General features: G+C 59.5%; 52 protein-coding genes and 1 pseudogene (1 of these 53 cut by a window edge). 33 read left to right on the top strand and 20 right to left on the bottom strand.

What is annotated here, in order from left to right:
- The 4 genes from gluQRS to thpR all read right to left on the bottom strand — a co-directional run.
- A protein-coding gene (gene gluQRS / locus ACR6A7_RS19025; RefSeq protein ID WP_434126835.1) for a tRNA glutamyl-Q(34) synthetase GluQRS crosses the window boundary here: on the bottom strand, positions 1-105 show its 5' end (the start). The gene continues 825 nt to the left of window position 1, outside the view; the window shows 105 of its 930 coding nt (coding positions 1-105); the start codon lies at positions 103-105; its stop codon lies beyond the left edge, outside the window.
- Between the two features lie 70 nt (positions 106-175).
- A complete protein-coding gene (dksA, locus tag ACR6A7_RS19020) occupies positions 176-631 on the bottom strand; it encodes an RNA polymerase-binding protein DksA (RefSeq protein ID WP_033749555.1) in 456 nt (151 codons plus the stop codon).
- Positions 632-917: 286 nt separating this feature from the next.
- The gene (gene sfsA, locus ACR6A7_RS19015) at positions 918-1,622 is read right to left on the bottom strand and encodes a DNA/RNA nuclease SfsA (RefSeq protein WP_434126832.1); all 705 of its coding nucleotides are present in this window, start codon (positions 1,620-1,622) and stop codon (positions 918-920) included.
- A 12-nt stretch (positions 1,623-1,634) separates the two neighbouring features.
- Positions 1,635-2,159 (bottom strand): RNA 2',3'-cyclic phosphodiesterase, encoded by a 525-nt coding sequence (gene thpR, locus ACR6A7_RS19010; RefSeq protein ID WP_434126831.1) that lies wholly within the window; start codon positions 2,157-2,159, stop codon positions 1,635-1,637.
- A 36-nt stretch (positions 2,160-2,195) separates the two neighbouring features.
- On the opposite strand from thpR, the gene hrpB reads away from it, so the two are divergent.
- From hrpB to fhuB, 6 genes and pseudogenes are all read left to right on the top strand, one after another.
- Complete coding sequence (gene hrpB / locus ACR6A7_RS19005) at positions 2,196-4,679, top strand: ATP-dependent helicase HrpB (RefSeq protein ID WP_434126829.1); 2,484 nt, start codon at positions 2,196-2,198, stop codon at positions 4,677-4,679.
- A 97-nt stretch (positions 4,680-4,776) separates the two neighbouring features.
- Positions 4,777-7,323, top strand: coding sequence for a bifunctional glycosyl transferase/transpeptidase (mrcB, locus tag ACR6A7_RS19000; protein ID WP_434126828.1), 2,547 nt, complete (start codon positions 4,777-4,779; stop codon positions 7,321-7,323).
- A 220-nt stretch (positions 7,324-7,543) separates the two neighbouring features.
- Positions 7,544-7,747, top strand: a pseudogene (locus ACR6A7_RS18995) (hypothetical protein); the annotation flags it as partial.
- A gap of 41 nt (positions 7,748-7,788) precedes the next feature.
- Positions 7,789-8,580, top strand: a complete 792-nt coding sequence (gene fhuC / locus ACR6A7_RS18990) for a Fe3+-hydroxamate ABC transporter ATP-binding protein FhuC (protein ID WP_434126826.1) — start codon at positions 7,789-7,791, stop codon at positions 8,578-8,580.
- Between the two features lie 10 nt (positions 8,581-8,590).
- Positions 8,591-9,466 (top strand): Fe(3+)-hydroxamate ABC transporter substrate-binding protein FhuD, encoded by an 876-nt coding sequence (gene fhuD, locus ACR6A7_RS18985; RefSeq protein WP_434126824.1) that lies wholly within the window; start codon positions 8,591-8,593, stop codon positions 9,464-9,466.
- Entirely contained in the window at positions 9,466-11,445 is a 1,980-nt protein-coding gene (gene fhuB / locus ACR6A7_RS18980) for a Fe(3+)-hydroxamate ABC transporter permease FhuB (RefSeq protein ID WP_434126822.1), read from the top strand. The genes fhuD and fhuB overlap by 1 nt, the downstream gene beginning before the upstream one ends.
- A 189-nt stretch (positions 11,446-11,634) precedes the next feature.
- Here the strand turns inward: fhuB and hemL are convergent, their stop codons facing one another.
- A complete protein-coding gene (gene hemL / locus ACR6A7_RS18975; protein WP_434126820.1) occupies positions 11,635-12,915 on the bottom strand; it encodes a glutamate-1-semialdehyde 2,1-aminomutase in 1,281 nt (426 codons plus the stop codon).
- 211 nt (positions 12,916-13,126) lie between these two features.
- On the opposite strand from hemL, the gene erpA reads away from it, so the two are divergent.
- Positions 13,127-13,474 (top strand): iron-sulfur cluster insertion protein ErpA, encoded by a 348-nt coding sequence (gene erpA / locus ACR6A7_RS18970; RefSeq protein ID WP_033749565.1) that lies wholly within the window; start codon positions 13,127-13,129, stop codon positions 13,472-13,474.
- A gap of 32 nt (positions 13,475-13,506) precedes the next feature.
- On the opposite strand, the gene ACR6A7_RS18965 is transcribed toward erpA, so the two are convergent.
- From ACR6A7_RS18965 to mtnN, 3 genes are all read right to left on the bottom strand, one after another.
- On the bottom strand, positions 13,507-13,758 hold the full coding sequence (locus ACR6A7_RS18965) for a hypothetical protein (protein WP_434126818.1): 252 nt from the start codon (positions 13,756-13,758) through the stop codon (positions 13,507-13,509).
- Between the two features lie 123 nt (positions 13,759-13,881).
- Entirely contained in the window at positions 13,882-14,676 is a 795-nt protein-coding gene (gene btuF / locus ACR6A7_RS18960) for a vitamin B12 ABC transporter substrate-binding protein BtuF (protein ID WP_434126816.1), read from the bottom strand.
- Positions 14,669-15,367 carry a 5'-methylthioadenosine/S-adenosylhomocysteine nucleosidase gene (gene mtnN / locus ACR6A7_RS18955; protein WP_033749569.1) on the bottom strand — a complete coding sequence of 233 codons (699 nt, stop codon included), beginning with the start codon at positions 15,365-15,367 and terminating at the stop codon, positions 14,669-14,671. Before mtnN ends, btuF begins: the two co-directional genes overlap by 8 nt.
- 99 nt (positions 15,368-15,466) lie before the next feature.
- On the opposite strand from mtnN, the gene dgt reads away from it, so the two are divergent.
- The 3 genes from dgt (at position 15,467) to ACR6A7_RS18940 (ending at position 19,850) form a co-directional block, all read left to right on the top strand.
- A complete protein-coding gene (gene dgt / locus ACR6A7_RS18950) occupies positions 15,467-16,957 on the top strand; it encodes a dGTPase (RefSeq protein WP_434126814.1) in 1,491 nt (496 codons plus the stop codon).
- A gap of 135 nt (positions 16,958-17,092) precedes the next feature.
- Complete coding sequence (gene degP / locus ACR6A7_RS18945; protein ID WP_434126813.1) at positions 17,093-18,520, top strand: serine endoprotease DegP; 1,428 nt, start codon at positions 17,093-17,095, stop codon at positions 18,518-18,520.
- Positions 18,521-18,692: 172 nt separating this feature from the next.
- Positions 18,693-19,850 (top strand): CdaR family transcriptional regulator, encoded by a 1,158-nt coding sequence (locus tag ACR6A7_RS18940; RefSeq protein ID WP_434126811.1) that lies wholly within the window; start codon positions 18,693-18,695, stop codon positions 19,848-19,850.
- A gap of 55 nt (positions 19,851-19,905) precedes the next feature.
- Here the strand turns inward: ACR6A7_RS18940 and ACR6A7_RS18935 are convergent, their stop codons facing one another.
- The 4 genes from ACR6A7_RS18935 to map form a co-directional block, all read right to left on the bottom strand.
- Positions 19,906-20,298 (bottom strand): DUF3461 family protein, encoded by a 393-nt coding sequence (locus ACR6A7_RS18935; RefSeq protein WP_371245125.1) that lies wholly within the window; start codon positions 20,296-20,298, stop codon positions 19,906-19,908.
- A 222-nt stretch (positions 20,299-20,520) separates the two neighbouring features.
- Positions 20,521-21,345, bottom strand: coding sequence for a 2,3,4,5-tetrahydropyridine-2,6-dicarboxylate N-succinyltransferase (gene dapD, locus ACR6A7_RS18930; RefSeq protein ID WP_434126810.1), 825 nt, complete (start codon positions 21,343-21,345; stop codon positions 20,521-20,523).
- Between the two features lie 75 nt (positions 21,346-21,420).
- On the bottom strand, positions 21,421-24,075 hold the full coding sequence (gene glnD, locus ACR6A7_RS18925) for a bifunctional uridylyltransferase/uridylyl-removing protein GlnD (protein ID WP_434126808.1): 2,655 nt from the start codon (positions 24,073-24,075) through the stop codon (positions 21,421-21,423).
- A 67-nt stretch (positions 24,076-24,142) separates the two neighbouring features.
- Entirely contained in the window at positions 24,143-24,937 is a 795-nt protein-coding gene (gene map, locus ACR6A7_RS18920; protein WP_434126806.1) for a type I methionyl aminopeptidase, read from the bottom strand.
- Between the two features lie 316 nt (positions 24,938-25,253).
- Here map and rpsB point away from each other — a divergent pair, with 316 nt between their 5' ends.
- From rpsB to ACR6A7_RS18815, 21 genes are all read left to right on the top strand, one after another.
- Positions 25,254-25,979: a 30S ribosomal protein S2 gene (gene rpsB, locus ACR6A7_RS18915; RefSeq protein ID WP_143806260.1), complete on the top strand. Its 726-nt coding sequence runs from the start codon at positions 25,254-25,256 to the stop codon at positions 25,977-25,979.
- Positions 25,980-26,159: 180 nt separating this feature from the next.
- On the top strand, positions 26,160-27,011 hold the full coding sequence (gene tsf / locus ACR6A7_RS18910; RefSeq protein WP_033749580.1) for a translation elongation factor Ts: 852 nt from the start codon (positions 26,160-26,162) through the stop codon (positions 27,009-27,011).
- A gap of 154 nt (positions 27,012-27,165) precedes the next feature.
- Complete coding sequence (gene pyrH, locus ACR6A7_RS18905) at positions 27,166-27,891, top strand: UMP kinase (protein ID WP_033793563.1); 726 nt, start codon at positions 27,166-27,168, stop codon at positions 27,889-27,891.
- A gap of 141 nt (positions 27,892-28,032) precedes the next feature.
- Complete coding sequence (gene frr / locus ACR6A7_RS18900; protein ID WP_033749583.1) at positions 28,033-28,590, top strand: ribosome recycling factor; 558 nt, start codon at positions 28,033-28,035, stop codon at positions 28,588-28,590.
- Between the two features lie 144 nt (positions 28,591-28,734).
- Positions 28,735-29,937, top strand: a complete 1,203-nt coding sequence (gene ispC, locus ACR6A7_RS18895) for a 1-deoxy-D-xylulose-5-phosphate reductoisomerase (protein ID WP_434126805.1) — start codon at positions 28,735-28,737, stop codon at positions 29,935-29,937.
- Between the two features lie 168 nt (positions 29,938-30,105).
- On the top strand, positions 30,106-30,858 hold the full coding sequence (gene ispU, locus ACR6A7_RS18890) for a (2E,6E)-farnesyl-diphosphate-specific ditrans,polycis-undecaprenyl-diphosphate synthase (RefSeq protein ID WP_033793566.1): 753 nt from the start codon (positions 30,106-30,108) through the stop codon (positions 30,856-30,858).
- Positions 30,859-30,876: 18 nt separating this feature from the next.
- Positions 30,877-31,734 carry a phosphatidate cytidylyltransferase gene (gene cdsA / locus ACR6A7_RS18885; RefSeq protein WP_434126803.1) on the top strand — a complete coding sequence of 286 codons (858 nt, stop codon included), beginning with the start codon at positions 30,877-30,879 and terminating at the stop codon, positions 31,732-31,734.
- 12 nt (positions 31,735-31,746) lie between these two features.
- A complete protein-coding gene (rseP, locus tag ACR6A7_RS18880) occupies positions 31,747-33,096 on the top strand; it encodes a sigma E protease regulator RseP (protein ID WP_434126801.1) in 1,350 nt (449 codons plus the stop codon).
- A 51-nt stretch (positions 33,097-33,147) separates the two neighbouring features.
- On the top strand, positions 33,148-35,559 hold the full coding sequence (gene bamA / locus ACR6A7_RS18875) for an outer membrane protein assembly factor BamA (protein WP_434126800.1): 2,412 nt from the start codon (positions 33,148-33,150) through the stop codon (positions 35,557-35,559).
- A gap of 113 nt (positions 35,560-35,672) precedes the next feature.
- Positions 35,673-36,170: a molecular chaperone Skp gene (gene skp / locus ACR6A7_RS18870; RefSeq protein ID WP_434126799.1), complete on the top strand. Its 498-nt coding sequence runs from the start codon at positions 35,673-35,675 to the stop codon at positions 36,168-36,170.
- 3 nt (positions 36,171-36,173) lie between these two features.
- Positions 36,174-37,199 (top strand): UDP-3-O-(3-hydroxymyristoyl)glucosamine N-acyltransferase, encoded by a 1,026-nt coding sequence (gene lpxD, locus ACR6A7_RS18865; protein WP_434126797.1) that lies wholly within the window; start codon positions 36,174-36,176, stop codon positions 37,197-37,199.
- A gap of 151 nt (positions 37,200-37,350) precedes the next feature.
- Positions 37,351-37,806 (top strand): 3-hydroxyacyl-ACP dehydratase FabZ, encoded by a 456-nt coding sequence (gene fabZ / locus ACR6A7_RS18860; RefSeq protein WP_013507953.1) that lies wholly within the window; start codon positions 37,351-37,353, stop codon positions 37,804-37,806.
- A 3-nt stretch (positions 37,807-37,809) separates the two neighbouring features.
- On the top strand, positions 37,810-38,598 hold the full coding sequence (gene lpxA / locus ACR6A7_RS18855) for an acyl-ACP--UDP-N-acetylglucosamine O-acyltransferase (protein ID WP_084885441.1): 789 nt from the start codon (positions 37,810-37,812) through the stop codon (positions 38,596-38,598).
- 3 nt (positions 38,599-38,601) lie between these two features.
- Positions 38,602-39,750 (top strand): lipid-A-disaccharide synthase, encoded by a 1,149-nt coding sequence (gene lpxB, locus ACR6A7_RS18850; protein WP_434126794.1) that lies wholly within the window; start codon positions 38,602-38,604, stop codon positions 39,748-39,750.
- Positions 39,743-40,369 carry a ribonuclease HII gene (gene rnhB / locus ACR6A7_RS18845; RefSeq protein WP_434126793.1) on the top strand — a complete coding sequence of 209 codons (627 nt, stop codon included), beginning with the start codon at positions 39,743-39,745 and terminating at the stop codon, positions 40,367-40,369. Before lpxB ends, rnhB begins: the two co-directional genes overlap by 8 nt.
- Before the next feature lie 31 nt (positions 40,370-40,400).
- Positions 40,401-43,883: a DNA polymerase III subunit alpha gene (gene dnaE, locus ACR6A7_RS18840; protein WP_434126792.1), complete on the top strand. Its 3,483-nt coding sequence runs from the start codon at positions 40,401-40,403 to the stop codon at positions 43,881-43,883.
- 12 nt (positions 43,884-43,895) lie between these two features.
- Positions 43,896-44,852: an acetyl-CoA carboxylase carboxyl transferase subunit alpha gene (accA, locus tag ACR6A7_RS18835; RefSeq protein ID WP_033749600.1), complete on the top strand. Its 957-nt coding sequence runs from the start codon at positions 43,896-43,898 to the stop codon at positions 44,850-44,852.
- 147 nt (positions 44,853-44,999) lie between these two features.
- On the top strand, positions 45,000-47,138 hold the full coding sequence (locus tag ACR6A7_RS18830; protein ID WP_434126790.1) for a lysine decarboxylase LdcC: 2,139 nt from the start codon (positions 45,000-45,002) through the stop codon (positions 47,136-47,138).
- 88 nt (positions 47,139-47,226) lie between these two features.
- A complete protein-coding gene (locus ACR6A7_RS18825; RefSeq protein ID WP_033749603.1) occupies positions 47,227-47,616 on the top strand; it encodes a VOC family protein in 390 nt (129 codons plus the stop codon).
- A gap of 50 nt (positions 47,617-47,666) precedes the next feature.
- Positions 47,667-48,986 (top strand): tRNA lysidine(34) synthetase TilS, encoded by a 1,320-nt coding sequence (tilS, locus tag ACR6A7_RS18820; protein ID WP_434126789.1) that lies wholly within the window; start codon positions 47,667-47,669, stop codon positions 48,984-48,986.
- A complete protein-coding gene (locus tag ACR6A7_RS18815) occupies positions 48,983-49,291 on the top strand; it encodes a c-type cytochrome (RefSeq protein ID WP_434126787.1) in 309 nt (102 codons plus the stop codon). The genes tilS and ACR6A7_RS18815 overlap by 4 nt, the downstream gene beginning before the upstream one ends.
- A gap of 37 nt (positions 49,292-49,328) precedes the next feature.
- Here the strand turns inward: ACR6A7_RS18815 and rof are convergent, their stop codons facing one another.
- Both rof and ACR6A7_RS18805 read right to left on the bottom strand, forming a co-directional pair.
- A complete protein-coding gene (gene rof, locus ACR6A7_RS18810) occupies positions 49,329-49,589 on the bottom strand; it encodes a Rho-binding antiterminator (RefSeq protein WP_033749607.1) in 261 nt (86 codons plus the stop codon).
- The gene (locus ACR6A7_RS18805; protein ID WP_434126864.1) at positions 49,576-49,776 is read right to left on the bottom strand and encodes a YaeP family protein; all 201 of its coding nucleotides are present in this window, start codon (positions 49,774-49,776) and stop codon (positions 49,576-49,578) included. The genes rof and ACR6A7_RS18805 overlap by 14 nt, the downstream gene beginning before the upstream one ends.
- A 208-nt stretch (positions 49,777-49,984) precedes the next feature.
- Here ACR6A7_RS18805 and arfB point away from each other — a divergent pair, with 208 nt between their 5' ends.
- A complete protein-coding gene (arfB, locus tag ACR6A7_RS18800) occupies positions 49,985-50,395 on the top strand; it encodes an alternative ribosome rescue aminoacyl-tRNA hydrolase ArfB (RefSeq protein ID WP_434126786.1) in 411 nt (136 codons plus the stop codon).
- A gap of 34 nt (positions 50,396-50,429) precedes the next feature.
- Here the strand turns inward: arfB and proS are convergent, their stop codons facing one another.
- From proS to metN, 6 genes are all read right to left on the bottom strand, one after another.
- On the bottom strand, positions 50,430-52,148 hold the full coding sequence (proS, locus tag ACR6A7_RS18795; RefSeq protein ID WP_434126785.1) for a proline--tRNA ligase: 1,719 nt from the start codon (positions 52,146-52,148) through the stop codon (positions 50,430-50,432).
- 69 nt (positions 52,149-52,217) lie between these two features.
- The gene (gene tsaA, locus ACR6A7_RS18790; protein WP_434126784.1) at positions 52,218-52,946 is read right to left on the bottom strand and encodes a tRNA (N6-threonylcarbamoyladenosine(37)-N6)-methyltransferase TrmO; all 729 of its coding nucleotides are present in this window, start codon (positions 52,944-52,946) and stop codon (positions 52,218-52,220) included.
- Entirely contained in the window at positions 52,943-53,338 is a 396-nt protein-coding gene (gene rcsF, locus ACR6A7_RS18785) for an Rcs stress response system protein RcsF (RefSeq protein WP_434126782.1), read from the bottom strand. Before rcsF ends, tsaA begins: the two co-directional genes overlap by 4 nt.
- 132 nt (positions 53,339-53,470) lie before the next feature.
- On the bottom strand, positions 53,471-54,286 hold the full coding sequence (locus tag ACR6A7_RS18780) for a MetQ/NlpA family lipoprotein (RefSeq protein WP_311783028.1): 816 nt from the start codon (positions 54,284-54,286) through the stop codon (positions 53,471-53,473).
- A gap of 37 nt (positions 54,287-54,323) precedes the next feature.
- Positions 54,324-54,977, bottom strand: coding sequence for a methionine ABC transporter permease MetI (locus tag ACR6A7_RS18775; protein ID WP_033749615.1), 654 nt, complete (start codon positions 54,975-54,977; stop codon positions 54,324-54,326).
- Positions 54,970-56,001 (bottom strand): methionine ABC transporter ATP-binding protein MetN, encoded by a 1,032-nt coding sequence (gene metN / locus ACR6A7_RS18770; RefSeq protein ID WP_434126781.1) that lies wholly within the window; start codon positions 55,999-56,001, stop codon positions 54,970-54,972. The genes ACR6A7_RS18775 and metN overlap by 8 nt, the downstream gene beginning before the upstream one ends.
- Before the next feature lie 200 nt (positions 56,002-56,201).
- Between metN and gmhB the strand changes: the two genes are divergently transcribed.
- Positions 56,202-56,762, top strand: coding sequence for a D-glycero-beta-D-manno-heptose 1,7-bisphosphate 7-phosphatase (gmhB, locus tag ACR6A7_RS18765; protein ID WP_434126779.1), 561 nt, complete (start codon positions 56,202-56,204; stop codon positions 56,760-56,762).
- Positions 56,763-57,223: the final 461 nt, after the last annotated feature.

Raw genomic sequence — 57,223 nt, 5'->3', positions numbered from 1 at the left:
CGCGCGTGCGCTCAGATAGCTGCCAAGGGCAGCAATCAGCGAGCCAAAATGAAGGTCGCCGGAAGGCGAGGGGGCGAAACGCCCAATGCAGGGATGCGTAGACACTGGCTTTAAAAGTCACCGCACAGCGGCACAACAAGGTGCTTTTCCGCAGTGCGGTGAATCAGGCGAGGCGTTAGCCAGCCATCTGTTTTTCGCGGATTTCTGCCAGCGTCTTGCAGTCGATGCAAAGATCGGCGGTCGGACGCGCTTCCAGACGGCGAATACCGATCTCTACGCCGCAGGATTCGCAGTAGCCGAAGTCGTCATCTTCGACTTTTTTCAGCGTCTTCTCGATCTTCTTGATCAGCTTACGCTCGCGGTCGCGGTTACGCAGTTCAAGGCTGAATTCCTCTTCCTGCGCGGCACGGTCAACCGGATCCGGGAAGTTCGCCGCTTCGTCCTGCATATGCGAGACGGTGCGATCGACTTCATCACGCAGCTGATTGCGCCAGGCTTCCAGAATCTTGCGAAAATGTTGCAGCTGGGCTTCGTTCATATACTCTTCGCCCGGCTTCTCCTGGTATGGCTCCACCCCAGCGATGGCGAGAATACTCAGGGACGATGTTTTACGGTTTTGCCCTTCTTGCATGTTGTTTCTCCTGGATAACACGCACTATACCTTTTGTGGTTCAGCGCCAGCGATTAGGCGTCAGGCGGATGAGTGTAGTCAGTGGACTACATTTTGCCTGGCGGATTTCGCCGCACTGCCGCAAATGGGTACATCGATCCCCCTACGGGGAAAAACAGGCCGCTATAAATAACAGAAGCAGTCAAGGTTGGCAATTATTGATGATCGCACCTTGACAAGCCTGTGAGGAACAGCGTATTTAGCGCCTCGCGTTAACCATTCATACCACAACAATTTGCAAAAGATATTACAAGGTTACGGCAACCGGCTTTTTCAGAAACAGGCCTGCCGGTGATAAATCCGCGCGAAACGCCAAAATCTCTACGCCGTCCTGCTGCGCCTGGACCAGTTGGTCTGCGTAACGTGCGTCAATGTGACGCGCGGGGGAGACGTCCTCAATCCCCGAGTGCAGAACCGCAAACAGCAAAACAGCCCGGTGGCCGGCAGCCGCGACGGCGCTTAGCTCGCGCAGGTGCTTCTGGCCTCGGACCGTCACCGCATCCGGAAAATAGCCTTTTCCTTGATGTAAAAGGGTCACGGACTTGACTTCAATATAGCAGTTGCGTCTGCCGCCTGCCTGAAGCAGGAAATCGATTCGGCTCTTTTCCTCGCCATACCTGACTTCAGCCTGGCAGCGCTCATAGCCCGCCAGCTCCGGAATCGCAGCGGCGAGCAGCGCCTCTTTTACCAGCTGATTGGCGCGCAGGGTATTAACGCAGATCCAGTTGCCCTGCTGCGTTTCGGTCAGCTCCCAGCTGTGCGGGTATTTGCGCGTCAGGCTGTCGGAGGTGGAGTACCACACCGTATCGCCCGGCGTGGCGCAGCCGGTCATCGCGCCGGTATTGGCGCAGTGAATCGTCAGGGTTTCGCCTTCCGGCGTCACCACGTCGGCGAGGAAACGCTTATAGCGGGCAATGAGCCGGGCGGACTTTAACGGTGGTGAAAACAGCATAGCGCTCCAGAGTCAGGTCAGGGGCCAGCTCGCCAGCGCCTGATAGCGCGTGCGGCCTCGCGCGTAGTGCGAGGAAAACAGCGAGAAATGGTCGACGCGAAAGCGCCAGTGAAAGTCGCGCGGCGGCAGCGCGATGCGCGAGGCGGCGTCGCGCAGCAGCGTGACGTGCGGATGAAACGGCTGGGCGCTCTGGGCGCAGCCGTGGCGCGCCGCCTGGGCGCGTAGCAGATCGGCCAGCTGAAGCAGGCCGCGCGGCGGCCGCCGGCAGCCGATCCATACCACGCCCGGACGCGGCCAGTGGCCGGCGTCGTCGAGATCGATATCGAAGGCGGGCTGCTGAATGCGCGCCGCCAGCTGTTGCAGCTTCTGCGCGGTCTCGCTTTTTACCTCGCCGAGAAAGGCGAGCGTCAGGTGCAGATTGGCCGCAACAATGGGGCGGCCAGCGTCGTCGGCAAAGCAATCGGCACGCCAGCGCACCAGCTGCTGCTGCAGCGCGTCAGGCAGGCCGATGCCAAAAAACAGGCGTTGCGTCTCCATGGCGGTCTCCGGCAATCCTCGCGGATGAGTGCTACAATGCGCGCCATCTTAACACAGGCTGAACGGGAGTTTGCCGTGAGTGATTTACCGGTCAGCGCCGTGCTGCCCGACCTGCTTCAGGCGCTCGACGCCGCGCCGCAAATCCTGCTGGCGGCCCCCACCGGCGCGGGCAAATCGACCTGGCTGCCGCTGCAGCTGCTGCGGCAGGCGAACCTGCCAGGCCGCATTATTATGCTGGAGCCGCGTCGGCTGGCGGCGCGCAACGTGGCGCAGCGCCTGGCGGAGCAGCTCGGCGAGCAGCCCGGCGGCACCGTCGGCTTTCGCATGCGAGGCGAGAGCTGCATCGGGCCGACTACCCGGCTGGAGGTGGTGACGGAAGGCATCCTGACGCGCATGCTGCAGCGCGATCCCGAGCTGAGCGGCGTGTCGCTGGTGATCCTCGACGAATTCCACGAGCGCAGCCTGCAGGCGGATCTGGCGCTGGCGCTGCTGCTCGACGTGCAGCAGGGGCTGAGGGACGATCTGAAAATCCTGCTGATGTCGGCGACGCTGGACAACGCGCGCCTCTCGGCACTGCTGCCCGACGCGCCGCTGATTGTCTCCGAAGGGCGCAGCTATCCCGTGACGCGCCGCTTCGCCTCGCTCAGCGCCACGCTGCGCTTTGAAGAGGCGGTAGCGCGCGAAACGGCGCAGCTGCTGCGCGAAGAGAGCGGCTCGCTGCTGCTGTTTCTGCCCGGCGTGGCAGAAATTAAGCGCGTAGAGCGTGAGCTGGCGTCGCGCGTCGCGGACGACGTCGATTTGACGCCGCTTTATGGCGCGCTGCCGCTGGCGGCGCAGCGCCGCGCTATCCTGCCCGCGCCGCCTGGCCGCCGCAAAGTGGTGCTCGCCACCAATATTGCTGAAACCAGCCTGACTATCGAAGGGATCCGGCTGGTGGTGGACAGCGCGCTGGAGCGCGCCGCGCAGTTCGACGCGCGCAGCGGCGTCACGCGGCTGCTGACCCAGCGCGTCAGCCAGGCGTCGATGACGCAGCGCGCCGGCCGCGCCGGGCGTCTGATGCCCGGCATCTGCCTGCATCTGATCCCCGAAGAGCAGGCGTCGCGCGCCGCCGCGCAGAGCGAGGCGGAAATGATGCACAGCGATCTTGCCGCGCTGTGGATCGAATTGCTGCAGTGGGGCTGCCAGCAGCCGGATCAGCTGACCTGGCTCGATGCGCCGCCGGAAAAACACCTGCGCGCGGCGCGCGCGCTGCTGACCCGACTTGGCGCGCTGGACGAAAGCGGCAAGCTGAGCGCGACGGGACGCCGCATGGCGCAGCTCGGCGGCGATCCGCGCCTCAGCGCCGTGCTCTGCGCCGCCGGGCAAACGCCTGACGCAGCCGCCAGCGCCGCGCTGCTGGTGGCGATTCTGGAGGATCCGCCGCGCAGCGGCTCGCCCGATCTGCGTGACGCGCTGCATCGCCCGCAGCCGCAGTGGCAGCGGCGCGCAAAGCAGTGGCAGACGCGGCTTGGCGTCAGCGGCGGTCGCGTCGATGAAGATCGCTTTCCCGCGCTGCTGGCGGCGGGCTTCAGCGACCGACTGGCGCGGCGGCGCGACAATGGCGGCCGCTATCAGCTCGCCAACGGGCTGGGCGCGATGCTCGATACGCAAGAGGGGCTGAACCGCTACGAATGGCTGATCGCACCCGCCTTGCTGCAGGGCAGCGCGGCACCGGACGCGCGCATGCTGCTGGCGCTGCCGATCGATATCGATGCGCTGCGCCAGGCGCGGCCGGAGCTGGTCGAGGTGCGCGCCGAAGTCGAGTGGGACGAAGAGAAGGGCACGCTGCGCGCGCTGCGCCGCGAGCAGATTGGCGCGCTGGTGCTGAAGGCGCAGCCGATGGCGCGCCCGGAACCCGAGGTGCTGCACGCCGCAATATTGCGCTGGGTGGCGCAAAAAGGCCTGGGTGTGCTGGGCTGGAGCGAGGCGGCGCAGCAGCTGCGCGTGCGGCTGCAGTGCGCGGCGCAGTGGCTGCCGGAGGAGCCGTGGCCCGCCGTGGACGACGAATCGCTGCTGGCGTCGCTCGACCGCTGGCTGCTGCCGGAGATGGGCGCGGTGCGCGATCTAAAATCGCTGCAGGCGGTCAACCTTGTTAGCGCGCTATTACATTTGCTCACATGGTCGCAACGCCAGCGGCTGGATAGTGCGCTGCCAACTCATTACACTGTGCCGACCGGCAGCCGGCTGCCCATTCGCTATCATGCCGATAAGCCGCCCGCGCTGGCGGTGCGCATTCAGGAGATGTTCGGCGAGGCGAGCAATCCCGCCGTGGCGGAAGGGCGCGTGCCGCTGGTGCTGGAGCTGTTGTCGCCTGCGCAGCGGCCGTTGCAGATTACCCGCGACCTGGCCGCCTTCTGGCGCGGCGCCTGGCCGGAGGTGCAGAAAGAGATGAAAGGGCGCTATCCCCGCCATCCTTGGCCCGACGATCCGGCCAGCGCGCTGCCTACCAGGCGCACCAAAAAATATTCCCCGCAGGGTTGAGCCCGCTGGATCGATTTCAGAGGGTTCCGCCATGCGGAAAAGGTAAAAGTCGCTAGAGTATCGGCGCAGCCAACGTAATGCCTGGAGAATGAAACCAATGTCTGGGAACGATCGCGAACCCATTGGGCGCAAAGGAAAACAACCCAAGCCGCCGCGTAACGCTACGCGCCGGGGTCGCCGCAGGGATGAAGACGATTTTGAAAATGATGATTTTGCCGATGAAGTTGAGGAGGAAGCGCCTGTGCCGCGTAAAAGTAAAGGAAAGCGTCCGCCGCGCGGGAAGCGCCGCTGGTTAGGCTGGCTGATCAAGCTGTTCCTCGTGTTTGTGGTAATTATGGCCGCCTGGGGCGTCTACCTCGACTCGGAGATTCGTGCCCGCATCGACGGCAAAGTGTGGCAGCTGCCCGCCACCGTCTACGGCCGCATGGTCAGCCTGGAGCCGGGCATGGCCTACAACAAGAAAGAGATGATTGCGCTGCTGGAAGGCACGCAGTATCGCGAGGTGTCGCGCATCACGCGTCCCGGCGAATTCTCGGTGAAAGGCAACACCATCGATCTGCTGCGCCGCCCGTTCGACTTCCCTGACAGCAAAGAGGGCCAGGTGCACGCGCAGATGGTGTTCGACGGCGATGAGCTGGGCGAGATTAAAAACCTCGACTCCGGCCGCGACTTTGGCTTCTTCCGCCTCGATCCGCGCCTGATCACCATGCTGCAGTCGCCCAACGGCGAGCAGCGCCTGTTTGTGCCGCGCGCCGGCTTCCCGGATCTGCTGGTCGATACGCTGATCGCTACCGAAGACCGTCATTTCTATGAGCATGACGGCATCAGCCCTTACTCAATTGGTCGCGCCTTCCTCGCCAATATCACGGCCGGGAAAGCGGTGCAGGGCGGCAGTACCCTGACGCAGCAGCTGGTAAAAAACCTGTTCCTGACCAACGAGCGTTCACTGTGGCGTAAAGCGCGCGAAGCCTATATGGCGGTGATTATGGACGCGCGCTACAGCAAGGATCGCATCCTGGAGCTCTACCTGAACGAGGTCTATCTCGGTCAGGCAGGCAACGACCAGATCCGCGGCTTCCCGCTGGCGAGCCTCTACTACTTCGGCCGTCCGGTCGACGAGCTGAGCCTCGATCAGCAGGCGATGCTGGTGGGCATGGTGAAAGGGGCCTCGCTCTATAACCCGTGGCGCAATCCGAAGCTGGCGCTGGAGCGACGCAATCTGGTGCTGCGCCTGCTGCAGCAGCAGAAGGTGATCGACCAGGAGCTCTACGACATGCTCTCGGCGCGCCCGCTCGGCGTACAGCCGAAAGGCGGCGTCATCACGCCGCAGCCCGCCTTTATGCAGATGGTGCGTAACGAGCTGCAGGCGAAGCTGGGCGACAAGGTCAAAGATCTCTCTGGCGTGAAGATCTTCACCACCCTCGATCCGGTCTCGCAGGACGCGGCGGAAAAAGCGGTGCTCGACGGCATTCCGGCGCTGAAAAAACAGCGCGGCCTGAAAGATCTGGAAACCGCGATGGTGGTGGTCGATCGCTTCAGCGGCGAAGTGCGCGCCATGGTCGGCGGCGCCGATCCGCAGTTCGCTGGCTACAACCGCGCGCTGCAGGCGCGTCGCTCTATCGGCTCGCTGGCGAAACCGGCGACCTATCTGACCGCGCTCAGCCAGCCCAACACCTACCGTCTCAACAGCTGGATCGCCGATGAGCCGATCGCGCTGAAGCAGCCGAACGGCACCGTCTGGAAACCGATGAACGACGATCGTCGCTTCAGCGGCAAGGTAATGCTGGTGGACGCGCTGACCAACTCCATGAACGTGCCGACGGTCAATCTCGGCATGACGCTGGGGCTGGACGCGGTTGTGGATACCTGGACCAAACTGGGCGTGCCGAAAGATCAGCTCAACCCGGTGCCGTCGATGCTGCTCGGCGCGCTTAACCTGACGCCGATCGAAGTGGCGCAGGCGTTCCAGTCGATCGCCAGCGGCGGCAACCGCGCCTCGCTGTCGGCGGTGCGCTCGGTGATTGCTGAAGACGGCACCGTGCTCTATCAGAGCTACCCGCAGGCGCAGCGCGTAGAGCCGGCGCAGGCCGCCTATCTGACGCTCTATACCATGCAGCAGGTCGCCGATCACGGTACGGCGCGCGCGCTGGGCGCGCGTTATCCGAAAGCGCATCTGGCAGGTAAAACCGGTACCACCAACGACCTGATCGACAGCTGGTTCGCCGGGGTCGACGGCAAAGAGGTCGCCATTACCTGGGTGGGGCGCGACAATAACCAGCCGAGCAAGCTGTACGGTGCCAGCGGTGCGATGCAGATCTACCGCCGCTACCTGGACAATCAGGCACCGATGCCGCTGGTGCTGACGCCGCCGGAAGATGTCTCGATGATGAACATCGATTCCGCAGGCAATTTCGTCTGCGGCAACGGCAGCAGCACCTGGCGCTCGCTGCCGGTATGGTCGCTCGATCCCGACGCTCTCTGCCAGCAGCAGCAACAGCTGTTCCAGCAGCAGCAGCAGTTGCAGGAGCAGCAGAACCAGCAGCAAAATCAGCAGCAGATGCAGCAGCAACCGCAGCAGCAGCCGGAGAAGAAAGAGAGCGACGGCGTCGCGGGCTGGATCAAAGATATGTTCGGCGGCAACTAAACCGTCGGTTAAAAAGGGTGCTACGGCGCCCTTTTTTTATGCCCGGCCAATAGTACGCGACTGGCCGCCAGACGGCGCTGCGCGCGGGATTATCCCTTGCAGAGAGTAAAGCGTTTCGCCTAGAATCCATTCGGCATAATAATCATTCTCGTTTTCATTCGCCTGCCTACGACTTTATTCAAGAGACACGACCATGAATGCGCGAACGACTTTTCCTTGTTATCCGGACGGCGCAGTTTTAAATCAGAATCTCGACGTCGCCGGATACACCACGGTGGATGCGAGGCTGAAATATGACCCTGGCCGCTCCGGTCTGTCGGGCTCGTCGGTGGGCGTCAACGTGAAAAAACTGATTGACCGCGACGACGCCTGCTACTGGCGCGCAGAGCGTCAAATTGTCGGCGCCGCCACTTTTCGTTTTTGATGCAACCGGGCGCCGCGGTGCCCGTTTAACCTGGGAGGATCATGCAGCCTTCGCACGACGCAGCCACTTTTTCGCTGGATAATGTCAGCTTTCACGTGCCCGGCCGCACGCTGCTGCATCCGCTCTCGTTAACCTTTCCGCCGGGCAACGTGACCGCGCTTATCGGCCATAACGGATCCGGAAAATCGACCTTGCTGAAAATGCTGGGACGGCACCAGAGCCCCAGTGAGGGGCGCGTGCTGCTTAACGCGACGCCGGTTGAGGCGTGGAACGGCAAAGCTTTCGCGCGCGAAGTCGCCTATTTGCCGCAGCAGCTGCCCGCCGCCGAAGGCATGACGGTACGCGAGCTGGTGGCGATAGGTCGCTACCCCTGGCACGGCGCGCTGGGCCGCTTCAGCCACGACGATCGCGTGCGGGTCGAAGAGGCGATTGCGCAGGTCGGGCTGAAACCGCTGGCCGCGCGCCTGGTGGACAGCCTTTCCGGCGGCGAGCGTCAGCGCGCCTGGCTGGCGATGCTGGTGGCGCAAAACAGCCGCTGCCTGCTGCTGGACGAACCGACCTCGGCGCTGGATATCGCGCATCAGGTTGAGGTGCTGGCGCTGATCCAGCGGCTCAGCCGCGAGCGCGGCCTGACGGTGATCGCCGTGCTGCACGATATCAATATGGCGGCGCGCTACTGCGACCATCTGGTGGCGCTGCGCGGTGGCAAGATGATTGCCGAAGGCGCGCCGGACAGCATGATGCAGGCCGAGGTGCTGGGCGCGATTTACGGCATTCCCATGGGTATCCTGCCGCATCCGCAGGGCGGCGCGCCGGTCAGCTTTGTCTACTGAGGGCCTGAGCATGGAGATTACTCGTCGTCGCCTGCTGGCGGCGCTGGCGCTGACGCCGTGGCTGAATGCGCTGCCGCTGCGCGCTGCCCTGCCTGAACAGCCGCGTATTATCGCGCTGGAGTGGCTGCCGACCGAGCTGCTGCTGGCGCTCGGCGTCGCGCCACTGGCGGTCGCCGATACGCGCAACTACAACATCTGGGTCGGCGAGCCGCCGCTGCCGCCGCAGACCCTGGACGTCGGGCTGCGCACCGAACCTAATCTGGAGCTGATGACCCAGCTGCAGCCCTCGCTGATCCTCTGCTCGAACGGCTACGGCCCGCCGCCGGAAAAACTCAAGCGCATTGCGCCGATTATGGGCTTCGACCTCAACCGCGGCGACGGCAAACCGCTCTCCGCGGCGCGTGATTCGCTGCGCGCGCTGGCGACGCGTATCGGCCGCGAAGCCGAAGCCGAGGCGCATCTGCAACTGCTGGATCGCGAGCTGGCCGCCGCGCGCCAGCGTCTGGCACCCTATGCCGCGCGCCCGGTGCTGCTGATGTCGCTGATGGATAGCCGGCATGCGCTGGCATTCGGCAAAAACAGTCTGTTTCTGGAGGTGATGGAGCAGCTGGGGCTGACCAATGCGTGGCAGGGAGAAACCAACTTCTGGGGCAGCGCAGTGATTGGCATCGAGCGGCTGGCGCATCTGCGCGACGTCGAGGCGATCTGCTTCGATCACGCCAACGACGCCGATATGGCACAGCTCAGCCGCAGCCCGCTGTGGCAGGCGCTGCCGTTTGTTCGTGCCGGACGCTTTCAGCGGGTTCCGGCGGTGTGGTACTACGGCGCGACCCTGTCGGCGCTGCACTTTGTTCGCGTGCTGGAACGCGCGCTGGAGACGCGCTGATGCGCCATCGTTTTTTCCCCGCCGCGCTGCTGAGCCTGCTCTTTCTGCTGGCGCTGCTGCTGAGCGTTATCAACCTGCGCGCGGCGCTGCCGTCGGCGCAGTGGGCGCAGGCGCTGCTGTCGCCGGATCTCAACAACATCGATCAGATGCTGTTTCACTACAGCCTGCTGCCGCGGCTCGGGCTGGCGCTGCTGGTCGGCGCCGGACTGGGGCTGGCGGGCCTGCTGTTTCAGCAGGCGCTGCGCAATCCGCTGGCGGAGCCGACCACGCTGGGCGTCTCGTCCGGCGCCCAGCTCGGCATTACCGTCGCCACGCTGTGGCAGCTGCCGGGCGGGACGGCCACGACGCAGCTGGCGGCGCTGATCGGCGCGCTGGCGGTTGGGGCGGTGGTGTTCGGCGTCGCCTGGGGCAAACGGCTGTCGCCGGTTACGCTGATCCTCTCTGGGCTGGTGCTGAGCCTCTACAGCGGGGCGGTGAACCAGATCTTCGCCATTTTCAATCACGACCAGCTGCAGACAATGTTTCTGTGGAGCACCGGCACGCTCAACCAGATGGGTTGGGAGAATGTCAGCCTGCTGTGGCCGCGTCTGCTGCTCGCCTTCGCGCTGGCGCTGGCGCTGCTGCGTCCGCTGACGCTGATGGGGCTGGATGACGGCGTGGCGAAAAACCTCGGCCTGGCGCTGGCGCTGGCGCGCGTCGGCACGCTGGCGCTGGCGATCCTGCTCAGCGCGCAGCTGGTGAGCGTGGCGGGCATTATCGGCTTTATCGGTCTCTTCGCGCCGCTGCTGGCGAAGCTGCTGGGGGCGCGTCGGCTGCTGAGCCGTATGCTGCTGGCGCCGCTGATTGGCGCGCTGTTGCTGTGGCTGGCGGATGCCTGCGTGCTGTGGCTCACCGCTCACTGGCGTGAAGTCTCTACCGGCACCCTGACCGCGCTGACGGGCGTGCCGCTGCTGCTCTGGCTGCTGCCGCGCCTGCGCACCGGCTCGGCGCCGCCCCCGCTCGATATGGGCGATAACGTGCCGCCGGAGCGGCATGCGGTGCGGCGCTGGTCGCTGCTCGGTCTGGCGCTGCTGGGGGGGCTGGCGTGGGTCGCGCTCGCCTTTGGCCGTGATGCGCACGGCTGGGTATGGTCAGGCGGCGAACTGTTCCATCAGCTGCTGCCATGGCGCGCGCCGCGTCTGCTGGCGGCGCTGGCGGTAGGGCTAATGCTCGGCGTTGCGGGCTGTTTGATTCAGCGGCTGACCGGCAATCCGATGGCTAGCCCGGAAGTGCTGGGCATCAGCTCCGGCGCGGCGTTCGGCGTGGTGGTGATGCTGTTTTTCGTGCCGGGCGACGCGCTGGCGTTTCTGCTGCCAGCGGGCGCGCTGGGCGCGGCGGGAACGCTGATGGTGATTATGCTGGTGGCGAGCCGCGGCGGCTTTTCGCCAGAGCGTATGCTGCTGGCGGGCATGGCGCTGAACAGCGCGTTCGTCACGCTGCTGATGCTGCTGCTGGCGAGCGGCGATCCGCGTATGGGCGGCTTGCTGAGCTGGATTTCCGGTTCCACCTACACGATCAGCGCAAAGGCGGCGATGCAGAGCGCCTTGCTGGCGCTGGTTTTGACCGCGCTGGCGCCGCTCGCCAGCCGCTGGCTGACGCTGCTGCCGCTGGGCGCCGCCACGGCGCGTTCGGCGGGCATGGCGCTCAACGCCTCGCGTCTGGCGCTGATGCTGCTGGCGGCCGCGCTGACCGCCGCGGCGACGCTGACCATCGGGCCGCTGAGTTTTGTCGGCTTGATGGCGCCGCATATCGCGCGCATGCTCGGCTTCCGCCGCGCGCTGCCGCAGATGGCGATGGCGGGGCTGTTCGGCGCAGGGCTGATGCTGCTGGCCGACTGGTGCGGACGCATGCTGGCGTTTCCCGATCAGCTGCCGGCGGGACTGATGGCGACCTTTATCGGCGCGCCTTATTTTATCTGGCTGCTAAGACGCTCGCGGTAAAAAAAGACCGGAAATATGCCGGTCTGACGTTGTTGACTGCGTGCTCACGCGGATGACAGGGTCTGATCGCAAAGTCGCTCAAGGCATCCCTGCTCGCTCGGCCCGCGACATCCCTGTCGCGGGACGCTTTGCTCTTCAGCCCCTGTCATCCGCTTTTTGACAGGCTAGCCGTCTGAGCGAATAACGCGTTTACAGCTTCGCAAAACAGCGACGCGCGGCGTCGACGGTGCGGTCAATGTCCTCGGCGCTGTGCGCCAGCGACATGAAGCCCGCTTCAAAGGCGGAAGGCGCAAGGTAAACGCCTTCTTCCAGCATCAGGTGGAAGAAGTGCTTAAAGCGCTCAACGTCGCACTTCGTCACGTCGGCGTAGCAGGTCACGCTGTCGGCGTCGGTGAAGAAAATGCCGAACATGCCGCCGACGTGATTCACCACCAGCGGGATATTTTCCGCCTTCGCCGCCGCCAGCAGACCCTGCGCCAGCTGCGTGGTGCGCTCGGTCAGGGTCTGATGAGTGCCCGGCTGGGCGATCTGCGTCAGGCAGGCGAAACCGGCCGCCATCGCAATCGGGTTGCCGGAAAGGGTGCCCGCCTGATAAACCGGCCCGGTCGGTGCCAGCGCGTCCATCACTTCGCGGCGTCCGCCAAAGGCGCCCACCGGCATGCCGCCGCCGATAATCTTGCCGAGGCAGGTAAGATCTGGCCGCACGTTGTAATGCGCCTGCGCGCCGCCCAGCGCCACGCGGAAGCCGGTCATCACTTCGTCGATAATCAGCAGCGCGCCGAATTCGTCGCACAGCGCGCGCAGGCCCGGCAGGAAGTCCGGCTGCGGCGGAATACAGTTCATATTGCCCGCGACCGGCTCGACGATAATGCAGGCGATCTCTTCCGGATACTGCTCAAAAGCGGTACGTACCGAGTTGAGATCGTTATAGGTGCAGGTCAGAGTGTGGCGCGCGAAATCGGCCGGCACGCCGGGGGAGTTCGGCTGGCCCAGCGTCAGGGCGCCGGAACCCGCTTTCACCAGCAGGCAGTCGGCATGACCGTGATAGCAGCCTTCAAACTTCACGATCTTGTCGCGGCCGGTAAAGCCGCGCGCCAGGCGAATGGCGCTCATGGTCGCTTCGGTGCCGGAATTTACCATGCGCACCTTATCCATGCTCGGCACCAGCTCGCACACCAGCTGCGCCATCTTCACTTCCATTTCGGTGGGGGCGCCAAAGCTCAGGCCACGCGCGGCGGCTTCAATGACCGCGTTGCGGATCTCAACGTTGTTGTGGCCCAGCACCATCGGCCCCCATGAACCGACATAGTCGATATAGGCTTTGCCGTCGGCGTCATAGAGGTACGCGCCGTCGGCGCGCTCGATGAACAGCGGCGTGCCGCCTACGCCGTTAAACGCGCGCACCGGCGAGTTAACGCCGCCGGGGATCAGGCGTTGCGCTTCGGCAAACAGGTTTTCGGACTTACTCATTTATTCGGCTCCAGCGGTTCATAAAAAATCTCGCGCCATTCTACGGGAAGAAGACGGCAGGACGAAAGGCCGGAAAGGGCGCGCTATATTTACCTTAGCTGAAGGCTGGCGGCACAGAGTGCGAAGGGCAAAACTTGATTGCGCTATCGCGCTGGCGGATAATACGGCAATTGAGGTCGTTTTCTGGCCTGGACCTTTACCGGAGTATAAGATGAGTGATGATGTTGCAGCACTGCCGTTACAGTTTACCGATGCGGCGGCCAGCAAGGTAAAGAACCTGATTGCCGACGAAGAGAATCCCGATCTGAAACTGCGCGTCTATATTACCGGCGGCGGTTGCAGCGGCTTTCAGTATGGTTTCACCTTTGACGACAAAATGAACGACGGCGACATGACCATTGAGAAACAGGGCGTGGCGCTGGTGGTGGATCCGATGAGCCTGCAGTACCTGGTCGGCGGCTCGGTTGACTACACCGAAGGTCTGGAAGGATCGCGTTTTATCGTGACTAACCCGAACGCCAAAACCACCTGCGGCTGCGGCTCCTCTTTCAGTATCTGATGTAAAAAGGCCGTCTTGCGACGGCCTTTTTCTTACCATTCCACGGTTACCAGCTTCGCCGTTTCCTTACGAACACTATCCTTCTTTAGCACGCTTTCCGTGACGCGCGGCTGCGCGTTGATGCGGCGACCGCAATCGATCTGCGGCATTGCCCGTTGCGGCTGGCTGTTAACTTCACAGCGCGAATAGATTATCAGCTGAACGCCTATCGATCCCGTGGTCGACGCTGTTGCAAAGGGCGCGACGGTCGCGAGCGCGAAGGCCAGCAGCAAGGCTCTGGTCATGTTTGATTCCTGGTGTGCAAAATGCGCAAGGCGCATAAAAGGACGCTGAGCTTACGTGGCGTCGGCGTCTCATTTATTGATTAACGGCAAAATTAGCGGGATCTTTAACCGCTTCCTGCTGATTTAATGTTCTGGATGCAGGGCGGCGCAAAGCTGTTTTGCCGCCAGCAGCATACGCGGGCCAGGGCGGCTGAGCCAGTCATCCTTAATGGCGATAACCGGCACGGTGAGCTGAGGCTGCCAGAAGCGTGCCACGCTCTGCGCCTGCGCGGCATCGCCGGCGACCACAATCGCCTGTGGGTGACGCATCAGCACCTGCTCGCGGCTGACCTGCGGCCAGCTGACGCGGCTGTCGGCGAAAATATTCTTTCCGGCGCACAGCGTAATGATGTCGTTTTGCAGGGTATCGCGCGCGGCGGTAAACAAGGGTTGCTGACCAAACTGCAGGAAAAGCGGCACGGCGGGCAGGGCGGCGTAGCGCGCGCGCAGGGCCTTTTCCTGCTGCTTCAGCTGCTGCGCGGCTTCCAGCGCCTGCTGCGGCTGGGGGCTCCAGCGCTGCAGCGACGCGACGGCGTCCGCCATCTCCTCCAGCGAACCGGGATCGAGCCACTCGACCTTAACGCCGAGCCGCTGCAGCTGATCGATCTGGCGCTGCGGATTGCCGCCGCGCCAGGCGAGCACCACATCTGGCTTCAGCGCCAGAATGCGCTCGACCTTCACGCCTTGCCAGTTGGCGACCTGCTCCAGCGCTTTCGCGGCGGGTGGATAGTCGGACCAGGCGCTGACCGCGACCGGCGTGATGCCGGCGGCAAACGCCATTTCGGTGAGGTGGGGAGCGAGCGAGATAACGCGTGGGGCGGCGGCGAACAGGCTGCTGCAAAACAGCAGCAGCCCGATCGGCCAGAGCGATTTAGCCACGCGCCAGGCGCGCCAGCAGCTTCTCTACCATCAGCGACGACTGCTGCGCCGCGACGCTGAGAAACTCTTCAAAGCTCAGATGCGACGCTTTGTCGGCAACGTCGGAGATGGCACGCACCACCACGAAAGGCACCTTGAACTGGTGGCAGACATGGCCGATGGCGGTCGCTTCCATCTCCACGGCGATCGCCTGCGGGAAGGTAGCGCGAATGCGCGCCAGCGGTTCGGCACCGTTGATAAAGGCGTCGCCGCTAACCACCAGACCGCGCACCGCGTTCAGGTTCAGCTCGCTGATGCAGGCTTCAGCGGCGGCAATCAGCTGCGCATCGGCGGTAAAGGCCGCCGGACAGCCCGCCATCTGGCCTGGCTCGTAGCCGAAGGCGGTAACGTCGGCGTCGTGATAGCGCACTTCGTCCGAGACCACGATATCGCCGACCGAGAGCGTCGGCGCCAGACCGCCGGCCGATCCGGTGTTGATCACCAGGTCTGGTTTGCACAGCTCAAGCAGCAGGGTGGTGCCCAGCGCCGCCGAGGTTTTACCGATACCCGATTTCAGCAAAGCGACCTCAACGCCGTTCAGCGTGCCGGTGTAAATTTCGCAGCCGGCCAGCGTCAGGGTCTGGCGGTTCTCGATTTTGTCACGCAGCAGGGTCACTTCCTGCTCCATCGCGCCAATAATGCCTGCTTTCATAAGAGAGTCTCGCTAATGTGGTGGAAGTGGTCGTAAAAAGTGAGGCATAGTCTAGCATGGCTGGCAGGGGATTGATTCACGAAGGTATAAGGGGAAACGATGGCGACAGTTAATTTCAGGAAGAAGATCAGTTTTACTCGCCCTTATAACACGCGCAAAGAGCCGGAAGGGGAATACTATATTACCCGCCACTTTGAGAGCGATCGCGGCCGTATTATCAATTCGGCGGCGATTCGCCGACTGCAGCAAAAAACCCAGGTTTTTCCGCTGGAGCGCAATGCCGCTGTGCGCTCGCGCCTCACCCATTCGCTGGAAGTGCAGCAGACGGGACGCTATATCGCTAAAGAGATCCTGCAAACCCTGAAAAGTCAGGGCGGTCTGGCGCAGTACGGGCTGGACGAGATGGAGGGCGCGTTCGAAAGTCTGGTGGAGATGGCCTGCCTGCTGCACGACGTCGGCAATCCGCCGTTTGGCCATTTCGGCGAGGCAGCCATTAACGACTGGTTTGAAGAGCACCTTCCGCTGGAGCTGGTGGACCCGCTGGTGGCTGGCGTTGAAGGCGAGCAGCAGCGCGCCGATTTCAGTCAGCTCAACGCCATGATCCGCCAGGATCTGTGCCACTTTGAAGGTAATGCGCAGGCGATTCGCATGGTGCATACCCTTCTGCAGCTCAATCTCAGCTATTCGCAGGTTGCCTGCATCCTGAAATATACCGCGCCCGCCTGGTGGCAGGGCGAGAAGCCCGAGCCGTTCAGCGCGCTGATGAAAAAACCGGGTTTTTACCTCTCTGAACGCGACTATATCGCCGATCTGCGCGCAGCGACCCATATGGACGAGCATCATCGCTTTCCGCTGACCTATATTATGGAAGCGGCGGATGATATCTCTTACTGCATTGCCGACCTGGATGACGCCGTCGAAAAAGATATATTTAACATTGATGCGCTTTATGACTATTTATGTAAAAACTGGGGACCGATTAAAAATAATGACGCCTTCAGTCGAACGGTCGGCGAGGCATGGCGAGAAGCCTGTAACAAAAAGCGTCGCAGCAGAAGCGATCAGTTCTTTATGTCGTTGCGCGTTAACGTACAGAACGTACTGGTCAGCCATGCGGTAAAGCGTTTCGTCGATAATCTGCCCGCTATTTTCAACGGCGATTTTAATCATGCACTATTAGAGGACGACGGCGAAGAGGGAAGATTATTACAGATGTTTAAAACGGTGGCGCGCCGCCACGTATTTAATCATGCCGAAGTTGAACAGCTGGAATTACAAGGTTATCGCGTCATTAAGGGATTGTTAGAAATATATCAACCTTTGATGACGTTAACGTTCGAAGCCTTTACCACGCTGATTAACGAGGACTTTCTGCGCCAGCATCCGATTGAAACGCGCCTGTTTCATAAACTTTCCGGAAAACACCGCAAAGCCTATCAGCAAAAAATGCGTACGCTGGTCGTCGAGCATAAATATCAACGGCTATTGTGGGAAAGATATTATCGCTTTCGTCTGATTCAGGATTATATTAGCGGGATGACCGATCTCTACGCGTGGGATGAGTATCGCCGACTCATGGCGGTAGAATAACTGGAGTTTTGTAAAGGGCGTGCATAAATTTTTACCTTTGCCGCAAACTTTTGCTGGAACTTCGCGCTAAAAGATTAATCTCATAACTGACCACAGCAACGGTCTGGCGTTTATTACTGGATGAGACTAACACGAATGAAAAAAAACACCCTAACGTTGAGCGCGCTGGCGCTCAGTCTTGGCCTGGCGTTAAGCCCTGCCGCGGTTTTCGCCGCTGAATCGGCCTCTTCTACCAGTCAGCAGCTGCCGAGCCTGGCGCCGATGCTGGAAAAAGTGATGCCGTCAGTGGTCAGCATTAGCGTTGAAGGCAGCACCACGGTAAAAACCCCGCGCCTGCCGCAGCAGTTCCAGCAGTTCTTCGGCGATGATTCGCCATTCTGCCAGGATGGTTCTCCTTTCCAGAGTTCGCCGATGTGTCAGGGCGGCACGGGCGGCGCGGGTCCCAACACGCAACAGGAAAAATTCCGCGCGCTTGGCTCCGGTGTAATCATCAACGCTGAAAAAGGTTATGTGGTGACCAATAACCACGTTGTCGATAATGCGACCAAAATTCAGGTGCAGCTCAGCGATGGCCGCCGCTATGACGGCAAAGTCATTGGCAAGGATCCGCGCTCCGATATCGCGCTGGTCCAGCTCATCGATGCGAAAAACCTGACGGCAATTAAAATTGCGGACTCCGACAACCTGCGCGTTGGCGATTATACCGTCGCCATCGGCAACCCCTACGGCCTGGGCGAAACCGTCACGTCAGGCATCGTTTCGGCGCTGGGACGCAGCGGGCTCAACGTCGAAAACTACGAAAACTTTATTCAGACCGATGCGGCGATTAACCGCGGCAACTCAGGCGGCGCGCTGGTGAACCTCAACGGCGAACTGATCGGCATCAATACAGCGATCCTCGCGCCGGACGGCGGCAATATCGGCATCGGCTTTGCCATCCCGAGTAATATGGTGAAAAACCTTACCGGACAGATGGTGGAGTTCGGTCAGGTGAAACGCGGCGAGCTGGGTATTCTGGGCGCTGAGCTGAACTCTGAGCTGGCGAAAGCGATGAAGGTTGACGCACAGCGCGGCGCCTTCGTCAGCCAGGTGCTGCCGAACTCCGCCGCAGCGAAAGCGGGCGTGAAGGCGGGCGACGTGGTGGTGTCGATGAACGGCAAGCCGCTGAGCAGCTTTGCCGCTCTGCGCGCCGAAGTCGGTTCGCTGCCGATCGGCACTAAACTGCAGCTTGGCCTGCTGCGCGACGGCAAACCCGTGAGCGTGACCGTCGAACTGCAGCAGAGTACGCAGGACAAGGTGCAGTCTGCCACCATCTACACCGGCATTGAGGGCGCCGACCTGAGCAACGACAGCGGCAGCGATAAAGGGGTGCGCGTAGACAACGTGAAGCCTAACAGCGCCGCAGCGCGTATCGGCCTGAAAAAAGGCGATATCATCCTTGGCGTTAACCAGCAGCGTGTCGCCAACCTGGGCGAGCTGCGTAAAATCCTCGATACTAAACCGTCAGTGCTGGCGCTTAACGTTAAGCGCGGTGACAGCAGCATCTATCTGCTGATGCAGTAACGCTTTTTATCTTATCAGGCGGACCTCGGTCCGCCTTTTTTATGGGCGCGGTTGAGAATGTGACCGGAGCCGCAAAACCTGTAAATCCCCGTCCGGCTCTATGCATTTGCACAATGCCTGGCCTCGTCGCCATGCGTATGCTGTAGCATCCACTCTCTGTCAGGATTTACAGATGGCAAACTATCATCTTGATGCGCGCCTTGCGCAGGATATCGTGGCGCGCACCATGAAGATTATTGACAGCAATGTCAACGTGATGGATGCGCGTGGCCGTATCATCGGCAGCGGCGATCGCGAGCGTATTGGCGAATTGCACGAAGGCGCGCTGCTGGTGCTCTCTCAGGGGCGCGTAGTGGATATCGACGAGGCGGTGGCGAAGCATCTGCACGGCGTGCGGCCAGGCATCAATTTGCCGCTGCGCATCGATGGCGAGATCGTCGGCGTCATCGGTCTGACCGGCGATCCGGTCGCGCTGCGTCACTACGGTGAGCTGGTCTGCATGACGGCGGAGATGATGCTGGAGCAGACCCGGCTGCTGCATATGCTGGCGCAGGACAGCCGCCTGCGCGAGGAGTTGGTGCTCAACCTTATCCGTAGCGAAAGCCTGACGCCGCAGCTGACCGAATGGGCACAGCGCCTCGGCATCGATCTCAATCAGCCGCGCGTGGTGGCGGTGGTAGAGGTAGACAGCGGTCAGCTCGGCGTCGACAGCGCGATGTCGGAGCTGCAGCAGCTGCAAACGCTGCTGACGACCCCGGAGCGCGATAACCTGATCGCCATTGTTTCCCTGACGGAGATGGTCGTGCTAAAGCCGGCGCTGAATGCACACGGGCGCTACGACCAGGAGGATCATCGCAAGCGCGTCGAACAGCTGCTGCAGCGTATGAAAGAGAGCGGCCAGGTGAGGATGCGCATCGCGCTCGGCAACTATTTTACCGGGCCTGGCAGCATAGCGCGCTCGTATCGTACCGCGCGCACTACCATGATGGTCGGCAAGCAGCGTATGCCGGAGTTGCGCAGCTATTTTTATCAGGATTTAGTCTTGCCGGTGCTGCTCGACAGCCTGCGCGGCGGCTGGCAGGCGAATGAGCTGGCGCGTCCGCTGGCGCGGCTGAAAAGCATGGATAATAACGGTCTGCTGCGGCGCACGCTGGTGGCCTGGTTTACCCATAACGTGCAGCCCAGCGCGACGGCGCGCGCCCTCTTTATTCACCGTAATACGCTGGAGTATCGGCTGAACCGCATTTCCGAGCTGACCGGGCTGAACCTCAGCCAGTTTGACGATCGTCTGCTGCTCTATGTGGCGCTGCAGCTGGACGAGCAGAGCTGAGATGACAAAAAGGCCAGCGTTGGCTGGCCTTCTGCAGCAAGCAACAGCAGGCGTATTACCGATTATTGCGCGTCAGCTTGTCCAGATCGCTCTCGATCTCGGCAATTTTATTGGTCACCACGCTCTCCAGATGGCGCAGATCCGCCAGGATCTTGCGTTTCAGATCCACTTCCACCTGATCGCGCTGGCAGATCTGATCCAGTTCGTCGATCACATAGCGCAGGTTCGGGCTGATCTCCTGAACCTCTTTGTAGCCCTGATTAATATTGTCTGCGACCACGGTTTTGCGCTGGCGCGGATATTTAAACTTCACGCTCTTGGCGAAGAATTCGCCTTTGTCTTTGCGAAAGTAAATTTTAAGGATGTCGTTGTTGGCTTCCTGACGCAGGCTGTAGCGATCGATATCGTCCGGGTTATTAATGCCTAAGCTTTTAAGGTTGTCATACATAGCGATTTTTCCACCAAAAAGAGAGAAGCGCGCATCTGTGTTCATGGCACAAAAATAACTGTAGACAAAAAACGGATTGAACACTGCGCGACGGGAGATAACTGGCGCGGATTATGACCTGGGTGAAAAGTAAACGCACCTGTTAATTCGTTTCGCGAATCAGGTAGTCAGCGGGAGAAGTGTAAAGAAAAGATGACGGGCCAAAGGGCCCGTCAGAAAGGCTTAGTCGATAGTGCGCAGCAGCTCATTAATGCCGACTTTGCCGCGCGTTTTTGCGTCGACTTTCTTCACGATAACCGCGCAGTAGAGGCTGTAGCTGCCATCTTTAGAGGGCAGGTTGCCGGAAACCACCACGGAACCCGCCGGAACGCGACCGTAGTGCACTTCACCGGTTTCGCGATCGTAGATTTTGGTGCTCTGGCCGATGTAAACGCCCATTGAGATCACGGCGCCTTCTTCCACGATCACGCCTTCGACGATCTCGGAACGCGCGCCAATAAAGCAGTTATCTTCGATGATGGTCGGGTTTGCCTGCAGCGGTTCCAGCACGCCGCCGATGCCGACACCGCCGGAGAGGTGAACGTTTTTGCCAATCTGCGCGCAGGAGCCTACGGTCGCCCAGGTATCGACCATGCTGCCTTCGTCGACGTAAGCGCCGATATTGACGTAGGACGGCATCAGCACGGTATTGCGTGCGATACAGGCGCCCTGGCGAACCGCCGCGGGCGGCACAACGCGGAAGCCCGCGGCTTTAAAGCGCGCGTCGTCCCAGCCGGCGAACTTCATCGGCACCTTGTCGTAAAAGCGGGTTTCTGCGCCTTCCATCACCTGGTTTTCGTTAATGCGGAACGACAGCAGAACCGCCATCTTCAGCCACTGATGCGTTACCCACTGACCGTCGATCTTTTCTGCTACGCGCAGCGCGCCACTGTCCAGCTGAGCGATCACCTGGTTGATGGCTTCACGGGTCACCGGATCGACGCTCGCCGGAGTAATCTCAGCGCGACGCTCGAAGGCCGTTTCAATAACGCTCTGTAACTGTTGCATAATTTTTTCCTGATCTGTCTGGTGCATGCCGGACCACGTCCCGGCACAAAGAGTAAATAAGTAAATCGATTGCGGTCACACTTTATCGTTTGGATTAAGGGCTTCTGTCAACCGTTGTTGCAACGCTTTACGCATTTCCGCGTCAAGCGCGCGCCGCTCGCCGTTGGCCAGAATAAACAAATCCTCGACGCGTTCGCCAATGGTGCTGATGCGCGCGCCGTGCAGCGAGACGCCCATATCGGCGAAGACTTCGCCCACGCGCGCCAGCAGGCCGGGCTGATCGAGCGCCACCAGCTCCAGATAGCTGCGGCGATCGGTATGGGTCGGCAGAAAGTTGACTTCGGTATCGACGCTGAAGTGGCGCAGCTTCGCCGACGGACGGCGCGTACGCGGCGGATTCCAGCTGGTCTGCGCGATCGCCTGTTCCAGCGCCTGGCGAATCATCAGGTGGCGATCGGGCGCCAGCGGACTGCCGTCCGGCTCCAGAACGATAAAGGTGTCCATCGCCATGCCGTCGCGGCTGGTGAAAATCTGCGCGTCATGCACGCTGAGATTGCGACGGTCCAGCTCGCCCGCCACAGTGGCGAAGAGATAAGGGCGATCGGGGCTCCAGATAAAAATCTCGGTGCCGCCGCGCGTCGCCTGCGGGCTGACCAGCACCAGCGGCTGGCGCAGATCGTGCTCCATTAAATGACGTGCATGCCACGCGAGCTGGTTGGGCGTGTGGCGCAGGAAATAGTCGGCGCGGCAGCGGTTCCAGATATGGTGCAGCCGCTCTTCGTCGATATTGTCCATGCGCAGTAGCGCGAGCGCCTGCAGCCGGTGATGACGCACGCGCTCGCGCAGATCCGGGCTGTTCTCCATGCCGCGCCGCAGCTGCTTCTCGGTGGCGAAAAAGAGCTCGCGCAGCAGACTCTGTTTCCAGCTGTTCCACAGCGTTTCGTTGGTGGCGCAGATGTCGGCTACGGTCAGGCAGACCAGATAGCGCAGCCGGTTCTCATTCTGCATCACCTCAGCGAACTGCTGGATCACGGTGGGGTCCTGAATATCGCGGCGCTGCGCCGTCACCGACATCAGCAGATGGTGGCGCACCAGCCAGGCGACCAGCTGCGTCTCGCGCGAGTTGAGGCCGTGCAGCTCGGCGAACTCCAGCGCGTCCTGCGCGCCGAGAATCGAGTGATCGCCGTTGCGGCCTTTGGCGATGTCGTGCAGCAGCGCCGCCATCAGCAGCAGCTCCTGCTGCGGCAGACGCGGCCAGAGCTCGACGCAGAGCGGATGCATCGGACGCGTCGTCTCGCTGGCAAAGCTCTCCAGCTTCTGCAACACGCGGATGGTGTGCTCATCGACGGTGTAGGCGTGGAACAGGTCGAACTGCATCTGTCCAACAATATGTCCCCACAGCGGCGTGTAGGCCCAGAGCACGCTGTGGCGGTGCATCGGCAGCAGCGCGCGCTTGACCGCGCCCGGATGGCGCAGAATCGACATAAAAAGCTGGCGCGCTTCCGGGATCTGACACAGCGGCTGTTTGAGATGACGGCGCGCGTAGCGCAGCTGGCGCAGCGTGGTGGAGTAGATGCCGCGAATGTTTTCGTTACGCACCATCACGTAGAACATGCGCAGAATCGCCTGCGGTTCGCGCTCAAACAGCGTTTCGTCGCGCAGGTCGATCAGGTTGCCGCGCAGCTGAAAGGTGTCATCCAGCGGACGCGGCTTTTCGGTGGTGGAGAGCGCCAGGATCGCTTCATCGAACAGCTGCAGCAGCATCTGGTTCAGCTCGCCGATGCGGCGCGTGACGCGGAAGAAATCCTTCATCATGCGCTCTACCGGCTCGTTGCCTTCGCCCTGGTAGTTGAGGCGCTGCGCGACGTTAAGCTGACGGTCGAACAGCAGCCGGTTGTCGTAGCGCGTCAGCGTCAGATGCAGCGCGAAGCGGATGCGCCAGAGAAAGGCCTGACATTCGTTAAGCTCGTTGCGTTCCGCTTCGGTGAGGAAGCCGAATCCCACCATTTCATCCAGCGTGGTGGCGCCGAAGTGGCGGCGCGCCACCCACTGCAGCGTATGGATATCGCGCAGGCCGCCTGGGCTGCTTTTGATGTCAGGCTCGAGGTTATAGCTGGTGCCGTGGTAGCGCTGGTGACGCGCCTGCTGCTCTTCGATCTTGGCGGCGTAAAAGGTCGCCGACGGCCAGAAGCCTTCGCTGAAGATATTCTTTTGCATCTCCAGAAAGAGGGCGACATCGCCGGTCAGCATGCGCGACTCGATAAGGTTGGTGGCGACGGTCAGGTCGGCCAGCCCCTCCAGCAGACACTCCTCCAGCGTGCGCACGCTGTGGCCCACTTCGAGCTTGAGATCCCACAGCAGCGTCAGCAGCTCGCTGGTTTGCTGCGCGCTCGCGTCGTCGAGCGGATCGCGGCTGAGGATCAGGATATCGACGTCGGAAAGGGGATGCAGCTCGCCGCGGCCGTAGCCGCCGACCGCCACCAGCGCGATAGCGGGCAGGGCGTCAAAGCCGTAAAAGCGCCACAGGCGGCGCAGCAGGCGGTCGATAAACAGGGTGCGCGCGTCAATCAGCGTTTCTGCCGATTCGCCGGCGTCGAACGCCGTGGAGAGAAAGGCGTTGAAGGTTTCCAGCTTCTGCTTCAGGGTGTCGCGGGTCAGCGCCGCGTCATCCCAGTGCGCCGGGGAGTCTTTCAGGCCGTCAAGGACCTCATCCGTCAGGATAGCGCTCATACCGCATCTCTCTTCTTGAGCCATAAAAAAACCGGCGCAGGGCCGGCTTTTTATCAGTGGGGGACGATTACCCTTCGTTGACCAGCACCGCGTCGATGGTGTCGTCGCTACGCAGGGTCAGGATTTCGCAGCCGTTGTCGGTCACCACAATAGTATGCTCGTACTGCGCGGACAAGCTGCGATCTTTGGTTTTTACCGTCCAGCCATCTTTCATGGTGCGGATGCGGTAGTCGCCGGCGTTGACCATCGGCTCGATGGTAAAGGTCATGCCCGCCTGCAGCACCACGCCGCCGTCGTCTGCGTCGTAATGCAGCACCTGCGGCTCTTCGTGAAAGCCTTTGCCGATGCCGTGGCCGCAGTATTCGCGCACCACAGAGAAGTCGTGCGATTCGACATATTTTTGAATGGCGCGGCCCAGCTCGCGCAGACGAATGCCCGGCTTCACCAGGCGCAGCGCCAGGTAGAGGCTCTGCTGGGTGATGTGACACAGACGCTCACCCTGAATGGTCGGCTTGCCGACGATAAACATCTTCGAGGTGTCGCCATGATACTCGTCTTTAATCACGGTCACGTCGATGTTGATGATGTCGCCATCTTTCAGCAGGCGATCGTCGCTGGGAATGCCGTGACACACCACTTCGTTGACCGAGATGCAGACCGATTTCGGGAAGCCGTGATAACCGAGGCAGGCGGAGACGGCGTGCTGCTTGTTAATGATGTAATCGTGGCAGATGCGGTCCAGTTCGCCGGTAGAGACGCCGGGTTTAACGTGCGGGGCGATCATCTCCAGCACCTCGGCAGCCAGTCGGCCGGCGACGCGCATTTTTTCGATTTCTTCAGGGGTTTTAATTGAAATTGCCATTAAATTAATCCGCAGTTGCCGAAAATTTCAGCAATAATGAACGATGTGCTGTCATGTTAGCAGCCGAAAACCAGGCCGCCAAACAGTTCGCGTCGCGCGGTCGCGCGCTGAACAAATTCTGGCTTCGGCAGCGTGGCTGTGGTATAAAGCGCGCCGACGATTCTCTGTCGGGCCGTGATGGTCGACGAGAAACGCGAAAAACTCACTTTGTGTACTAAAACACACATGTATCGACACATACGCCGGGGTGCTTCGAAAGAGGTCGGTCGTATGGGATACATGGAGGCCCAACCCCAAACTTAATCTAGAGGTAATCATGGCAACTGTTTCCATGCGCGACATGCTCAAGGCTGGTGTTCACTTCGGTCACCAGACCCGTTACTGGAACCCGAAAATGAAGCCGTTCATCTTCGGTGCGCGTAACAAAGTTCACATCATCAACCTTGAGCAGACTGTACCGATGTTCAACAACGCTCTGGCTGAGCTGAACAAAATCTCTGCCCGTAAAGGCAAGATCCTGTTCGTCGGTACCAAGCGCGCTGCCAGCGAAGCGGTTAAAGAGTCAGCTCTGAGCTGCGACCAGTTCTTTGTAAACCACCGCTGGCTGGGTGGTATGCTGACCAACTGGAAAACCGTTCGTCAGTCTATCAAACGTCTGAAAGATCTTGAGACTCAGTCTCAGGACGGCACCTTCGACAAACTGACCAAAAAAGAAGCGCTGATGCGCGGTCGCGAACTGGCCAAGCTGGAAAACAGCCTGGGCGGTATCAAAGACATGGGCGGTCTGCCGGACGCGCTGTTCGTTATCGACGCCGATCACGAGCACATCGCGATCAAAGAAGCGAACAACCTGGGTATCCCGGTATTCGCGATCGTTGATACCAACTCTGATCCAGACGGCGTTGACTTCGTTATCCCGGGTAACGACGATGCGATCCGTGCTGTTAGCCTGTACCTGACTGCCGTTGCCACTACCGTGCGCGAAGGCCGTTCACAGGACCTGGCTGAGCAGGCTGAAGAAGCGTCTTTAGAAAACGCTTAATAAGGTTCGCTCTGACACAGAGCCCTTAGACATCAGATGTAATCTGTTAAGGGGCCAGTCTTGGCCCCTTTATTTTATCTCCGTCTGTCACGCCTCCTTTCAGGCGGGCGGGACAGAGTAAATTTTCCGCAACAGGTGCCTTAGTGCGTAAGCACGGGGGTACGAACCGAGGATTCTGGAATGGCTGAAATTACCGCTGCACTGGTAAAAGAACTGCGCGAGCGTACTGGCGCGGGCATGATGGACTGCAAAAAAGCGCTGACCGAAGCGAATGGCGACATCGAGCTGGCGATTGAGAACATGCGTAAGTCTGGCGCGATCAAAGCGGCGAAAAAAGCAGGCAACGTGGCTGCTGACGGCGTGATCAAAACCAAAATCGACGGCAACTACGGTGTGATCCTGGAAGTTAACTGCCAGACTGACTTCGTTGCGAAAGACGCTGGTTTCCAGGCCTTCGCTGACAAAGTGCTGGACGCGGCGACCGCAGAACGCATCACCGACGTTGAAGCGCTGAAAGCGAAATTCGAAGAAGAGCGCGTTGCGCTGGTGGCGAAAATCGGCGAAAACATCAACATTCGTCGTATCGCGGTGCTGGAAGGCGAGCAGCTGGGTTCATACCTGCACGGCGCACGTATCGGCGTCCTGATCTCCGCGAAAGGCGCTGACGAAGAGCTGATCAAGCAGATCGCTATGCACGTTGCTGCCAGCAAGCCGGAATTCGTTAAGCCGGAAGACGTCTCTGCTGACGTGGTTGAGAAAGAGTACCAGGTTCAGCTGGACATCGCGATGCAGTCTGGCAAGCCGAAAGAGATCGCAGAGAAGATGGTTGAAGGCCGCATGAAGAAATTCACCGGCGAAGTCTCTCTGACCGGTCAGGCTTTCGTTATCGATCCGAGCAAAACCGTTGGCCAGGCGCTGAAAGAGCAGGGCGCTGACGTCATCAACTTCATCCGCTTCGAAGTGGGCGAAGGCATTGAGAAAGTCGAAAGCGACTTCGCTGCTGAAGTAGCAGCAATGTCCAAACAGTCTTAATGCTGTAAAAGGAACCGCCAGAAGGCGGTTCTTTTTTGTCTGCTACGCTAAGCAGACGCTTTTCAGTCTCATCCCAATAGTAATTTATGCGCGCTAAGCGGATGATCGATCAGATTTAACTTCTCCTTTTCAACTCTTCCAGGAAGAACCGACCATGGCGACCAACGCAAAACCTGTATATCAACGTATCCTGCTGAAACTGAGTGGCGAAGCACTGCAAGGTGCCGAAGGTTTTGGTATCGACGCGAGCGTGCTTGACCGCATGGCGCAAGAGGTGAAAGAACTGGTCGAGCTGGGCATTCAGGTAGGCGTGGTAATTGGCGGCGGCAACCTGTTCCGCGGCGCAGGACTGGCACAGGCGGGAATGAACCGTGTCGTAGGCGACCATATGGGCATGCTGGCGACCGTAATGAACGGCCTGGCGATGCGCGATGCGCTGCACCGTGCCTACGTAAACGCGCGCCTGATGTCCGCTATTCCTCTCAACGGCGTGTGCGACAACTACAGCTGGGCCGAAGCGATCAGCCTGCTGCGCAACAACCGCGTGGTGATTTTCTCCGCCGGTACCGGCAACCCGTTCTTCACCACCGACTCGGCGGCCTGCCTGCGCGGCATCGAGATCGAAGCTGACGTGGTGCTGAAGGCGACCAAAGTCGATGGCGTTTACTCCGCCGATCCGGTGAAAAACCCGGATGCAACGCTTTACGATCAGCTCTCCTACGCCGAAGTGCTGGAAAAAGAGCTGAAAGTAATGGATCTGGCGGCCTTTACGCTGGCGCGTGACCACCAGCTGCCGATCCGCGTATTTAATATGAACAAACCTGGCGCGCTGCGTCGCGTTGTCATGGGCGAAAAAGAAGGCACCCTGATTACGCATTAATACCCGACGCAAGATAAAATAAGGTATATTCTGTCGGCGCGGTGAACGTCACCGCGCACCATTCAGGATTATCGCTCAACAGCGATACCGCTTCCGGCGCCGCCGGAATGGCCAGGTCAAACCGAATCCAAGGGTTTCAACGTGATTAACGACATCAAAAAAGATGCTGAAACGCGCATGGACAAATGCGTCGAAGCGTTTAAAAACACCATCAGCAAAGTGCGTACCGGTCGCGCTTCACCTTCACTGCTCGACGGTATCGTGGTCGAATACTACGGTACGCCGACCCCGCTGCGTCAGCTCGCTTCTGTCACCGTAGAAGACTCACGCACGCTGAAAATCAACGTGTTCGACCGCTCCATGGGCCCGGCAGTGGAAAAAGCCATCATGGCTTCTGACCTCGGCCTGAACCCGAACTCAGCCGGTAGCGACATCCGCGTTCCGCTGCCTGCGCTGACCGAAGAGCGTCGTAAAGATCTCATCAAGATCGTGCGCGGCGAAGCCGAGCAGGGCCGCGTCTCCGTGCGTAACGTCCGCCGCGACGCCAACGACAAAATCAAAGCCTTGCTGAAAGATAAAGAGATCAGCGAAGACGATGAGCGTCGTACTCAGGAAGAGATCCAGAAAATGACCGATGCGCGCATCAAGAACGTCGATGCGGCGCTGGCCGAGAAAGAGAAGGAGCTGATGGAGTTCTAATCCCATCGGTTGCTCTCTATACCCAGGCTCCTGGGTATAAAACGCCGTTCAGGGCTGTGTTCATTGCGAATGCGCTCTGGCGGCGTTTTACATTATGTCTTCCGCGCTTGCGGAGTTATTCGACGTTTTCACAGGGATAGCTTAATGAAGCGATTAACCTTGCTGGGTTCTACCGGCTCGATCGGCGCCAGCACGCTGGCGGTGGTACGCGCCAATCCTGAGCGCTATCAAATCACCGCGCTGGTGGCCGGAAAAAACGTTGCGCTGATGGCGGAGCAGTGTCAGGCCTTTCAGCCGCGCTATGCCGCAATGGCGGATGAAGTCTCGGCGCAGGCGCTGCGTGAACGACTGAAAGCACTCAACGTCTCCACTGAAGTGCTCTCCGGCGTTCAGGCTGCGTGCGAGCTGGCGGCGCTAGACGAAGTCGACCAGGTGATGGCGGCGATCGTCGGCGCCTCCGGTCTGCTGCCAACGCTGGCGGCAATCCGCGCCGGGAAAAGCGTGCTGCTCGCCAATAAAGAGTCGCTTGTCACCTGCGGCCGTTTGTTTATGGAGGCGGTACGCCATCATCAGGCGCAGCTGCTGCCCGTCGACAGCGAGCACAACGCCATTTTTCAGAGTTTGCCCGCTTCCATCCAGCATCAGTTAGGATACGCTGACCTGCGAGAAAATGGCATTGAGTCCATTATCCTTACGGGATCGGGTGGTCCTTTTCGTGACACGCCGCTGGCTGACCTCGCGACCATGTCGCCAGAGCAGGCCTGCGCGCATCCGAACTGGTCGATGGGACGTAAAATCTCCGTCGACTCGGCCACCATGATGAATAAAGGTCTCGAATACATTGAAGCCCGCTGGTTATTTAACGCCAGCGCAGCGCAAATGGAGGTGATCCTGCATCCGCAGTCGATGATCCACTCCATGGTGCGCTACTGCGACGGCAGCGTGCTGGCTCAGCTCGGTTCACCGGATATGCGCACCCCCATTGCACACTGCATGGCCTGGCCCGCGCGTATTTCGGCAGGCGTTACGCCGCTGGATTTCACCCGCATGGCCGCGCTGACCTTCGCTGAACCCGACTTTGCCCGCTACCCTTGCCTGAAGCTGGCGATAGATGCCTGCGAGGCAGGGCAGGCGGCGACCACCACGCTGAACGCGGCCAATGAGGTTGCGGTGGCGGCCTTTCTGGATAACCAGATCCGCTTTACCGACATCGCGGCGATCAACAGCGAAGCGCTGGCGGCGCAGACGTTTGCCGAGCCAGACTCGGTGGACGCCGTGCTGGATATCGACCGCGCCGCGCGCGCCAGAGCCACAGAGATGCTGCCGCGTTTCGCGACCTCGCGTTAACGCGCGCCGCTATTTGTTCGCCTGTAGCGAAAATGGTATAGTCGCTCGCTCGCGTTTCCGGGTATGGCATCGCATCTGATGCGCCTCGCCCCTTTTGGGCGGGAGAAGACCGGGCGCAATGTATTCAGAAACCACAGCATTTCTGACAACAGGAATTAATTACGCGTTATGTCGTCCAATAATCACAACAAAACCGATGACCAACAGGGAACAGGCCCGCGTCACGTGGCTATCATTATGGATGGCAATGGTCGTTGGGCTAAAAATCAGGGAAAACTGCGTATTTCCGGCCATAAAGCGGGCGTTAAAGCGGTGCGCCGCTCCGTCAGCTTTGCCGTCAGCAATAATCTCGAAGCGCTGACGCTCTATGCCTTCAGCAGTGAAAACTGGAGCCGTCCGCCCCAGGAAGTCACGGCGCTGATGGAGCTCTTTGTCTGGGCGCTCGACAGTGAAGTAAAGAGCCTGCACAAGCACAACGTGCGTCTGCGCATTATCGGCGATGTGAGCCGTTTCAGTAACCGTATTCAGGAGCGTATTCGTCGCGCCGAGGAACTGACTCAGCAAAATAGTGGACTGACTCTCAATATTGCCGCGAACTATGGCGGACGTTGGGATATTATCCAGGGAGTGAAAAAACTCGCTGAGCAGGTTCAGGAAGGTTTGCTGCGTCCTGACCAGATCACCGAGGAAAACCTGTCTGCTCATCTCTGCATGCAGGGGCTGGCTCCAGTGGATTTAGTGATAAGGACCGGGGGAGAGCATCGGATTAGCAACTTCCTGCTGTGGCAGATCGCCTATGCTGAGTTTTATTTTACCGATGTTCTCTGGCCTGATTTTGATGAACACGTTTTTGAAGGTGCACTGAATGCATTCTCTCTGCGGGAGCGTCGTTTTGGCGGCGCTGCACCAGGCGGCGCCTGAGCAAACAGGGGGTAACCTTTGCTGAAGTCTCGTCTGATTACCGCGCTTATTCTCATTCCGCTGGTGATTGCTGCGCTTTTCTGGTTACCGCCCGTTGGTTTTGCGATTACGACAATTATCATCTGCATGCTCGGTGCCTGGGAATGGGGCCAGCTTGCGGGCATGGCGTCGCGCCAACAGCGCATCTGGCTCTCCCTGCTGTGCGGGCTGCTGCTGGCGGGGATGCTCTTTACACTTCCTCCCTATCAGCGTGACGTGCATCTGCCGCAGGTCGCCACATCGCTCTGGGCGTCGCTGGCGTGGTGGATTGTCGCGCTGTTTCTGGTTCTCTTCTATCCCGCATCGGCCTCTCTGTGGCGGCATTCGCGCCCCCTGCGTCTGGTGTTCGGCCTTCTCACCCTGATCCCCTTTTTCTGGGGCATGATGGCGCTGCGACAGTACCACTACGAGAGCGATCACTACGCCGGCTCATGGTGGCTGCTGTTCGTGATGTTCCTGGTGTGGGGCGCGGATTCCGGCGCCTATATGTTCGGCAGGCTGTTCGGCAAGCATAAGCTGGCGCCAAAGGTCTCGCCCGGTAAAACCTGGGAAGGCTTTTTCGGCGGCCTGGTCTCTTCCGCGCTGATCGCCTGGCTGTTCGCCAGCTTCGCGCCGCTGACCGTTTCCACCGGTACGCTGATCGTCTGTGCCGTGCTGGCAACGCTCGCTTCGGTGCTGGGCGATTTAACGGAAAGCATGTTCAAACGTGAAGCGGGCATAAAAGACAGTGGCAGCCTGATCCCGGGTCACGGCGGCATACTCGATCGCATCGACAGCCTCACTGCGGCGGTGCCGGTTTTCGCCTGTTTGCTGCTGCTGGTGTTCCGCACTCTCTGAGGACAGGCGTAGATGTTGAGTATATTGTGGAGTTTTGTCGCTTTTATCATCGCCCTCGGCGTGCTAATCACCGTTCACGAGTTCGGCCATTTTTGGGTAGCGCGCCGCTGCGGCGTGCGCGTTGAACGCTTCTCGATCGGCTTTGGCAAGGCGCTATGGCAGCGTCGCGATAAGCAGGGCACCGAATATGTGATTGCGCTGATCCCGCTCGGGGGCTATGTCAAAATGCTCGACGAGCGCGTGGAAAGCGTACCCGCCGAACTGCGTCATCAGGCTTTCAATCATAAAGCCGTCTGGCAGCGCGCCTCGATTATCGCCGCTGGCCCCGTCGCCAATTTCATCTTTGCCATATTCGCTTACTGGGTCGTATTTATTCACGGCGTGCCGGGCGTGCGTCCGGTGGTTGGCGAAATTGTGAACGGATCGGTGGCGGCGCAGGCGCAAATTGTCAGCGGAATGGAACTTAAAGCAGTCGACGGTATCGAAACGCCTGACTGGGATGCCGTGCGAATGGCGCTGATCGGCAAAATTGGTGACGCGCAAACGGTGTTAACCGTCTCACGCTTCGGCGAAGAGGCGACGCAGCAAAAAGCGGTCGATCTGCGCAACTGGCAGTTCGAGCCAGACAAAGAGGATCCGGTTGTGGCGCTGGGCATTCGTCCGCGCGGTCCGCAAATCGAAACCACGCTGGCGGAGGTGCAGGCCGACTCGCCTGCGAGCGTTGCTGGTTTGCAAGCGGGCGACAGGATCGTTAAAGTCGATGGTCAGCCGTTAACGCAGTGGCAGAGTTTTGTCATGCAGGTGCGGGATAATCCTGGCAAAGAGATGGTCCTGGACGTCAATCGCAACGGCGAAACGGTGCAGTTGCACCTGACGCCGGAAGCCAGGCCAGGCACGAAGGCAGAGGGTTTCGCCGGGGTTATCCCGCGCGTTGTCCCGCTGCCGGACGCCTACAAAACGGTAAGGCAGTATGGCGCGTTTGATGCTATCGGTGAGGCCAGTGCGAAAACCTGGCAACTGATGAAGCTGACGGTCTCCATGCTGGGCAAGTTAATTACTGGCGATGTAAAGCTGAACAACCTGAGCGGGCCGATTTCGATTGCGCAGGGCGCAGGATTGTCAGCGGAATACGGGATGATTTACTACCTGATGTTTCTGGCGTTGATTAGCGTCAACCTTGGAATCATCAATCTCTTCCCGCTGCCGGTGTTAGATGGTGGGCATTTGCTCTTCCTGGCGATCGAAAAGATCAAAGGTGGACCGGTGTCCGAGCGAGTTCAGGACTTCAGTTATCGCATTGGCTCAATCCTGCTGGTGTTGTTAATGGGGCTTGCACTTTTCAATGATTTCTCACGTCTGTAATCGCTGGAACGCAGACAGACGAGGGATGTGTTAGGAAAACGCATAATAACGATGGCGATGAAAAAGTTGCTCATAGCGTCGCTGCTGTTTAGCAGCGCCACCGTTTACGGTGCAGACGATTTCGTGGTGAAGGATATTCATTTCGAAGGGCTGCAGCGAGTCGCCGTCGGCGCGGCTCTGCTGAGCATGCCGGTACGAGTTGGCGATACGGTTAATGACGAAGATGTCAAAAATACCATTCGTTCACTCTTCGCTACCGGCAACTTTGAGGATGTTCAGGTCCTGCGCGACGGAACTACGCTGATTGTTCAGGTGAAAGAACGTCCTACCATTGCCAGCATTACCTTTACCGGCAACAAAGCGGTGAAAGAGGAGCAGCTCAAGCAGAACCTTGAGGCCTCTGGCGTACGCGTAGGCGAAGCCCTTGACCGCACCACCCTCTCTTCAATTGAGAAGGGACTGGAGGATTTCTACTACAGCGTCGGTAAATACACCGCCAACGTGAAGGCCGTAGTGACGCCGCTGCCACGCAACCGCGTCGATTTGAAACTGGTCTTCACCGAGGGCGTCTCTGCCAAGATTCAGCAGATTAACATCGTCGGCAACAAGGCGTTTAGCTCTGACGAGCTGATCTCCCGTTTCCAGCTGCGCGACGAAGTGCCCTGGTGGAACGTGGTCGGCGATCGCAAATATCAGAAGCAAAAACTGGCGGGCGACCTTGAGACGCTGCGCAGCTTCTATCTCGATCGCGGCTATGCGCGCTTTAACATCGATTCGACGCAGGTCAGCCTGACACCGGATAAAAAAGGCATCTACATCACGGTAAACATCACCGAGGGCGATCAGTACAAAATCGCTGGCGTGATTGTTAACGGCAGCATGGCGGGCCACTCGGCAGAAATTGAACACCTGACGCAGATTCCATCGGGCGAGCTTTATAACGGCACCAAAGTCACCCAGATGGAAGATGACATCAAGAAGCTGCTGGGCCGCTACGGTTACGCCTATCCGCGCGTGATGACGCAGCCGGAAATTAACGACGCCGATAAAACGGTGAAGCTGCATATCAGCGTTGATGCCGGCAACCGTTACTACGTGCGTAAAGTGCGCTTCGAAGGCAATGACACGTCGAAAGATGCGGTGCTGCGTCGCGAAATGCGCCAGATGGAAGGCGCATGGCTGGGCAGCGACCTGGTGGAGCAGGGCAAAGAGCGTCTGAACCGTACCGGCTACTTTGAAACCGTTGATGTCGACACTCAGCGCGTGCCGGGCGTGCCCGATCAGGTAGACGTGGTCTACAAGGTCAAAGAGCGCAACACCGGTACCTTTAACTTCGGCGTCGGCTACGGCACCGAAAGCGGGGTCAGCTTCCAGGTCGGCGTCACCCAGGACAACTGGCTGGGCACCGGCAATACGGTGAGCATCAGCGGTACTAAAAATGACTATCAGACCTATGCCGAATTCTCACTGACCGATCCCTACTTTACGGTCGACGGCGTGAGCCTGGGCGGGCGCGTCTTCTATAACGACTTTAAAGCGGACGATGCCGACCTGTCCGACTACACCAACAAAAGTTACGGCGTAGACGGCACGCTGGGCTTCCCGGTCAACGAAAACAACACGCTGCGTGTGGGTCTGGGCTATGTGCACAACGACCTTTCCAACATGCAGCCGCAGGTGGCGATGTGGCGCTATCTCGATTCGGTCGGCAAGCCGCAGGAGCTGAACGACAAAGGCGATTTCTCGGCGGATGACTTCACCTTCAACTACGGCTGGACGTACAACACCCTGGATCGCGGCTTCTTCCCGACCTCGGGTAACCGCACCAACCTGAACGGCAAGGTCACCATTCCGGGATCGGACAACAGCTTCTACAAAGCGACGCTCGATACTCAGCAGTACGTGCCGCTTAACCGCGATCGCACCTGGGTGGTGTTAGGCCGCGGCCGCGTCGGTTACGGCGATGGTCTGGGCGGTAAAGAGATGCCGTTCTATGAGAACTTCTATGCGGGTGGCTCGAGCACGGTGCGTGGTTTCCGCTCTAACACCATCGGTCCGAAAGCGGCTTACCTGAACGACCGTTCGTCTACCTGTACGCTGAGCGATCCGAACGGCATTTGTAAGTCGGACGACGCAGTCGGCGGCAACGCGATGGCGGTGGCCAGCCTGGAGCTGATTACGCCGACGCCGTTCCTGAGCGAAAAATACGCCAATTCGGTACGCACCTCGCTGTTCGTGGATGCGGGTACCGTCTGGGATACCAAGTGGCAGAATACGGCTGAAACCCGCGCCGCCGGCATCCCGGACTATAGCGATCCAAACAATATCCGCGTTTCAAGCGGTATTGCGCTGCAGTGGATGTCCCCGCTGGGGCCGCTGGTCTTCTCTTATGCCCAGCCGGTCAAAAAAGTGGAAGGGGACAAATCAGAACAGTTCCAGTTTAACATTGGTAAAACCTGGTAAGGTTCTGAGCAGGGAAGCGTAAGCTGAAGTCTTGCTAACGAACCGCGGTTGTTAGTGCGGTTCGGAGCAAACACTGTGTCGCTGACACAAACGTTGATGGTAAGGAGTTTATAGTGAAAAAGTTGTTGTGTGCCGCAGGACTGGGTCTTGCTTTAGCTGTATCCGCAGGCGCTCAGGCTGCTGACAAAATCGCAGTGGTAAACGTGTCCAGCATTTTCCAACAGTTACCGCAGCGTGCGACCGTTGCTAAACAGCTGGAAAACGAATTCAAAGGCCGCGCAACCGAGCTGCAGAGCCAGGAACGCGATCTGCAGACCAAGATGCAGCGCCTGCAGCGCGACGGATCAACCATGAAGGCCAGCGAACGCAGCCGCATGGAAAAAGACGTCATGTCGCAGCGCGAAGCTTTCTCTTCGAAAGCCCAGGCGTTCGAGCAGGATAACCGCCGCCGTCAGATGGAAGAGCGTAACAAACTGCTGAGCCGCATTCAGGATGCCGTGAAGAAAGTCGCGAACGACGAAGGTTATGACGTGGTGATCGACGCCAACGCGGTGGCTTACGCGGCAAACGCGAAAGACATTACTGCTGACGTGCTGAAACAGGTTAAATAATCGATGTCATCAATTCGACTGGCTGATTTAGCCCAGCAGTTGGATGCAGAATTGCACGGAGATGGCGACCTCGCCATCTCCGGCATTGCTTCTATGCAATCCGCCCAGGCCGGCCAAATCACATTTCTCAGCAACAGCCGCTACCGCGAGCAGCTCGCCCAGTGTCAGGCTTCGGCCGTGGTGCTGACGGAAGCGGATCTGGAGTGGTGCCACTCGGCCGCGCTGGTAGTGAAGAATCCCTATCTGACCTATGCGCGCATGGCTCAGCTGCTGGACACTACACCGCAGCCTGCACAGAATATCGCGCCCAGCGCGGTAATCGATCCCAGCGCGAAACTGGGGCAGAATGTCTCTGTCGGCGCCAACGCGGTGATTGAATCTGATGTGGTGCTCGGCGACAACGTTGTTATCGGTGCGGGCTGTTTCGTCGGTAAAAAGACGCGCATCGGCAATAACAGCCGCCTCTGGGCCAACGTCACCGTTTACCATGAAATTGAAATTGGTCAGGATTGTCTGATTCAGTCCGGCACCGTGATCGGCGCGGACGGTTTCGGCTACGCCAACGATCGCGGCAATTGGGTGAAAATCCCGCAGCTTGGCGCTGTAATTATCGGCGATCGCGTAGAGATCGGCGCCTGTACCACGATCGATCGTGGCGCTCTGGATAACACTCTGATCGGCAATGGTGTTATCATAGACAACCAGTGTCAGATCGCACACAACGTGGTTATTGGCGACAATACCGCCGTTGCGGGTGGTGTGATCATGGCGGGTAGTTTGAAAATTGGCCGTTACTGTATGATTGGCGGTGCCAGCGTCATTAACGGGCATATGGAAATCTGTGACAAAGTGACCGTTACCGGTATGGGCATGGTTATGCGTCCTATCACAGAGCCGGGAGTCTACTCCTCAGGCATTCCGCTACAACCCAATAAAACCTGGCGCAAAACTGCAGCGCTGGTGATGAACATCGATGACATGAGCAAGCGCTTAAAAGCCATCGAGCGGAAGGTCGGCAAAGACGACTGAACGCCATCCCACATGCGACCGGCTTGCTAATAAAAACGGTTAAGCAGGCAAGCCAGGCGCCATTGAACCGATTTCGGCCTGCGGAGGATCATCTTGATCTGTGCAGGCCGTGTTATTGATGTCATCAGATTTTTAGGACAGGAAGAGTATTTTGACTACTGAAACTCATACTCTGAAAATTGAAGAAATTTTAGAGCTGCTGCCGCACCGCTACCCGTTTCTGCTGGTTGATCGCGTGCTGGAGTTTGAAGAGCACAAGTATCTGCGCGCGGTAAAGAACGTCTCTGTTAACGAACCGTTTTTCCAGGGGCATTTCCCTGGTAAACCGATTTTCCCTGGCGTTCTGATCCTGGAAGCGATGGCGCAGGCTACCGGTATCCTGGCGTTTAAAAGCGTGGGTAAACTGGAGCCGGGCGAGCTCTACTATTTCGCCGGCATCGACGAAGCCCGTTTCAAGCGTCCGGTCGTACCGGGCGATCAAATGATCATGGAAGTGACTTTCGAGAAAACCCGCCGCGGTTTAACGCGTTTTAAAGGCGTTGCTACCGTTGACGGCAAGATCGTCTGTGAAGCGACCATGATGTGTGCCCGTAGCCGGGAGGCATAATCTGTGATTGATCCAACCGCCACCATCCATGCCAGTTCCGTCATCGAAGAAGGGGCCATTATCGGCCCCAACGTCCACATCGGCCCGTTCTGCTTTATTGGCGCACATGTGGAAATCGGTGAAGGCACCGTCCTGAAGTCGCATGTGGTCATCAATGGCCACACGCGTATCGGGAAAGATAACCAGATCTATCAGTTCGCCTCTATTGGCGAAGTGAACCAGGATCTGAAATATGCCGGCGAGCCGACGCGCGTTGAAGTAGGCGACCGCAACCGCATCCGCGAAAGCGTGACTATTCATCGCGGCACCGCGCAGGGCGGCGGCGTCACCACTATCGGCAGCGATAACCTGCTGATGGTGAATGCGCACATCGCGCACGACTGCGTGATCGGCAACCGCTGCATTTTCGCCAACAACGCCACGCTGGGCGGTCACGTCACCGTGGACGACTTTGCGATTATCGGCGGCATGACGGCGGTGCATCAGTGGTGCACTATCGGCGCGCATGTGATGGTCGGCGGGTGTTCAGGCGTCGCGCAGGATGTACCGCCGTACGTTATCGCGCAGGGCAACCACGCGACGCCGTTCGGTATCAATATCGAAGGTCTGAAGCGCCGCGGCTTTAGCAAAGAGGCGCTGCACGCTATTCGCAACGCCTATAAAGTGCTCTACCGCAGCAACAAAACGCTGGAAGAAGCCAAGCCGGAAATTGAAGCGCTGGCAAAGCAGCATAGCGAAGTACAGCCTTTCTACGACTTCTTTGCTCGTTCTACGCGTGGGTTGATTCGTTAATTCATGTCAGTGCGTCCCCTTACGATAGCCCTGGTCGCCGGAGAAACGTCCGGCGATATTCTTGGCGCCGGCCTGATCCGCGCGCTCAAAGCGCGTCACCCCGATGCCCGTTTCGTCGGTGTGGCTGGCCCGCGCATGCAGGCCGAAGGCTGCGAAACCTGGTATGAGATGGAAGAGCTGGCGGTGATGGGCATCGTGGAAGTGCTCGGCCGTCTGCCGCGCCTGATGAAAATCGGCCGCGACCTGACGCAGCGCTTTACCGAACTCAGGCCGGACGTCTTTGTCGGCATTGATGCGCCCGATTTTAATATCCGGCTGGAAGGGCGACTGAAGCGCAACGGCATTCGCACCATTCACTACGTCAGCCCCTCGGTCTGGGCATGGCGACAAAAGCGCGTCTTTAAAATCGGCCGCAATACCAATCTGGTGCTCGCCTTCCTGCCTTTTGAAAAAGCCTTTTACGATCGCTTCAACGTGCCGTGTCGCTTTATCGGCCACACCATGGCGGATGCGATGCCGCTGCAGCCGGACAAGTCTGCCGCACGCCGCACGCTAGGTATCAGCGACGAGGCGCTCTGCCTCGCGCTGCTGCCCGGCAGCCGACATGCGGAAGTCGAGATGCTCAGCGCCGATTTTCTGCGCGCGGCGCAGCTGCTGCGCGTACGCTATCCAGCGCTGGAAATTGTTGTGCCGCTGGTCAACGCGAAACGTCGCGCGCAGTTCGAACAGATCAAAGCCGACGTCGCGCCTGAATTGCCGATGCATCTGCTGGACGGTCAGGGGCGCGAGGCGATGATTGCGAGCGACGCCGCGATTCTGGCATCCGGCACCGCCGCGCTGGAGTGTATGCTGGCAAAATGCCCGATGGTCGTCGGCTATCGTATGAAGCCCTCAACCTTCTGGCTGGCGAAGCGGCTGGTGAAAACGCCTTACGTCTCGCTGCCCAATCTGCTGGCGGGGCGCGAGCTGGTGAAAGAGCTGCTGCAGGAGGAGTGCGAGCCGCACGCGCTGGCGGCGGCGCTCGAGCCGCTGCTGCATGCCGGTGCGCAACGCGATGCGCTGCTTGCGACCTTCACCGAACTGCATCAGCAGATCCGCTGGAACGCAGACGAACAGGCAGCGGACGCCGTACTGGAGATCGCCAATGGCTGATTTTATCTATCCCGATGCCCGCCTGATTGCGGGCGTTGACGAAGTGGGCCGCGGCCCGCTGGTCGGCGCGGTCGTCACGGCGGCGGTGATTCTCGATCCGGCCAACCCGATTCAGGGTCTGGCGGATTCGAAGAAACTGTCGGAAAAGCGCCGTCTCGCCCTGTTCGACGAGATCAAAGAAAAAGCGCTGGCGTGGAGTCTGGGCCGCGCCGAGCCGGAGGAGATCGACCGGCTCAATATTCTGCACGCCACCATGCTGGCGATGCAGCGCGCGGTCGCTGGCCTGGCGATCGCCCCCGATTTTGTGCTGGTGGATGGCAACCGCTGCCCGGTGCTGCCGATGCCGTCGCAGGCGGTGGTAAAAGGCGATAGCCTGGTCGCGGAGATCAGCGCGGCGTCGATTGTCGCCAAGGTGTCGCGCGATAGCGAAATGGCGGAGCTGGATCGCCTGTTTCCCCAGTATGGCTTTGCGCAGCACAAAGGCTATCCTACCGCGCTGCATATGGAAAAGCTGACGCAGCACGGCGCCACGCCGCACCATCGCCGCAGCTTTGCGCCGGTGCGCAACGCCCTGATTGACGCTGACGTTCTGGCCGCTGGCCAGCCAGCTACGCTTTAATAGCCTGACGCTGTTTTAACCGGAAACCGATATGGCTGAACCCCGTTTTATACATCTGCGTGTCCACAGTGACTACTCTATGGTCGATGGCCTGGCGAAAACCGGGCCGCTGGTCAAAAAGGCGGCTGCGCTCGGCATGCCGGCCCTTGCTGTCACGGACTTTATGAACCTGTGCGGGCTGGTGCGTTTCTACGGCAGCGCGCACGGCGCGGGGATCAAACCGATTATCGGTGCCGACTTCAAAGTCGCCAGCGAACTGATGGGCGACGAGCTGACCCAGCTGACGGTGCTGGCCGCCAATAATACCGGCTATCAGAACCTGACCCTGCTCATCTCGCGCGCCTACCAGCGCGGCTACGGCATCGCCGGGCCAGTTATCGACCGTGACTGGCTGGCGGAGCTGGGCGAAGGATTGATTCTGCTCTCCGGCGGACGCTGCGGCGACGTGGGCCGCAGCCTGCTGCGCGGCAACAGCGCGCTGGTGGCGCAGTGCCTCGACTTCTATCAGACCCACTTTCCCAATCGCTACTACCTCGAACTGACGCGCACCGGACGCGCCGACGAGGAGAGCTATCTGCACGCCGCGGTTGAGCTTGCCATCGCCGAAGGCGTGCCGGTAGTCGCCACCAATGAGGTCTGCTTCCTCAATGAAGAGGATTTCGACGCCCATGAAATCCGCGTGGCGATCCACGACGGCTATACGCTGGACGATCCCAAACGCCCGCGCAACTACAGCCCTCAGCAATATATGCGCAGCGAAGAGGAGATGTGCGAGCTGTTCTCGGACATCCCGGAAGCGCTGGAAAACAGCGTAGAGATTGCCAAGCGCTGCAACGTTACGGTACGCCTCGGCGAGTACTTCCTGCCGCAGTTCCCGACCGGCGATATGTCTACCGAAGATTTTCTGGTGATGAAGTCGCGGGAAGGGCTGGAAGAGCGCCTTGAGTTTCTCTTTCCCGATGCGGCCGTGCGCGCGGAGAAGCGGCCGGAATATGATGAGCGTCTGGAGATCGAGCTCAACGTTATCAACCAGATGGGCTTTCCTGGCTACTTCCTCATCGTGATGGAGTTTATCCAGTGGTCGAAAGATAACGGCATTCCGGTCGGTCCGGGACGCGGCTCCGGCGCCGGTTCGCTGGTCGCCTACGCGCTGAAGATCACCGACCTCGATCCGCTGGAGTTTGACCTGCTGTTCGAACGCTTTCTTAACCCGGAACGCGTCTCGATGCCTGACTTCGACGTCGACTTCTGTATGGAGAAGCGCGACCAGGTGATCGATCACGTCGCCGAGATGTACGGGCGCGAAGCGGTATCACAGATCATCACCTTTGGCACTATGGCGGCGAAAGCGGTTATCCGCGACGTCGGCCGCGTGCTGGGGCATCCGTATGGCTTCGTCGATCGCATCTCCAAGCTGATCCCGCCCGATCCGGGCATGACGCTGGAAAAAGCGTTCGCCGTCGAGCCGCAGCTGCCGGAAATGTATGACGCGGACGAAGAGGTCAAAGCGCTGATTGATATGGCGCGCAAGCTGGAAGGCGTCACGCGTAACGCCGGCAAGCACGCCGGCGGCGTGGTCATCGCGCCGACGAAGATCACCGACTTCGCGCCGCTCTACTGCGACGAAAACGGCAACCATCCGGTCACGCAGTTTGATAAGAACGACGTTGAATACGCTGGCCTGGTGAAGTTTGACTTCCTGGGTCTGCGCACGCTCACCATCATCGACTGGGCGCTGAAGATGATCAACCCGCGCCGGGAGAAGCAGGGCCTGCCGCCGATCGATATCGCCGCTATCCCGCTGGAGGATAAAAAAAGCTTCGACATGCTGCAGCGCGCGGAAACCACGGCGGTGTTCCAGCTTGAATCGCGCGGCATGAAAGATCTGATCAAACGTCTGAAGCCGGACTGCTTTGAAGATATGATCGCGCTGGTGGCGCTGTTCCGTCCTGGCCCGCTGCAGTCGGGCATGGTAGATAACTTTATCGACCGTAAGCACGGGCGCGAGGCGATCTCCTATCCCGATATTCAGTGGCAGCATGAAAGCCTGAAGCCGGTGCTCGAACCCACCTACGGCATTATCCTCTATCAGGAGCAGGTAATGCAGATCGCCCAGGTGCTCTCCGGCTATACCCTGGGCGGCGCGGATATGCTGCGCCGCGCAATGGGTAAAAAGAAACCGGAAGAGATGGCCAAGCAGCGCTCGGTATTTAAAGAGGGCGCCGAGCGCATGGGCATCGACGGCGAGCTGTCGATGAAGATCTTCGACCTGGTGGAGAAATTCGCCGGCTACGGCTTTAACAAATCGCACTCCGCCGCCTATGCGCTGGTTTCCTACCAGACGCTGTGGCTGAAGGCGCACTATCCGGCCGAGTTTATGGCGGCGGTGTTGACCGCCGATATGGATAACACCGAGAAGGTGGTCGGGCTGGTGGACGAGTGCTGGCGCATGGGCCTGAAGGTGCTGCCGCCCGATATCAACTCCGGCCTCTATCAGTTCCACGTCAACGACGACGGCGAGATCGTCTATGGCATCGGCGCGATTAAAGGCGTCGGCGAAGGCCCGATCGAAGCGATCCTTGAGGCGCGCAACCAGGATGGCTATTTCCGCGAGCTGTTCGATCTCTGCGCGCGCACCGACACCAAAAAAATTAACCGTCGCGTGATGGAGAAGCTGATCATGTCCGGCGCCTTCGATCGCCTCGGTCCGCACCGTGCGGCGCTGATGAGTTCGCTCGGCGACGCGCTGAAGGCGGCGGATCAGCACGCCAAAGCGGAGGCGATCGGCCAGGCGGACATGTTTGGCGTACTGGCGGAAGAGCCGGAGCAGGTAGAGAAATCCTACGCCAGCGTGACGCCCTGGCCGGAACAGGTGCAGCTCGACGGCGAGCGGGAAACGCTCGGCCTCTATCTCACCGGCCATCCCATCAATCAGTATCTGAAAGAGATAGAACGCTATGTAGGCGGCATGCGCCTCAAGGACATGCATCCTACCGAGCGTGGTAAAATTACCGTCGCCGCCGGTCTGGTGGTGGCGGCCCGCGTGATGGTGACCAAGCGCGGCAACCGAATTGGTATCTGTACTCTGGACGATCGTTCCGGTCGTCTTGAGGTGATGTTATTTACCGATGCGTTAGATAAATACCAGCAGTTGCTGGAGAAAGACCGTATCCTGATCGTCAGCGGACAGGTCAGCTTTGATGACTTCAGCGGCGGCCTTAAAATGACCGCCCGTGAAGTCATGGACATTGACGAAGCGCGCGAAAAATACGCGCGCGGACTTGCTATCTCGCTGACGGACAGGCAAATTGATGACCAGCTATTAAACCGGCTCCGCCAGTCTCTCGAGCCCCATCGCTCGGGGACGATTCCGGTGAATCTCTACTATCAGAGAGCCGACGCGCGAGCGAAGCTACGCTTTGGTGCAGCGTGGCGTATTTCGCCCAGCGATCGCCTGCTCAACGAACTGCGTTCGTTGATAGGGTCGGAGCAGGTTGAACTGGAGTTTGACTAAAACAGGAACATTATGAGTCTTAATTACCTGGATTTTGAACAGCCTATCGCGGAACTTGAAGCGAAAATTGATTCGCTTACGTCGATTGGTCGTCAGGATGATAAACACATTAATCTGGACGAAGAGGTGCAGCGCCTGCGCGAAAAGAGCGTTGAGCTGACCCGTAAAATCTTCGCCGATTTGGGCGCATGGCAGGTCGCGCAGCTGGCGCGTCATCCGCTGCGTCCTTATACGCTTGACTACGTTCGCAACGCTTTTGACGACTTTGACGAGCTGGCAGGCGATCGCGCCTACGCCGACGACAAAGCGATTGTCGGCGGTATTGCCCGTCTCGACGGCCGCCCGGTCATGATCATTGGTCATCAAAAAGGTCGCGAAACCAAAGAGAAAATTCGCCGCAACTTTGGTATGCCAGCGCCGGAAGGCTACCGCAAAGCGCTGCGCCTGATGGAAATGGCCGAGCGCTTCAAAATGCCGCTGATCACCTTTATCGACACGCCGGGCGCCTATCCGGGCGTGGGCGCGGAAGAGCGCGGTCAGTCTGAGGCCATTGCCCGCAACCTGCGCGAAATGTCCGGCCTGAAAATTCCGGTTATCTGCACCGTGATTGGCGAAGGCGGCTCAGGCGGCGCGCTGGCGATCGGCGTGGGCGACAAAGTCAATATGCTGCAGTACAGCACCTATTCAGTGATCTCGCCGGAAGGTTGCGCCTCGATTCTGTGGAAAAGCGCGGATAAAGCCCCGCTGGCGGCAGAGGCGATGGGCATCACGGCTAACCGTCTGAAAGAGCTGAAGCTGATTGACTCAATTATCCCTGAACCGCTGGGCGGCGCGCATCGTCAGCCGGTGGATATGGCGCTGTCGCTGAAAAACCAGCTGCTGGCCGATCTGGCCGATCTCGACACCCTGAGCACCGAAGAGCTGCTCGATCGTCGCTATCAGCGTCTGATGAGCTACGGCTACGCTTAAGGGCGTAGCGCGGTGAAAAAGCGGACTTCGGTCCGCTTTTTTTATGCCTTTGATTTACCGATCGACAGCAGAGAGGAGCATTCCGACAGCACCTGACCGCCATCCTTCGCTATGCTTAGCCCTGCCACACTAAAAGGGAGGTGCGCATTGAATATTCTGGCGATCATGGGTTCACACGGCATGTTCTACAAAGACGAGCCGCTGCGCGAACTCAATACCGCGCTGACGCAGCGGGGGTTTCAGCTGATTTATCCGACGAACATCGACGATCTGCTGAAGCTGGTAGAGCACAACCCGCGCATCTGCGGCGTGATCTTTGACTGGGACGCGCACAACAGTCCGGCGCTCTGTGCCGATATCAATCAGCTCAATGAATACCTGCCGCTCTACGCCTTTATCAACACCCATTCGCAGATGGATGTCAGCATCAACGAGATGCGCATGGCGCTGCACTTCTTTGAATATGCGCTGAGCGCCGCGGACGATATCGCGCTGCATATTCGCCAGTACACCGACGACTATATCGACCAGATAACCCCGCCGCTGACCAAAGCGCTCTTCACCTACGTGAAAGAGGGTAAGTACACCTTCTGCACGCCCGGCCATATGGGCGGCACCGCTTTTCAAAAAAGCCCGGTCGGCAGCCTCTTTTACGATTTTTTCGGCGCCAATACCCTGAAGGCGGATATCTCTATTTCCGTGACCGAGCTCGGTTCGCTGCTCGATCATACCGGCCCACATCTGGAGGCCGAAGAGTATGTTGCCAGGACTTTTGGCGCCGAGCAGAGCTATATGGTGACCAACGGCACCTCGACCTCAAATAAAATCGTCGGCATGTATGCGGCGCCGAGCGGCAGCACGGTATTGATTGACCGCAACTGCCATAAGTCACTGACGCATTTGCTGATGATGAGCGACATTGTGCCGATCTGGCTAAAGCCGACGCGCAACGCGCTGGGCATTCTCGGCGGCATCCCTAAGCGGGAGTTCACCCGCGCCAGCATTGAGGAGAAGGTGGCGAATACCGCGCGCGCCAGCTGGCCGGTGCACGCCGTGATCACCAACTCCACCTACGACGGCCTGCTCTATAACACCCGGTACATCAAGGAGACGCTGGAGGTGCCGTCGATTCATTTCGATTCCGCCTGGGTGCCCTATACCAATTTCCATCCTGTCTATGCCGGCAAAAGCGGCATGAGCGGCGAGCGTACGCCTGGCAAAGTGATCTATGAGACCCAGTCGACACACAAGCTGCTGGCGGCCTTCTCGCAGGCGTCGCTGATCCATATTAAAGGCGATTACGACGAGCACACCTTCAACGAAGCCTACATGATGCACACCACCACATCGCCCAACTATGCGATTGTGTCGTCGATTGAAACGGCGGCGGCAATGCTGCGCGGCAATCCCGGCAAGCGACTGATCAATCGTTCGGTCGAGCGCGCGCTGCATTTTCGCCGGGAGATCCAGCGCCTGCGGGAGGAGTCCGACAGCTGGTTCTTCGATATCTGGCAGCCGGAGCATATCGACGAGGCTGAATGCTGGCCGATCCAGCCGGGCGAAGAGGGATGGCACGGCTTTACCCAGGCGGACGCCGACCATATGTATCTCGATCCCATCAAGGTCACGATTCTGACGCCCGGCATGAGCGAGCTGGGCGAGATGGCGGAAGAGGGGATTCCGGCCGCGCTGGTGGCGAAATTTCTCGACCAGCGCGGCATTGTGGTAGAAAAAACCGGGCCCTATAACCTGCTGTTTCTGTTCAGCATCGGCATCGACAAGACCCGGGCGATGAGCGTGCTGCGCGGCCTGACCGAGTTCAAACGCGCCTACGATCTCAACCTGCGGGTGAAAAATATGCTGCCGGATCTTTATGCTGAAGATCCCGACTTCTACCGCCATATGCGCATCCAGACGCTGGCGCAGGGTATCCACCAGCTGATCCGTCAGCACGATCTGCCGCGCCTGATGCTCAAGGCATTCGACGTGCTGCCGGAAATGAAGATGACGCCGCATCAGGCTTTCCAGCGGCAGGTGCAAGGCAAAGTAGAGACGGTGGATCTGAAGCAGCTGGTGGGACGCGTCTCCGCCAATATGATCCTGCCCTATCCGCCGGGCGTGCCGCTGGTGATGCCAGGGGAGATGATCACCGAAGAGAGCCGCGCGGTGCTCGACTTTCTGCTGATGCTCTGCACTATCGGGCGCCACTATCCCGGCTTTGAGACCGATATTCACGGCGCGACGCTGACGGAAGAGGGCGATTATCGCGTTCGGGTGCTGAAATAATGGAAAATGGCAGCGGCTTCAGACAATTGCGCATTGCAAGCCGCCGCCGCACGTCTCAGGATAAACAAAACAGTCAGGGAGTCTTTTCATGTTGCAGTTATCTTCTGTTCACCATATCGCCATCATCGCCACCGATTATGCGCGCAGTAAGGCCTTTTACTGCGATGTGCTCGGCTTCAGCCTGATGGGCGAGGTTTACCGCGAAGCGCGCGATTCGTGGAAAGGTGACCTGGCGCTGAACGGCCAGTACACCATTGAGCTTTTCTCCTTTCCTTCACCGCCGGCGCGCGTCAGTCATCCTGAAGCCTGCGGCCTGCGTCACCTGGCCTTTACCGTGCCGGACGTGGGTGCAGCGGTCGCGACGCTGGCGGAAAAAGGCGTAGTGTGCGAACCGATCCGCATCGACGATCTGACCGGCAAGCAGTGCACCTTCTTTGCCGATCCAGATGGTTTGCCGCTGGAGCTCTATCAGGCGTAAAATAGCGCGCGCAAGGGCCGCACCCGGCGGCCCTGATTCTGGAACGCGTCATGCCTTTGTCTCATCTCGCTTCGCTGTTGCCTGACGATGCCGCGCTGGCGGTGGCGTTTAGCGGCGGTCTCGACTCTACCGTTCTGCTGCATCAGCTGGTTAGCTGGCAACAGACGCATCCACAAGCGCGCCTGCGCGCGCTGCATGTCCACCACGGATTAAGCCCTAACGCCGACAGCTGGGCCGCGCACTGCGTGGCGATCTGTGAAGCCTGGCAGCTACGCTGCGAGGTGCTGCGCGTGCAGGTTGACGCGCGCGAGCAGGGCGTTGAGGGCGCAGCGCGCGCGGCGCGCTATCAGGCGCTGACGACGGCGATGCAGCCTGATGAGTGGCTGCTGACCGCGCAGCATCTCGACGACCAGTGCGAAACGCTGCTGCTGGCGCTGAAGCGCGGCAGCGGACCGGCCGGGCTGGCGGCGATGCCGGTGCGGCATCAGCGCCATGGCCGTGTGCTGCTGCGTCCGCTGCTCGGGCAGTCGCGTCAGCAGCTGGAAGCCTACGCGCAGCAGCATCAGCTGCGCTGGGTCGACGATGAAAGCAATCTGGACGCGCGCTACGATCGCAATTTCCTGCGCCAGCATCTGCTGCCGACGCTGCAGGCGCGCTGGCCGCACTTCGCCGCCGCGTGCGCGCGCAGCGCGGCGCTGTGCGGCGAGCAGGAACAGCTGCTGGACGAACTGCTGGCGGAGCAGCTGGCCGCTCTGCTGCATCCAGACGGCAGCCTGCATTTTCCACCGCTTTTACAGATGAGCGAGACGCGCGCGAACGCACTGCTGCGGCGCTGGATCGCCCGGCAGGAGGCGCCGATGGTGTCGCGCGCCGCGCTGACGCGCCTGCGCCACGAGGTGATGCTGAGCCGAGAAGACGCGCAGCCGCGTTTGCGCTTTGGCGAGGCGGAGGCGCGCCGCTATCGCGAGCGGCTCTACTGGGTGCCGCGCTGCGCGTCGCTAAAGGATCGGCTGCTGCTCTGGTCCGATCGGCGCGCGCCGCTGGTGCTGCCGCAGCGGCTCGGCGTGCTGCATGCCCACCGTGCGCCCTCGGCGCTGCGCCAGCCCGAGGCGGACGAAGAGGTGAGCGTACGTTTTCATGCGCAGGGCTATTTTCATCTGGCGGGCCGGGCCGGCGGCCGCGAAATCAAAAAGCTGTGGCAGGAGCTGGCGATCCCGCCGTGGCAGCGCGAACGTATTCCGCTGATCTACTACAATCAGACGCTTGTCTGCGCGCCCGGTCTGTTTGTCACCCGGGAAGGCGCCGCCGTCGACGACAGCGGCTGGCAGGCGATCTGGCAACATAATGAGCGTGCTGGAGAGCAACTATGAAAAAATTACTGGCCGCCTTGCTGCTGGCCGCGGCGCTGCCGACGCTGGCCGACGGCGACATCAACGCGGGGGCGCAGAAGTCGGCCGCCTGCGCCGCCTGCCATGGCGCGCAGGGAAAAAGCAGCATGCCGCTCTATCCCAACCTGGCGGGACAGAACGCCGCTTACCTCAACCATGCGCTGCAGGCCTATAAAAAGGGCGAGCGCAGCGGCGGGCAGGCGGAAGTCATGAAGGCCTTTGTGGCTGGATTAAGCGATGAGGATATGGCGGATCTGTCGGCTTACTATGGGTCGCTGAAACCTTAGGAAAGAGGGCGGGAGTATCCCGCCCGAGGCGCTGTCGCTACTCTTCGCTGACGACAACGGTGCCCAGCTCAGGATGGCTGAAGCTGGCGATGTGATCGAGGCGCAACTCGCGCGTTTCGCCGGAGAGATCGATAGAAAGGTATTCAACGTTTTTACGTGAAACCATATCTGTCGCTTTCGCCTTCAGCGCCTCCCCGTTTTTCAGGGTCAGCTCAAGCGTCCAGCGTTTCGTGCAGGCGAGTTCCAGGTTGTCGTAATCATCGCAGTTGATGGGTCTATAAGCTTCATTCGTCAACATAGTCGCTCACCAGTAAGTTTGCAGCGGCATAGGCTGCCTGTTCCCTGACAGAAGAGTTTAGCGCAGAATTTGCGGCAATATCATCGAGTGCCTTTAAAACGCATCCGAGTGCATCGGGCACATATCCCAGTTCGCCGCTGCCGATCTCGGCATACTTCTGACGAACCAATTCACAATATTTTTGCACTTTCACCTCCTCAGCAGAGCAAGAATACTCTGGTTGCCTGAGGAACTATATCACAGGCATTTCCTGGATTTCAGCCAGAGCAAAGCAGGATCGCCGCGTCGAAAGCGGCTAAAGTGACAGAATCCGCTGGCTACGCGCCATAAACAGCAAGCACAAAAGGTTAAGTTGATGAACAGGTTAAACGAGGCGACATTGTCTCAGGTGACAGATGATTAAAGTTTCACGTACGGTCGAGCTGCCCGACGGCGAGATTGAGCTAAGCGCCATTCGCGCCCAGGGGGCCGGTGGGCAGCATGTGAATAAAACCAGCACCGCGATTCATCTGCGTTTCGATATCGCCGCCTCCTCGCTGCCGCCGTTTTACAAGCAGCGCATGCTGGCGGCGAAACACCATCTGATTACGCCGGAAGGCATGGTAATTATCAAAGCGCAGGAGTATCGCAGTCAGGAGATGAATCGCGAGGCGGCGGTGCAGCGACTGATCAATTTGATTCAGGAGCTGACGCGGGTAGAAAAGGTGCGGCGCGCTACGCGACCGACGCGCGCGTCGAAAGAGCGGCGGCTGGAAGGCAAAGCGCGGCGCAGTTCGACCAAATCGATGCGGGGAAAAGTGCTGTAATAAAACGCCCCCGAGAACGGGGGCGGGAAGGATCTTACTTGTTAAGCGCTTTCAGCAGGAAGTCGACGATGTCGCTCTGCTTGATCATCTCTTTCTCGCCGGCGCGGCGCGCTTTGTACTCAATCTCTTCGTTGTCGAGATTGCGGTCGCCGATGACGATCGTGTGCGGCACGCCAATCAGCTCCATATCGGCGAACATCACGCCCGGACGCTCTTTACGGTCGTCGAGGATCACTTCGACGCCTTTGGCGCGCAGGGTATGGTAGAGCTCTTCCGCCAGCTCTTTCACGCGGAAAGATTTGTGCATGTTCATCGGCAGAATCGCAACGTCGAACGGCGCCAGCGCCGCAGGCCAGATAATGCCGCGCTCGTCGTGGTTCTGCTCGATTGCCGCCGCGACGACGCGCGTAATGCCGATACCGTAGCAGCCCATGGTCAACACCTGATTGCGGCCATCTTCGCCCTGAACCGACGCTTTCATCGCTTCCGAGTATTTGGTGCCGAGCTGGAAAATATGGCCGACTTCGATGCCGCGTTTGATCTGCAGCGTGCCTTTGCCATCCGGGCTCGGATCGCCTTCTACCACGTTGCGGATATCGGCCACGATCGCCTGCGGCAGATCGCGCTCCCAGTTAATCCCGACATAGTGCTTGCCATCGACGTTGGCGCCGGCGCAGAAGTCGCTCATCTTGTCGACGCTGCGATCGGCAATAATCGGCATCGCCAGACCCACCGGGCCAAGCGAGCCGGGACCTGCGCCCACGGCGGCACGAATCTCTTCTTCGGTGGCGAACGTCAGCGGCGAGGCGACGATGTCGAGCTTCTCCGCTTTAATCTCGTTCAGCTCGTGATCGCCGCGCACCAGCAGCGCAACCAGCGTATGGCCGCTCTCTTCGCTCGCTTTCACCATCAGCGTCTTCAGGGTTTTCTCGATCGGCAGCTGGAACTGTTCCACCAGCTCGGCGATCGTTTTCGCATTCGGCGTGTCGATCTGCGCCAGCGCCTGAGTCGGCTGCGGGCGATCGCCAGCCGGCGCCACCGCTTCGGCCATTTCGATATTGGCAGCGTAGTCCGAGTCGGTTGAGAAGATCACATCATCTTCACCGCTCTGCGCCAGCACCTGGAATTCATGCGACGCGCTGCCGCCGATAGAGCCGGTGTCCGCCTGAACCGCGCGGAAGTCGAGGCCCATACGACTAAAGCTGTTGCAGTAGGCGCGGTACATTGCGTCGTAGGTTTCCTGCAGCGACTCCTGCGAAATATGGAAGGAGTAGGCGTCTTTCATGATGAACTCGCGCGAGCGCATCACGCCAAAGCGCGGACGCACTTCATCGCGGAATTTGGTCTGGATCTGATAGAGGTTCAGCGGCAGCTGCTTATAGGAGCTGAGCTCGTTACGAATCAGATCGGTAATCACTTCTTCATGCGTCGGACCGAGCACGAACGGGCGCTCGTGGCGATCGGCGACGCGCAGCAGTTCCGGGCCGTACTGTTCCCAGCGACCGCTCTCCTGCCACAAATCAGCAGGCTGAACCACCGGCATAGAGATCTCAATCGCGCCCGCGTTGTTCATCTCTTCGCGCACGATGTTTTCGACTTTTTTCAGCACGCGTAAACCGGTCGGCAGCCAGGTATAGAGACCTGAAGCCAGTTTGCGGATCATCCCGGCACGCAGCATCAGCTGGTGGCTGATCACTTCCGCGTCGGAGGGCGTCTCCTTAAGGGTGGAGAGCAAATATTGAGTAGTACGCATTGATTAAGGTTCCAGTTGAACGGAGAGTCACTGACAAAAGTTTTGTTGGCGGCTAGTGTACCAGCGAGATCACGGGCTCAAAAGCGCGTTTTCGCGCGGGTCGATACCGGTCACCTCGGTGCCGCTTTCATCGACGCGCCAGCGCACATTGAAATCGAGCAGCCAGACGGCATATTCGCGCGACGCTGCTTCGCCTTTGCGATAGGCGGGACGCGGATCCTGCGCCAGCACGTCGCGGATAAAACGCGCCAGATGGGGATAGCGCTGCTGCTGCTGCGCCAGCTGCTGCTGCGCCTGCGGCGAGAAGCGCACCGGCATATCGGCCACGGGCGCCGCCTGCGCGAAACCGGCCCGGGCCTGCGGCAGCGCCTCGGCGAAGGGGAGGTAAGGCTTGATATCCACCACCGGCGTGCCGTCCACCAGGTCCAGGCTGCCGAGCTGCAGGATCACCTGATTCTTCTCGCAGCGTATGGCTTTCAGCTCAACCAGCGACATGCCGACAGGGTTCGGGCGAAAGGTTGAGCGCGTCGCGAACACACCCATGCGGGCATTGCCGCCCAGGCGCGGCGGGCGCACCGTGGGCCGCCAGCCGCCTGCCATCGTCTGATGAAACACGAACAGTACCCAGAGATGGCTGAAACTCTCCAGGCCGCGTACCGCCTCCGGCTGGTTATAGGGCGCCATCAGATGCAGCTCGCCGTGACCGTCCTGCACCAGGCCAGGCTGGCGCGGAACGGCGAATTTCTCTTTCCACGGCGAACGGATCACGCCGATCTGCTCGAAGGCGAAAGCGCTCATTGATTCACTTTCAGCGCAGAGCCCTGACAGATCGCCTGACGGTAGCAGCCCGGCGTGCTGCTGACGATTTCACACTTATGCAGCAGAACGGCATTGGCTTTCAGGTAAGAGGCTTTAATCTGCAGACGCTTGCGCGCGGTGGCGATATTCGGCGGTGAATCCTGGCGGCTGCTCTGGCAGTCATCGCCAGCGACTTCGCCCAGATCGCGAAACGGCTTGCTGACCAAATCGGCGGCGTCGGTATAGACTTTGACCGGCGCAGGACGCGGCGCGGGCTTGCGCGCGGGCTCGCGGGAGGGCTGCGAATGAGCGGGTGCGCTGCTTATCGGGTGGTATTCGTGAACGCACCCGGTCAGCATCAATGCTAACAAGCAGAGCGGAAATAAACGCATGGCAACATCCTCAAGGTTGTAAAAAGTGGCGTTATTGAAACAAGGACCCGGCGAAATAACAAGTCGCGCCGGATGCGGCGCAAAAGAAAGGGCGGCTATGCGCCGCCCTGGTCAGAAGTGTCAGGAAAGGAATTACCAGCCTTTCACTGCGCCGCCGTTAAAGATCTTGTTCGCGGCCTCTGCGACTTCGTCAGACTGATAGGCCTGAACAAATTTTTTCACGTTTTCAGCATCTTTGTTATCTTCGCGGCTAACGATCAGGTTCACGTACGGCGAATCTTTATCTTCAACGAAGATGCCGTCTTTAGCTGGCGTCAGGCCAATCTGGCTGGCGTAGGTGGTGTTGATTACCGCCAGCGCGATCTGCTGATCGTCCAGCGAACGCGGCAGCTGAGGCGCTTCCAGCTCGACGATCTTCAGGTTTTTCGGATTTTCGACGATATCCAGCGAGGTCGGCAGCAGGCCGACGCCATCCTTCAGCTTGATCAGGCCCACTTTCTGCAGCAGCAGCAGGGAGCGACCAAGGTTGGTCGGATCGTTAGGGATAGCGACCTGCGCGCCGTTCTGCAGCTCATCCAGCGATTTGATTTTTTTCGAATAGCCGGCGATGGGATAAACGAAGGAGTTGCCGACCGGCACCAGCTTGTAGCCGCGGTCTTTGATTTGCTGATCCAGATAAGGTTTGTGCTGGAAGGCGTTGACGTCGATATCGCCTTTGCTCAGCGCTTCGTTCGGCAGCACGTAGTCGTTAAAGGTCACCAGCTCGACGTCGAGACCATATTTATCCTTCGCGACTTTCTGCGCCGCTTCGGCGACCTGCTGCTCTGCGCCGACAATCACGCCCACTTTGATGTGGTTCGGATCTTTGGCTTTTTGATCGCATCCTGCCAGCGCAATCGCGCCAATCAGTGCACCCACAGCGGCAATCTTTTTGAATGTAAAAGTCATATCTCTTCCTTAATGGAGACGTAATGATATTGCTGACTTATTTATGGGACACGGCACGCACGATGCGGTCGCCACAAAACTGAATTAAATACACCAGAACGACCAGTAACACGAGCACCGTATTCATCACTGTCGCGTTATAGCCGATATAGCCGTACTGATAGCCAATCTGTCCCAGCCCGCCCGCGCCGACGGCACCGCCCATGGCGGAGTAGCCGACCAGCGTAATCAGCGTGATGGTCGCGGCGTTCACCAGGCCCGGCAGCGCCTCCGGCAGCAGCACCTTGCGCACGATTTGCAGCGGCGTAGCACCCATGGCGCGTGACGCTTCGATCAGTCCGGTCGGCAGCTCAAGCAGCGCGTTCTCGACCATACGTGCGATAAAAGGCGCAGCGCCGACGGTCAGCGGCACGATAGCCGCCTGCAGGCCGATAGAGGTGCCGACGATGGCGCGAGTAAAGGGAATCATCCAGACCAGCAGGATAATAAAGGGAATAGAGCGGAAAATGTTCACCAGCGCAGAGAGGATGCGATAGAGCGTCCGGTTTTCCCGAATCTGTCCTGGACGGGTGACGTAGAGCAGCACACCGACCGGCAGACCCAGTACAAAGCCAAAGAAGCCGGAGACAAAGGTCATCATCAGCGTTTCCCAGACGCCGCGCGCCAGTAAAGCCATCATCGCCTCAGACATAACCCAGTACCTCTACTTTCACATGATTTTCCTGCAGCCACGCGATAGCGGCGTTGGCATCGCTTTCAGCGCCGTCCATCTCGGCCAGCATAATGCCGAACTTCACGCCGCCGGCGTAATCCATCTGCGCGCTGATAATGTTGTTATTGACGTTGAAGCGGCGTGCGGCTTCAGAGAGCAGCGGTGCATCGACCGATTTGCCGGTAAACTCAAGACGCAGCAGCGGCACGCGCTCGGCAGCAGGCTGCGACACCATGCGCTGCTGATAATCCTCCGGGATATCGAGGTGCAGCGTCGACTGGATAAACTGCTGCGCCAGCGGCGTTTTCGGATGAGAGAAAACTTCGCTAACGCTGTCTTTTTCGATCAGCTCGCCCTGGCTGATGACTGCGACCTGATCGCAGATACGCTTCACCACATCCATCTCGTGCGTAATCAGAAGAATAGTCAGGCCCAGGCGACGGTTGATATCTTTCAATAGCTCGAGGATAGCGCGGGTGGTAGCGGGATCGAGCGCGCTGGTGGCTTCATCGCACAGCAGCACTTTGGGATTGCTGGCCAGCGCGCGGGCGATGGCGACGCGCTGTTTCTGTCCGCCGGAGAGGTTGGCGGGCCAGGCGTCATGCTTATCGGCCAGGCCGACCAGCTCCAGCAGTTCCGTCACGCGCTGTTTAATCGCTTCGCGCGAGAGGCTGCCCAGCTCAAGCGGCAGCGCCACGTTGCCGAAGACGGTACGTGAGTTCATCAAGTTAAAGTGCTGGAAGATCATGCCGATTTGACGGCGCGCCTGAGTCAGCTGACGTTCGCTCAGGGCGGTTAGCTCCTGGCCGTCGACCAGTACGCGCCCTGACGTTGGGCGCTCCAGCAGGTTAACGCAGCGGATAAGGGTACTTTTACCGGCGCCGGACGAGCCGATAACGCCATAGATCTCTCCTGCAGGCACATGCAGGCTAACATCCGAGAGCGCCTGAATGGTGCGTGAACCTTGCTGGAACACTTTGGTAATATTTTCGAGTTTAATCATTAGGTTATTTATTATCGTCTTGCGTTGTCCGTGGTGTGGAACCTTTCGCGCTGAATGCCGGTGCGAAAGCTGAACGGATGGTAAGGCATCCAGACGTCTAAATCAATCAAAGTCATCTCATCTGCCATTCTCTCTTTTATTGCAATCATGCAATACTAGGCGGCAATTTTAGTAGCATCTTTAGTAGCAGGAGTTTCTCAGTGGCGAATAAAGTCCCGGCTGTATTTCTCGATCGTGATGGCACCCTGAACGTGGATCACGGCTATGTTCATGAAATCGACAACTTCCAGTTTATCGACGGCGCCATCGAGGCGCTGCAGGAGTTGAAGAAGATGGGATTCGCGCTGGTGCTGATCACCAATCAGTCCGGCATCGCCCGCGGTATGTTCAGCGAAGAGCAGTTCATGCAGCTAACGGAGTGGATGGACTGGTCGCTGGCGGACCGCGATGTCGATCTCGACGGCATCTATTTCTGTCCGCATCTGCCGGACGCGCCGGTGGAAGCCTATCGTCAGGCGTGTGACTGCCGCAAGCCGCACCCTGGCATGCTGCTCTCAGCACAGAAGCATCTCAATATCGACATGGCGGCTTCCTATATGGTGGGTGACAAAACGGAAGATGTGCTGGCGGGCAAAGCGGCGGGCGTAGGCACAAATGTGCTGGTGCGCAGCGGCAAAACCGTCACGGCGGAAGGGGAAGCGGCCGCAGACTGGGTGCTGAATAGCATCGCCGAGCTGCCTCAGGCGATTAAAAAGCGCTAAAAACGCGCGTTTTGCGCAATAATCAGACGAACGACACAAAACTTTAAAAAAGGCGCTTGCGCTCTCTGAACGACTCCCTATAATGCGCCTCCATCGACACGGCACAACGGCTTACGGAATGCAGTGTTGAGGTGATGAAAGTCACCGTCGGTCAGAGCGAAAATAAACGCTTGACTGACGCAGAGAGTAGCGTAATATACGCCACCTCGCAGCAGCAGGCTCGGCCGCTGACTGCACCGCTCTTTAACAATTTATCAGACAATCTGTGTGGGCACTCGAGAGCAGATATCAAAAGCCTCCGGGCTTAAAAAATATCAAGCCTCACGAGTGGACACATAATGACATTCATTATGACGTTTTACAGATGAGCACCGCTTAACTTGTTTAAGCAAATCAAACTTAAATTGAAGAGTTTGATCATGGCTCAGATTGAACGCTGGCGGCAGGCCTAACACATGCAA

Origin of the sequence: Pantoea phyllosphaerae (assembly GCF_051025595.1) — a bacterium.
GTDB lineage: Bacteria > Pseudomonadota > Gammaproteobacteria > Enterobacterales > Enterobacteriaceae > Pantoea.
The sequence above is the reverse complement of the archived record's forward strand: the minus strand, read 5'-3'. Positions and strand labels throughout refer to the sequence as shown.

What these genes read in the sequence shown, in the direction of transcription:
- dksA (WP_033749555.1), bottom strand. Translation starts at nt 631, where the DNA reads ATGCAAGAAGGGCAAAACCGTAAAACATCGTCCCTGAGTATTCTCGCC.
- sfsA (WP_434126832.1), bottom strand. Translation starts at nt 1,622, where the DNA reads ATGCTGTTTTCACCACCGTTAAAGTCCGCCCGGCTCATTGCCCGCTAT.
- thpR (WP_434126831.1), bottom strand. Translation starts at nt 2,159, where the DNA reads ATGGAGACGCAACGCCTGTTTTTTGGCATCGGCCTGCCTGACGCGCTG.
- hrpB (WP_434126829.1), top strand. Translation starts at nt 2,196, where the DNA reads ATGCGCGCCATCTTAACACAGGCTGAACGGGAGTTTGCCGTGAGTGAT.
- mrcB (WP_434126828.1), top strand. Translation starts at nt 4,777, where the DNA reads ATGTCTGGGAACGATCGCGAACCCATTGGGCGCAAAGGAAAACAACCC.
- fhuC (WP_434126826.1), top strand. Translation starts at nt 7,789, where the DNA reads ATGCAGCCTTCGCACGACGCAGCCACTTTTTCGCTGGATAATGTCAGC.
- fhuD (WP_434126824.1), top strand. Translation starts at nt 8,591, where the DNA reads ATGGAGATTACTCGTCGTCGCCTGCTGGCGGCGCTGGCGCTGACGCCG.
- fhuB (WP_434126822.1), top strand. Translation starts at nt 9,466, where the DNA reads ATGCGCCATCGTTTTTTCCCCGCCGCGCTGCTGAGCCTGCTCTTTCTG.
- hemL (WP_434126820.1), bottom strand. Translation starts at nt 12,915, where the DNA reads ATGAGTAAGTCCGAAAACCTGTTTGCCGAAGCGCAACGCCTGATCCCC.
- erpA (WP_033749565.1), top strand. Translation starts at nt 13,127, where the DNA reads ATGAGTGATGATGTTGCAGCACTGCCGTTACAGTTTACCGATGCGGCG.
- ACR6A7_RS18965 (WP_434126818.1), bottom strand. Translation starts at nt 13,758, where the DNA reads ATGACCAGAGCCTTGCTGCTGGCCTTCGCGCTCGCGACCGTCGCGCCC.
- mtnN (WP_033749569.1), bottom strand. Translation starts at nt 15,367, where the DNA reads ATGAAAGCAGGCATTATTGGCGCGATGGAGCAGGAAGTGACCCTGCTG.
- dgt (WP_434126814.1), top strand. Translation starts at nt 15,467, where the DNA reads ATGGCGACAGTTAATTTCAGGAAGAAGATCAGTTTTACTCGCCCTTAT.
- degP (WP_434126813.1), top strand. Translation starts at nt 17,093, where the DNA reads ATGAAAAAAAACACCCTAACGTTGAGCGCGCTGGCGCTCAGTCTTGGC.
- ACR6A7_RS18940 (WP_434126811.1), top strand. Translation starts at nt 18,693, where the DNA reads ATGGCAAACTATCATCTTGATGCGCGCCTTGCGCAGGATATCGTGGCG.
- ACR6A7_RS18935 (WP_371245125.1), bottom strand. Translation starts at nt 20,298, where the DNA reads ATGTATGACAACCTTAAAAGCTTAGGCATTAATAACCCGGACGATATC.
- dapD (WP_434126810.1), bottom strand. Translation starts at nt 21,345, where the DNA reads ATGCAACAGTTACAGAGCGTTATTGAAACGGCCTTCGAGCGTCGCGCT.
- glnD (WP_434126808.1), bottom strand. Translation starts at nt 24,075, where the DNA reads ATGAGCGCTATCCTGACGGATGAGGTCCTTGACGGCCTGAAAGACTCC.
- map (WP_434126806.1), bottom strand. Translation starts at nt 24,937, where the DNA reads ATGGCAATTTCAATTAAAACCCCTGAAGAAATCGAAAAAATGCGCGTC.
- rpsB (WP_143806260.1), top strand. Translation starts at nt 25,254, where the DNA reads ATGGCAACTGTTTCCATGCGCGACATGCTCAAGGCTGGTGTTCACTTC.
- tsf (WP_033749580.1), top strand. Translation starts at nt 26,160, where the DNA reads ATGGCTGAAATTACCGCTGCACTGGTAAAAGAACTGCGCGAGCGTACT.
- pyrH (WP_033793563.1), top strand. Translation starts at nt 27,166, where the DNA reads ATGGCGACCAACGCAAAACCTGTATATCAACGTATCCTGCTGAAACTG.
- ispC (WP_434126805.1), top strand. Translation starts at nt 28,735, where the DNA reads ATGAAGCGATTAACCTTGCTGGGTTCTACCGGCTCGATCGGCGCCAGC.
- ispU (WP_033793566.1), top strand. Translation starts at nt 30,106, where the DNA reads ATGTCGTCCAATAATCACAACAAAACCGATGACCAACAGGGAACAGGC.
- rseP (WP_434126801.1), top strand. Translation starts at nt 31,747, where the DNA reads ATGTTGAGTATATTGTGGAGTTTTGTCGCTTTTATCATCGCCCTCGGC.
- bamA (WP_434126800.1), top strand. Translation starts at nt 33,148, where the DNA reads ATGGCGATGAAAAAGTTGCTCATAGCGTCGCTGCTGTTTAGCAGCGCC.
- lpxD (WP_434126797.1), top strand. Translation starts at nt 36,174, where the DNA reads ATGTCATCAATTCGACTGGCTGATTTAGCCCAGCAGTTGGATGCAGAA.
- lpxB (WP_434126794.1), top strand. Translation starts at nt 38,602, where the DNA reads ATGTCAGTGCGTCCCCTTACGATAGCCCTGGTCGCCGGAGAAACGTCC.
- rnhB (WP_434126793.1), top strand. Translation starts at nt 39,743, where the DNA reads ATGGCTGATTTTATCTATCCCGATGCCCGCCTGATTGCGGGCGTTGAC.
- dnaE (WP_434126792.1), top strand. Translation starts at nt 40,401, where the DNA reads ATGGCTGAACCCCGTTTTATACATCTGCGTGTCCACAGTGACTACTCT.
- accA (WP_033749600.1), top strand. Translation starts at nt 43,896, where the DNA reads ATGAGTCTTAATTACCTGGATTTTGAACAGCCTATCGCGGAACTTGAA.
- ACR6A7_RS18825 (WP_033749603.1), top strand. Translation starts at nt 47,227, where the DNA reads ATGTTGCAGTTATCTTCTGTTCACCATATCGCCATCATCGCCACCGAT.
- tilS (WP_434126789.1), top strand. Translation starts at nt 47,667, where the DNA reads ATGCCTTTGTCTCATCTCGCTTCGCTGTTGCCTGACGATGCCGCGCTG.
- ACR6A7_RS18815 (WP_434126787.1), top strand. Translation starts at nt 48,983, where the DNA reads ATGAAAAAATTACTGGCCGCCTTGCTGCTGGCCGCGGCGCTGCCGACG.
- rof (WP_033749607.1), bottom strand. Translation starts at nt 49,589, where the DNA reads ATGTTGACGAATGAAGCTTATAGACCCATCAACTGCGATGATTACGAC.
- arfB (WP_434126786.1), top strand. Translation starts at nt 49,985, where the DNA reads ATGATTAAAGTTTCACGTACGGTCGAGCTGCCCGACGGCGAGATTGAG.
- proS (WP_434126785.1), bottom strand. Translation starts at nt 52,148, where the DNA reads ATGCGTACTACTCAATATTTGCTCTCCACCCTTAAGGAGACGCCCTCC.
- tsaA (WP_434126784.1), bottom strand. Translation starts at nt 52,946, where the DNA reads ATGAGCGCTTTCGCCTTCGAGCAGATCGGCGTGATCCGTTCGCCGTGG.
- rcsF (WP_434126782.1), bottom strand. Translation starts at nt 53,338, where the DNA reads ATGCGTTTATTTCCGCTCTGCTTGTTAGCATTGATGCTGACCGGGTGC.
- ACR6A7_RS18780 (WP_311783028.1), bottom strand. Translation starts at nt 54,286, where the DNA reads ATGACTTTTACATTCAAAAAGATTGCCGCTGTGGGTGCACTGATTGGC.
- ACR6A7_RS18775 (WP_033749615.1), bottom strand. Translation starts at nt 54,977, where the DNA reads ATGTCTGAGGCGATGATGGCTTTACTGGCGCGCGGCGTCTGGGAAACG.
- metN (WP_434126781.1), bottom strand. Translation starts at nt 56,001, where the DNA reads ATGATTAAACTCGAAAATATTACCAAAGTGTTCCAGCAAGGTTCACGC.